The 57,671-nt window shown below is 35.4% G+C and carries 50 protein-coding genes and 5 pseudogenes (2 of these 55 cut by a window edge); 37 read left to right on the forward strand and 18 right to left on the reverse strand.

Annotated elements, in window-relative coordinates:
* Nucleotides 1–426 carry the 5' end (the start) of a transposase gene (locus tag AB3U99_RS07145; RefSeq protein ID WP_400242960.1) on the reverse strand. 1,074 nt of this gene lie to the left of the window's left edge, so the window shows 426 of its 1,500 coding nt (coding positions 1–426); its start codon is at nt 424–426; its stop codon lies off the left edge, out of view.
* A gap of 194 nt (nt 427–620) precedes the next feature.
* Between AB3U99_RS07145 and rfbG the strand changes: the two genes are divergently transcribed.
* On the forward strand, nt 621–1,691 hold the full coding sequence (gene rfbG, locus AB3U99_RS07150) for a CDP-glucose 4,6-dehydratase (RefSeq protein WP_400246619.1): 1,071 nt from the start codon (nt 621–623) through the stop codon (nt 1,689–1,691).
* Between the two features lie 484 nt (nt 1,692–2,175).
* Here the strand turns inward: rfbG and AB3U99_RS07155 are convergent, their stop codons facing one another.
* Entirely contained in the window at nt 2,176–3,267 is a 1,092-nt protein-coding gene (locus tag AB3U99_RS07155) for a polysaccharide pyruvyl transferase family protein (RefSeq protein ID WP_400246620.1), read from the reverse strand.
* Nucleotides 3,264–4,220 carry a glycosyltransferase family protein gene (locus tag AB3U99_RS07160; RefSeq protein ID WP_400246621.1) on the reverse strand — a complete coding sequence of 319 codons (957 nt, stop codon included), beginning with the start codon at nt 4,218–4,220 and terminating at the stop codon, nt 3,264–3,266. The genes AB3U99_RS07155 and AB3U99_RS07160 overlap by 4 nt, the downstream gene beginning before the upstream one ends.
* Nucleotides 4,221–4,375: 155 nt before the next feature.
* Between AB3U99_RS07160 and AB3U99_RS07165 the strand changes: the two genes are divergently transcribed.
* The 3 genes and pseudogenes from AB3U99_RS07165 to AB3U99_RS07175 all read left to right on the forward strand — a co-directional run.
* Nucleotides 4,376–5,485 carry a polysaccharide pyruvyl transferase family protein gene (locus tag AB3U99_RS07165; protein ID WP_400246622.1) on the forward strand — a complete coding sequence of 370 codons (1,110 nt, stop codon included), beginning with the start codon at nt 4,376–4,378 and terminating at the stop codon, nt 5,483–5,485.
* Nucleotides 5,467–6,396 carry a glycosyltransferase family 2 protein gene (locus tag AB3U99_RS07170; RefSeq protein WP_400246623.1) on the forward strand — a complete coding sequence of 310 codons (930 nt, stop codon included), beginning with the start codon at nt 5,467–5,469 and terminating at the stop codon, nt 6,394–6,396. Before AB3U99_RS07165 ends, AB3U99_RS07170 begins: the two co-directional genes overlap by 19 nt.
* A gap of 213 nt (nt 6,397–6,609) precedes the next feature.
* A pseudogene (locus AB3U99_RS07175) lies at nt 6,610–6,901 on the forward strand (group II intron maturase-specific domain-containing protein); the annotation flags it as partial.
* 96 nt (nt 6,902–6,997) lie between these two features.
* Here the strand turns inward: AB3U99_RS07175 and AB3U99_RS07180 are convergent.
* Nucleotides 6,998–7,552 (reverse strand): DUF3231 family protein, encoded by a 555-nt coding sequence (locus tag AB3U99_RS07180; protein ID WP_400246624.1) that lies wholly within the window; start codon nt 7,550–7,552, stop codon nt 6,998–7,000.
* Between the two features lie 289 nt (nt 7,553–7,841).
* Here AB3U99_RS07180 and AB3U99_RS07185 point away from each other — a divergent pair, with 289 nt between their 5' ends.
* Together AB3U99_RS07185 and AB3U99_RS07190 are read left to right on the forward strand one after the other, a co-directional pair.
* Entirely contained in the window at nt 7,842–8,732 is an 891-nt protein-coding gene (locus AB3U99_RS07185) for a cation diffusion facilitator family transporter (protein WP_400246625.1), read from the forward strand.
* 150 nt (nt 8,733–8,882) lie between these two features.
* On the forward strand, nt 8,883–9,518 hold the full coding sequence (locus tag AB3U99_RS07190) for an FMN-dependent NADH-azoreductase (RefSeq protein ID WP_400246626.1): 636 nt from the start codon (nt 8,883–8,885) through the stop codon (nt 9,516–9,518).
* Nucleotides 9,519–9,596: 78 nt separating this feature from the next.
* Here AB3U99_RS07190 and AB3U99_RS07195 read toward each other — a convergent pair.
* A pseudogene (locus AB3U99_RS07195) lies at nt 9,597–10,398 on the reverse strand (nucleotidyltransferase domain-containing protein).
* 368 nt (nt 10,399–10,766) lie between these two features.
* On the opposite strand from AB3U99_RS07195, the gene AB3U99_RS07200 reads away from it, so the two are divergent.
* Entirely contained in the window at nt 10,767–11,036 is a 270-nt protein-coding gene (locus tag AB3U99_RS07200; RefSeq protein ID WP_400246627.1) for a sugar phosphate isomerase/epimerase family protein, read from the forward strand.
* Between the two features lie 67 nt (nt 11,037–11,103).
* Here the strand turns inward: AB3U99_RS07200 and AB3U99_RS07205 are convergent, their stop codons facing one another.
* Together AB3U99_RS07205 and AB3U99_RS07210 are read right to left on the reverse strand one after the other, a co-directional pair.
* Complete coding sequence (locus AB3U99_RS07205) at nt 11,104–11,937, reverse strand: dimethylarginine dimethylaminohydrolase family protein (RefSeq protein WP_400246628.1); 834 nt, start codon at nt 11,935–11,937, stop codon at nt 11,104–11,106.
* Nucleotides 11,938–12,208: 271 nt separating this feature from the next.
* Nucleotides 12,209–15,292, reverse strand: coding sequence for an efflux RND transporter permease subunit (locus tag AB3U99_RS07210; RefSeq protein WP_400246629.1), 3,084 nt, complete (start codon nt 15,290–15,292; stop codon nt 12,209–12,211).
* A gap of 97 nt (nt 15,293–15,389) precedes the next feature.
* Between AB3U99_RS07210 and AB3U99_RS07215 the strand changes: the two genes are divergently transcribed.
* From AB3U99_RS07215 to AB3U99_RS07235, 5 genes are all read left to right on the forward strand, one after another.
* On the forward strand, nt 15,390–16,244 hold the full coding sequence (locus AB3U99_RS07215; RefSeq protein ID WP_400246630.1) for a TetR/AcrR family transcriptional regulator: 855 nt from the start codon (nt 15,390–15,392) through the stop codon (nt 16,242–16,244).
* A 299-nt stretch (nt 16,245–16,543) separates the two neighbouring features.
* Complete coding sequence (gene safA, locus AB3U99_RS07220) at nt 16,544–17,143, forward strand: SafA/ExsA family spore coat assembly protein (RefSeq protein ID WP_400246631.1); 600 nt, start codon at nt 16,544–16,546, stop codon at nt 17,141–17,143.
* A gap of 284 nt (nt 17,144–17,427) precedes the next feature.
* The gene (locus tag AB3U99_RS07225) at nt 17,428–19,359 is read left to right on the forward strand and encodes a BglG family transcription antiterminator (RefSeq protein WP_400246632.1); all 1,932 of its coding nucleotides are present in this window, start codon (nt 17,428–17,430) and stop codon (nt 19,357–19,359) included.
* 248 nt (nt 19,360–19,607) lie between these two features.
* Nucleotides 19,608–21,536, forward strand: a complete 1,929-nt coding sequence (locus AB3U99_RS07230) for a fructose-specific PTS transporter subunit EIIC (protein ID WP_400246633.1) — start codon at nt 19,608–19,610, stop codon at nt 21,534–21,536.
* 132 nt (nt 21,537–21,668) lie between these two features.
* A complete protein-coding gene (locus AB3U99_RS07235; RefSeq protein ID WP_400246634.1) occupies nt 21,669–22,712 on the forward strand; it encodes a threonine aldolase family protein in 1,044 nt (347 codons plus the stop codon).
* A gap of 150 nt (nt 22,713–22,862) precedes the next feature.
* Here the strand turns inward: AB3U99_RS07235 and AB3U99_RS07240 are convergent, their stop codons facing one another.
* Nucleotides 22,863–23,876, reverse strand: a complete 1,014-nt coding sequence (locus tag AB3U99_RS07240; RefSeq protein WP_400246635.1) for a DUF3231 family protein — start codon at nt 23,874–23,876, stop codon at nt 22,863–22,865.
* 212 nt (nt 23,877–24,088) lie between these two features.
* Here AB3U99_RS07240 and AB3U99_RS07245 point away from each other — a divergent pair, with 212 nt between their 5' ends.
* The gene (locus tag AB3U99_RS07245) at nt 24,089–24,508 is read left to right on the forward strand and encodes a DUF4181 domain-containing protein (RefSeq protein WP_400246636.1); all 420 of its coding nucleotides are present in this window, start codon (nt 24,089–24,091) and stop codon (nt 24,506–24,508) included.
* 402 nt (nt 24,509–24,910) lie between these two features.
* On the opposite strand, the gene AB3U99_RS07250 is transcribed toward AB3U99_RS07245, so the two are convergent.
* Nucleotides 24,911–27,064 carry a LysM peptidoglycan-binding domain-containing protein gene (locus AB3U99_RS07250; protein ID WP_400246637.1) on the reverse strand — a complete coding sequence of 718 codons (2,154 nt, stop codon included), beginning with the start codon at nt 27,062–27,064 and terminating at the stop codon, nt 24,911–24,913.
* A gap of 495 nt (nt 27,065–27,559) precedes the next feature.
* Between AB3U99_RS07250 and AB3U99_RS07255 the strand changes: the two genes are divergently transcribed.
* The 8 genes and pseudogenes from AB3U99_RS07255 (at nt 27,560) to AB3U99_RS07290 (ending at nt 33,662) form a co-directional block, all read left to right on the forward strand.
* Nucleotides 27,560–28,357, forward strand: a complete 798-nt coding sequence (locus tag AB3U99_RS07255; RefSeq protein WP_400246638.1) for an inositol monophosphatase family protein — start codon at nt 27,560–27,562, stop codon at nt 28,355–28,357.
* Between the two features lie 326 nt (nt 28,358–28,683).
* Entirely contained in the window at nt 28,684–29,598 is a 915-nt protein-coding gene (locus AB3U99_RS07260) for a phosphate/phosphite/phosphonate ABC transporter substrate-binding protein (protein ID WP_400246639.1), read from the forward strand.
* A gap of 76 nt (nt 29,599–29,674) precedes the next feature.
* Nucleotides 29,675–30,445 carry a phosphonate ABC transporter ATP-binding protein gene (phnC, locus tag AB3U99_RS07265; RefSeq protein ID WP_400246640.1) on the forward strand — a complete coding sequence of 257 codons (771 nt, stop codon included), beginning with the start codon at nt 29,675–29,677 and terminating at the stop codon, nt 30,443–30,445.
* Entirely contained in the window at nt 30,445–31,263 is an 819-nt protein-coding gene (phnE, locus tag AB3U99_RS07270; protein ID WP_400246641.1) for a phosphonate ABC transporter, permease protein PhnE, read from the forward strand. The genes phnC and phnE (AB3U99_RS07270) overlap by 1 nt, the downstream gene beginning before the upstream one ends.
* Nucleotides 31,263–32,060: a phosphonate ABC transporter, permease protein PhnE gene (phnE, locus tag AB3U99_RS07275; protein WP_400246642.1), complete on the forward strand. Its 798-nt coding sequence runs from the start codon at nt 31,263–31,265 to the stop codon at nt 32,058–32,060. Before phnE (AB3U99_RS07270) ends, phnE (AB3U99_RS07275) begins: the two co-directional genes overlap by 1 nt.
* Nucleotides 32,061–32,556: 496 nt before the next feature.
* Nucleotides 32,557–32,846, forward strand: a pseudogene (gene tnpA, locus AB3U99_RS07280) (IS200/IS605 family transposase); the annotation flags it as partial.
* A gap of 87 nt (nt 32,847–32,933) precedes the next feature.
* Complete coding sequence (locus tag AB3U99_RS07285) at nt 32,934–33,194, forward strand: metal-sensitive transcriptional regulator (RefSeq protein WP_312097676.1); 261 nt, start codon at nt 32,934–32,936, stop codon at nt 33,192–33,194.
* Between the two features lie 171 nt (nt 33,195–33,365).
* A pseudogene (locus AB3U99_RS07290) lies at nt 33,366–33,662 on the forward strand (rhodanese-like domain-containing protein).
* A gap of 61 nt (nt 33,663–33,723) precedes the next feature.
* On the opposite strand, the gene AB3U99_RS07295 reads toward AB3U99_RS07290, so the two are convergent.
* The gene (locus AB3U99_RS07295) at nt 33,724–34,080 is read right to left on the reverse strand and encodes a hypothetical protein (protein WP_400246643.1); all 357 of its coding nucleotides are present in this window, start codon (nt 34,078–34,080) and stop codon (nt 33,724–33,726) included.
* A gap of 64 nt (nt 34,081–34,144) precedes the next feature.
* Entirely contained in the window at nt 34,145–34,336 is a 192-nt protein-coding gene (locus AB3U99_RS07300) for a hypothetical protein (RefSeq protein WP_400246644.1), read from the reverse strand.
* 239 nt (nt 34,337–34,575) lie between these two features.
* On the opposite strand from AB3U99_RS07300, the gene AB3U99_RS07305 reads away from it, so the two are divergent.
* From AB3U99_RS07305 to tnpA (AB3U99_RS07330), 6 genes are all read left to right on the forward strand, one after another.
* Nucleotides 34,576–35,190: a spore coat protein gene (locus tag AB3U99_RS07305; protein ID WP_400247980.1), complete on the forward strand. Its 615-nt coding sequence runs from the start codon at nt 34,576–34,578 to the stop codon at nt 35,188–35,190.
* Nucleotides 35,191–35,271: 81 nt separating this feature from the next.
* On the forward strand, nt 35,272–36,006 hold the full coding sequence (locus tag AB3U99_RS07310) for a polysaccharide deacetylase family protein (RefSeq protein WP_400246645.1): 735 nt from the start codon (nt 35,272–35,274) through the stop codon (nt 36,004–36,006).
* 227 nt (nt 36,007–36,233) lie between these two features.
* Nucleotides 36,234–36,455, forward strand: a complete 222-nt coding sequence (locus AB3U99_RS07315) for a hypothetical protein (RefSeq protein WP_400246646.1) — start codon at nt 36,234–36,236, stop codon at nt 36,453–36,455.
* Nucleotides 36,456–37,017: 562 nt separating this feature from the next.
* Nucleotides 37,018–37,848, forward strand: coding sequence for a manganese catalase family protein (locus tag AB3U99_RS07320; RefSeq protein ID WP_400246647.1), 831 nt, complete (start codon nt 37,018–37,020; stop codon nt 37,846–37,848).
* A 310-nt stretch (nt 37,849–38,158) separates the two neighbouring features.
* Complete coding sequence (locus AB3U99_RS07325; protein ID WP_400246648.1) at nt 38,159–39,262, forward strand: 5-methyltetrahydropteroyltriglutamate--homocysteine S-methyltransferase; 1,104 nt, start codon at nt 38,159–38,161, stop codon at nt 39,260–39,262.
* A 189-nt stretch (nt 39,263–39,451) separates the two neighbouring features.
* On the forward strand, nt 39,452–39,919 hold the full coding sequence (gene tnpA / locus AB3U99_RS07330; protein WP_100525941.1) for an IS200/IS605 family transposase: 468 nt from the start codon (nt 39,452–39,454) through the stop codon (nt 39,917–39,919).
* Between the two features lie 246 nt (nt 39,920–40,165).
* Here tnpA (AB3U99_RS07330) and AB3U99_RS07335 read toward each other — a convergent pair whose 3' ends face one another.
* Entirely contained in the window at nt 40,166–41,197 is a 1,032-nt protein-coding gene (locus tag AB3U99_RS07335) for an ATP-binding protein (protein WP_400246649.1), read from the reverse strand.
* A complete protein-coding gene (locus AB3U99_RS07340; RefSeq protein ID WP_400246650.1) occupies nt 41,194–41,868 on the reverse strand; it encodes a response regulator transcription factor in 675 nt (224 codons plus the stop codon). The genes AB3U99_RS07335 and AB3U99_RS07340 overlap by 4 nt, the downstream gene beginning before the upstream one ends.
* A 198-nt stretch (nt 41,869–42,066) precedes the next feature.
* On the opposite strand from AB3U99_RS07340, the gene AB3U99_RS07345 reads away from it, so the two are divergent.
* Entirely contained in the window at nt 42,067–42,273 is a 207-nt protein-coding gene (locus tag AB3U99_RS07345; RefSeq protein ID WP_400246651.1) for a hypothetical protein, read from the forward strand.
* Between the two features lie 343 nt (nt 42,274–42,616).
* Here AB3U99_RS07345 and AB3U99_RS07350 read toward each other — a convergent pair.
* Nucleotides 42,617–43,327: pseudogene (locus tag AB3U99_RS07350) on the reverse strand (HAD hydrolase-like protein); the annotation flags it as partial.
* Nucleotides 43,328–43,512: 185 nt separating this feature from the next.
* Between AB3U99_RS07350 and AB3U99_RS07355 the strand changes: the two are divergent.
* Nucleotides 43,513–43,770: a hypothetical protein gene (locus AB3U99_RS07355; protein WP_400246652.1), complete on the forward strand. Its 258-nt coding sequence runs from the start codon at nt 43,513–43,515 to the stop codon at nt 43,768–43,770.
* 20 nt (nt 43,771–43,790) lie between these two features.
* Here AB3U99_RS07355 and AB3U99_RS07360 read toward each other — a convergent pair whose 3' ends face one another.
* Entirely contained in the window at nt 43,791–44,000 is a 210-nt protein-coding gene (locus AB3U99_RS07360; protein ID WP_400246653.1) for a flavodoxin family protein, read from the reverse strand.
* 712 nt (nt 44,001–44,712) lie between these two features.
* Between AB3U99_RS07360 and AB3U99_RS07365 the strand changes: the two genes are divergently transcribed.
* Both AB3U99_RS07365 and AB3U99_RS07370 read left to right on the forward strand, forming a co-directional pair.
* Nucleotides 44,713–44,829 (forward strand): DUF4023 family protein, encoded by a 117-nt coding sequence (locus tag AB3U99_RS07365; protein ID WP_400246654.1) that lies wholly within the window; start codon nt 44,713–44,715, stop codon nt 44,827–44,829.
* A gap of 482 nt (nt 44,830–45,311) precedes the next feature.
* Entirely contained in the window at nt 45,312–47,237 is a 1,926-nt protein-coding gene (locus AB3U99_RS07370; RefSeq protein WP_400246655.1) for a 3'-5' exonuclease, read from the forward strand.
* A gap of 169 nt (nt 47,238–47,406) precedes the next feature.
* Here AB3U99_RS07370 and AB3U99_RS07375 read toward each other — a convergent pair whose 3' ends face one another.
* From AB3U99_RS07375 to tnpB, 3 genes are all read right to left on the reverse strand, one after another.
* Nucleotides 47,407–48,282, reverse strand: a complete 876-nt coding sequence (locus AB3U99_RS07375) for a LysR substrate-binding domain-containing protein (RefSeq protein ID WP_400247981.1) — start codon at nt 48,280–48,282, stop codon at nt 47,407–47,409.
* A 73-nt stretch (nt 48,283–48,355) separates the two neighbouring features.
* Nucleotides 48,356–49,948: an IS66 family transposase gene (tnpC, locus tag AB3U99_RS07380; RefSeq protein WP_400241484.1), complete on the reverse strand. Its 1,593-nt coding sequence runs from the start codon at nt 49,946–49,948 to the stop codon at nt 48,356–48,358.
* Between the two features lie 103 nt (nt 49,949–50,051).
* On the reverse strand, nt 50,052–50,405 hold the full coding sequence (tnpB, locus tag AB3U99_RS07385) for an IS66 family insertion sequence element accessory protein TnpB (protein WP_400241485.1): 354 nt from the start codon (nt 50,403–50,405) through the stop codon (nt 50,052–50,054).
* A 69-nt stretch (nt 50,406–50,474) separates the two neighbouring features.
* Here tnpB and AB3U99_RS07390 point away from each other — a divergent pair, with 69 nt between their 5' ends.
* From AB3U99_RS07390 to AB3U99_RS07415, 6 genes are all read left to right on the forward strand, one after another.
* Complete coding sequence (locus AB3U99_RS07390; protein ID WP_400241486.1) at nt 50,475–50,600, forward strand: hypothetical protein; 126 nt, start codon at nt 50,475–50,477, stop codon at nt 50,598–50,600.
* Between the two features lie 291 nt (nt 50,601–50,891).
* On the forward strand, nt 50,892–52,274 hold the full coding sequence (gdhA, locus tag AB3U99_RS07395) for an NADP-specific glutamate dehydrogenase (RefSeq protein ID WP_400246656.1): 1,383 nt from the start codon (nt 50,892–50,894) through the stop codon (nt 52,272–52,274).
* Between the two features lie 289 nt (nt 52,275–52,563).
* A complete protein-coding gene (locus AB3U99_RS07400) occupies nt 52,564–53,775 on the forward strand; it encodes a M20 family metallopeptidase (RefSeq protein WP_400246657.1) in 1,212 nt (403 codons plus the stop codon).
* Nucleotides 53,776–53,931: 156 nt separating this feature from the next.
* Nucleotides 53,932–55,530, forward strand: a complete 1,599-nt coding sequence (locus AB3U99_RS07405) for an ABC transporter substrate-binding protein (protein ID WP_400246658.1) — start codon at nt 53,932–53,934, stop codon at nt 55,528–55,530.
* A gap of 197 nt (nt 55,531–55,727) precedes the next feature.
* Complete coding sequence (locus tag AB3U99_RS07410) at nt 55,728–56,759, forward strand: Wadjet anti-phage system protein JetD domain-containing protein (protein ID WP_400246659.1); 1,032 nt, start codon at nt 55,728–55,730, stop codon at nt 56,757–56,759.
* A protein-coding gene (locus tag AB3U99_RS07415) for a replicative DNA helicase (protein WP_400246660.1) crosses the window boundary here: on the forward strand, nt 56,732–57,671 show its 5' portion. The gene runs 587 nt beyond the window's last position; 940 of the gene's 1,527 nt are visible here — the first part of the coding sequence; its start codon is at nt 56,732–56,734; the stop codon falls past the right edge of the window. Before AB3U99_RS07410 ends, AB3U99_RS07415 begins: the two co-directional genes overlap by 28 nt.

A 57,671-nucleotide genomic window follows, 5' to 3' on the forward strand; every position in this document is an offset into this window, starting at 1 on the left:
TCTTGGCTTTTTCAACCTTCTCTTCTTTCGATTGGATAGATGAGGAGTTGATGTAAGCCAAAGGCGTTTGAAAAAGTCATAAAACGTACCAACTCCAGGAACGTTGTCTGGAGAAAAGCCACTAAGAATGGCGAATATGGGAGTTGTTTTTAAGATAAAAACCCAGTGATCCACACTGGTTTCCTTTTGATAATGCATAAGCATTAAGCTTCGAAGCATATCACAAGGATTCCGTGGTTTTCTTCCTCTTGGATTAGAGGAATACCGTTGTTTCAGTAATTCTGTGGTGTCAGTTAGATCGATTAAAGAACACCAAATGATTGGTTCGAAGTAGAAATCTTTTAAAAACTTTTTATTGTAGTGTATGTCTAGCTGCTCTACAACAAAGTGTAGATAGGATTCATGAGAACGAATATCTGTAAGCATAAGTTTTCCCCCGTTTAAGTGATTAAAAAAATACCGTCACTTAATTATTTAGGGAACGTATGTTTGTCAAGAGGAAAGTTTGTTCGCATCTCCGTTTTGGGGGTGTCACAATAAAAAAGCCCTAGTCAAAAGACTAGAGCTTATGCGGAAAATTTAATTCCGAGAATCTATAATAAGGGAGTGGAGGTGTAACGATGACAACTGATTGGCAAAAAATATACAAAAATAAAAAGGTTCTCATAACTGGTCATACAGGTTTTAAAGGTTCTTGGCTAGCTATTTGGTTATCAAAGCTAGGTGCAGATGTAATTGGTTATTCATTAGATCCGATCAGTGATGAGTGTCTTTTTGAGTTGGCTGAGCTGAGTAATAAAATGAAGGACATAAGAGGGGATATTCGTGATGCGGTTAAGCTTCAAGCTGTTTTTGAGCAATATCAACCAGAGATTGTCTTTCATTTAGCTGCACAGCCATTAGTAAAACAGTCCTATCTAGATCCTGTATATACGTATGAAGTGAATGTAATGGGGACGATGAATGTGTTAGAAGCGATAAGAAAGTCGCCATCTATTAAAGCAGGAGTAATGGTAACAAGTGATAAATGCTATGATAATAAAGAGTTGGTATGGGGATATCGGGAAACAGATCCAATGGGAGGGTATGATCCATACAGTTCAAGTAAAGGATGTTGCGAAATATTGATTTCCTCTTATCAGAACTCTTTCTTTCCCATTGACTCCTACAGTAAGCATGGTAAGCTCATTGCTTCTGTTCGGGCAGGAAATGTAATAGGAGGCGGGGATTGGTCTAAAAATCGAATTATTCCTGATTGTGTTCGGTCTTTATTATCGGGTCAATCTATTAAAGTACGTTCCCCTCAATCTGTGCGTCCATGGCAGCATGTATTAGAGCCACTTTCTGGTTATTTAAAAATAGGTGCTTATCTATATGAAGAAAAAACGCAATATGCAGAAGGCTGGAATTTTGGACCAGAATCGAAAAGTGTGACTACTGTACAACAATTAGTAGAAAAAATAGTGATGCAGTGGAAGGGTGGAACATGGGAAGTGGATACGTCAGTTTCCGCAGAGCATGAGGCAAAGCTTCTTAGCTTGGATATAAATAAAGCAAAGCATTATTTAGATTGGCACCCTAAATGGGATATTGACCAAACTGTATATTATACAATAGAATGGTATAAATTGTATAAAGAAGTAGATGTATATGAGCTTTGTTTAAAACAGATAAGTGACTATGAAAAATAAGATAACCAAACAAATAGATGCTATTCTCTCCCTGTCATTCACGATTAACTAGAGCATGAAAGAAAGGGTAGAGAGCTTCTATTTTATTTCTTTGTTAAAAAAATGTGAGTATTGCTAGCTATAATAAAATAAACCAAAGAGTAGTACATCCCTCTATTTATAAGAAAACAGGATATTCCAGCATGGGAATATCCTGTTCAGACTGTAGACAAACTCCGGAATTTTAGAGGCAGACGTTTTTTAAAAAGTATATTTATTAATCTCTTCGAATAAGATGTTGCTTTCCGCTTCAAGGGTTCACTTTCCGTGGGGCTCGCGCTGAGCCGCTTCGGCCTATGGCCTGCAGGGTCTCAGCTGTCTCGCTAATCCCACAGGAGTCTCACCCTTGCACTCCAAGCAACGCATAAAAACTAATTTAACTTATTAAAAATCTTTTTGACGATAAACAGAACAGGATATTCCAGCATGGGAATATCCTGTTTTCTTACTTTTTCAATGAGGCTATAAAGTTTTTATGTCTAGCTATAATTCTTTCTTTTGCTATCCGTATTTTTTTTCGGTTTTTATTGCTTGTTAAATAATATTCTTTCTTTTCAATTGTTTCAGACAGTGTATTTGTATTGGTTAATATCGTATAAGGTAATTGGTGGATGGAAGCTGCGAAGTCTACTCCTTTTGAGCGATACGCTAATTGAATAAATGGAGTACCGCTAGATGCAGAAAGTACGTTTGCGTGAAGCTTTAGGTTTAAAGAAAAATGGCAAAGAGATAAAAAGTGATAAATTTGTGAAGCTGTGCATACTTCTGGAATGAAAATGACGTTACCCTGCTCTTTCAGGCTATCATACAAACTCTTGCAATGAGAGATATCCATATCCCACATTGGGAAAATCACAATTTGATAGCCCTTTTGTAATAATTTTGTACAAGTTTTAATCATTTGGTTTTTAAGTTTATATTCATCATAGCCAAATAAAATATTTTGAGTGGTTCCCCAATTGACTGCAATAATTTTTTTACTGGAGTCATGCAAGTATTTTCTTTGAATATAATCATCTTTTTTAGGTGTGAAAAGCATCCCAGAATCACCGATTATCTGATAATTACTTGCTGGTGATGGATTTAAAGCCTTAATATATTTGTGTGTAAGTGGACCTCTAAGACCTGCAAATGTGGAGTTTTCAATCACTTTTTTTATTTTATCTCTATTTATCTCTTTGTTATTAAAAGTAGTTGGCGATAACTGGAAATCCCCTCTTTTAAAAGATTCTATAGTTTCTTCCGTCATATAATCAATACCTGTTCCATAGCAATAAAGAGGAAGCTTCATTTCAATTGCTTCTAAAGCTAAATCAATAAAGAAATTACCTTGAAATAAAGAGCCTCCTCCTAAGACAACAAGATCAAATGGCTTTTCTGCATGTAATTCTTTCAGTGTTTTAGATGCGCTAATTGGATAGGAGAATAAAGTATAATCTTCGTTAAGCCATCTATCGCATGCTTGAGCAAATGCTTCATAACAAACTTCGTCTCCTATATTATTGACTCCTAAATAACCAAGATATAAAATTTTCACAGTTCGTTTCCTCCTTCCTTAGAAAGAATCGCTTCGATATGATCAAGGAGCTGTTTCGCACGAACTTGTACAGAATGTTTTTTTCTTACCATTTTATAACCGTTTAGAGCTATCCGTTTCCCTAATGTATCATAATGTGTTAGGTGATATTTTGCTTTCCGTTTAAAGTTCTCTTCATTTATTTCAATGAAATGGACACCAGGGATGAAACCTAAATCCTTAATTTCTTTCGTGCATGAAGCTAACAGTAATGTATTACAGGCCAGAGTCTCGTAATATTTCATTACAGGATAATGATAAATGGAATCACAGGTGAAAAACATTTTTGCTCTATTAAGCTCTTTTGCGAAACTGCTAGCTACCTTAAACGATTTCTCGTCGTACTGTTCGTGAAAATAGCCAGGATGTGCATGGTAGGTGAAATTAGGTAGACTTTTCATTTCATCGAGAACTTTTTGACGTAATGGATAAACAGTAGGATGTACAGCACCCATCATTAAATAATCAATCGTTTTCTTTTGATTGAAGTCTTTAAATACATCGATATTAACATAATGGGGGAACCATATCATTTTATCTTTAAAATCTGGATACCATTCCAAAAAAGTATCTCTATAATGGGTAAAGATGTATTTTACATTATTTTCTTTAATAAATGATCTTCTTTGGTCCATCTGGTAGTTTAAATCATGCATAATTATTCCCAATGGAATATTGCAGTCCTTTAGGCCAGTTACTTTTGGTGATCGAGTAGGACGTAAATCATTTACTAGGATAAAGTCAGGCTGAAAGTTCATTTTTTGTAGAATTCCACTTATATTACCGTCTTCCTCCCAGGTTCTTATATCAACATATTTCTTTAATTCCTCTGTTAAATAATACGTATTTCTTTCTATCCCACTTTCCCAGTTCTTTGTAATAAAAAGTATCTTTCTTTTCTTCTTTAATGTCATCAGCATCATGTCCTTTCCCTAATATTTACTATATATTCTATTCTTGTCCACTTAAATCGGACCATAGCAATTTGTCCAAATATTAGCTGTCGGTCACCTTTTAATGGATTGTCCATATACTATTAAGAGACACGAGAGGTAGGAGGCGTACTTAGATGAATAAGATTATTCTTTCAGGTTATTACGGGGAACTAAATAGCGGAGATGATGCATTACTACTAGTATCCTCTTGGGGTAGTCGACAATTTCTTTTTGGAGAGAAAATCTATGGGACATGTATACAAAAACCTTTTCTTCCATTAGATGCTGATATTGAAGTGCTTTTTGTTTCTGAAGAACAAGAGCGTAACGAAAACCTTTTGCGATTGTACAGGCAGTGTTATAGGAGCGATTTCATTTTATTTGGGGGCGGATCTGTTTTTCATTCAACAGATAAAATGACAAGAGATGGGGATTTAATCGATTTAAATAGGGGAAAAGGAGCAGCAGCGATTGGTGTATCTTTTGGCCCGTTTAGAGATTCTGCTGCAAAAGATGCATGTAGGAAGCTTATTGAGAAATTTAAATATATCGGTTGCAGGGATGAGGAAAGCTATGAATTAATTCGTTCTCTCCATTCTAATATTAATGCAGACTTAACGTTTGATTTAGCAGTCCTTTTACCGCTAGTATCTGGGGAAGATTTTTCAGGAAATCATAAGAGAAAGGGGCTAGGAATTTCCTTATGCCATTATGAAAGATATATTGGGGGAGATACAAGTTTAGAAAAAACAAGGGTTGAAAAAATGGTAAATGTTTTAAATGGGTTAAAAGAAGAGCATTTTGAGGAATTAGTTTTTATCGATTTTAATGGTCATCCTATTTTTGGAGATCAGGACATTCATCGAGAGGTTATCGAGCAGCTACACACGAATATACCAATTAGACATGTTTCCTATGATAAAAACCCATTAAATGTTCTTCGCACTATTGCCTCTTTAAAAGGGTTGATTGGTATGCGATTGCATAGTGCTGTTTTTGGCTATATCACTAATACACCAACTATCATTTTCTCTTACCATCCCAAATGCGATGGATGGGCAAAACAAATTCAAGCAGACAATGATTTTATTATTTCCTCCAATTCCTTTACGGAGGAAAGTGTATGGCACGCTCTTAGGCAAATTGCAGCTGGTCAATATCAGTATCCTAAGCTACCAATAAAAAATGCACAATCATTAGCAATGAAAAATTGGGAGGGTGCAAGATGGTCGCTGTCTCAGTAGTAATCCCGCTTTATAATAAAGAACAATATATTGAAAGAACGATAATGTCCATACTATCCCAAACATTCCAGGATTTTGAGATTATTATTGTAGACGATGGATCAACAGATGGCAGTGTAGAAAAAGCAGAAGCATGGATAGACAATCGAATTACAGTACGAAAGATGGAACATAAAGGTGCTTCAGCAGCAAGAAATGAAGGGATTCTTGCTGCAAAAGCAGATTTAATTACTTTTATTGATGCAGACGATGAATGGAAGCCGCGATTCCTAGAAAATATCATCGATTTAAAAAACAAATATCCTTATTGTGGTGCTTATGCGACAAGTTATGAGATTCAGTTGCCAAGTAAAAAAAGGATTATCCCTACTATTTATGAAATACCAGAAGAGTGGGAAGGTGTGTTTACAAACTATGTGGAAAAAACACTAAAGGATTTGCCTATTATATCCTCCGCAGTTGCTGTTCGAAAAGAAATTTTTAAAGAAATAGGTTTGTTTAAAGAAGGGGAACCACTTGGGGAAGATCAAGATATGTGGTTGAGAATCGGAATGAATTATCCGATTGCATATAAAAATGAAAGCTTTGCGATTTATTATCGTGGTTTAGAAAATAGTGTGTGCATGGATTTAAGTATTCTAAATCGATATCCAATTATCGACTACTTAGAGAGACTCCTTCATAAAGAAAATCTTCCTTATATCGACGTGTATTTATCAAAATTAAAATTAGATTACAGCAAAAGATTACTAGAGGCAAACCAATTAGATTCTGCATGGGAAGAATTACATCATACAAAAGCAAAAGTATATAAGTGGGAAAAAATAAAATTATGGATGCTTTACTATTGGAAAAAATTAGCCAATAAATATAGCTTTCATTCCAAAAAATACAACAAAGAATGTCCATAGCCTAATGCCTTTAAAAGACACTGTGCCCCCGCTAAAAGAAAGAGCTGGGGCCCTTGATGTGCACCCGGCATGCGCATGAACTACTATAGGGTGCAAGTCCCGAACTCCGAAGACAGAAGTAGAGGTTAGCCAAGAGCAAGGGTGTCCGTGGTGACGCGGAATCTGAAGGAAGCTGGAGGCAAAACACCGGTCCGAGGAACACGAATCTCATATTATTTTGCATTGGCAGATACAAGCTCCACATTCAAATCACTAGATATCTGGATTAAAAGAAGATTAAGGATGTGTCTATGGAAGAATTAGAAGAAACCTCGAACAAGGATCAGAAATCTTACTCTGTTGAAAGTTCCATATGGAAAAGCATACGAGTGGGGAAACACTCGAAAAGGGGACTGCGTATTTCTATAACCCCCATATTACACAGAACCCTCGGCAATTCATTGGGAAAGCCCAAGGGCTGAAAAGTCTGCAAGTTCGTTATGAAACTTTGCGTTTTTCATCTTAATTGAACCGCCGTATACGGAACCGTACGTACGATGGTGTGAGAGGTCGGAGGGTAATTACCTCCTCCTACTCGATTTTACCTATCGCTATAATCTTCTCATGAATTTTCAGTTGGTGCACCAGGAGGATAGTAATAAGGAGGAACTTTAATCCAGCCTCTTTTTCTCATTAAATCTTTTACACTTGCACCGAATTTCATTTTTTCTAACATACATTGGGTAAACATAGTAGCTACATCATTTCGTATACATTGGGATACAGATGCCGCACAGTGAGTAATTGATGCAGCGGTTTTAATGCTTAACCCATTCATTATTTCGTCATCAGTCATCTTAACACCAAGAGGTACAGCTTGTGAATTAGAAAGTGGTCGTTGTTCACTAGTTGGTGGCAATGGAATTCCTTCTGCCATAAGAAATTCTTGGAATCTTTGCCCTTGTGCATCGCATTGTTTATAACTGTCTTTTAATGATTTAATAACATCATCATCTGTTGTCGTATTTAATGCAACCTGAATATAAATATTCGCTTCGTCCACTATAGTAAGATAGGTCCAGCAACTCATCACTTCGCCTACATGTAGAGGATTTTTTGGCTCCATATCTAAATTCAATTGCAAATAATCTTTTAATGCTTCAAAAATAGTTGTCATCGTAACCATCCTAATAGGAAAATTTTTTCATTAATTAACAATCCTTTGTTGTTTAAAAACAATGGATTGTTAGGCAGTTGAAGTTTGTAAGAATAACGCTAACTGCTATTCCATACTCTCTATTATTAGCACGCATAATCGAATACATTCACAATGAATGGTAAATTATTAATTTGCAAAGAGGCAACTTTTTTTCTCTAGACTCACTGATTTCTTTTCTGCTAAGATAGTTAGGTTGACTTTTTATACATATTGAAATTATTGGAAAAAATAAATGAGGTTGATGAAAATGGGATCTAGAGAATCACTAGCTAAACAAGTGGCATGGATTAGTGTTATTAGTAATATTGTATTAACATTTGGAAAATTAATAGTCGGTTTGTTAGGCAATAGTGACGCTGTTTTTGCTGATGGGATTCACTCTGCGGCAGATGTCTTTGCATCAGTCATTGTTTTAGTAGTCATTCGAATTGCCAATAAACCTGCCGATCAGGAACATCCATATGGCCACGGCAAGGCAGAAATAATTGTATCTGGAATAGTCGGAATGATACTTCTTGGTGTCGCCATTTATTTGGTATATGAAGCTATGATGGGTTTCTTTCATCCGATTACAACACCGAGTATGATTGCAATGTGGGTTGCGGTCATTTCGTATATTACAAAAGTACTATTATATCGATATAGTAAGAAGATTGCGAAAGAACAAAGTAGTAAAGCGATTGAAGCAATTGCTTACGATCATAAGGCAGATATTGTCGCATCAATCGCAGCTGCGATAGGTGTTTTATTGTCTATACTTGGTGAAAAATTAGCGATTGATGCACTGCTTTATGGTGATAAAATTGCGACTATTATCGTCGCTTATTTAATTTTTAAGATTGCGAAGGAAATGGTAAGTGAAGCATTTGATATTTTACTGGAGCGAAATATAGATTTAGAAATTTTAAGGGAATATCGTGAAATTATTGCTTCCTTTACTGAAGTGAAAAGGATTGATCGTTTACGTGCGAGGGAACATGGACATTATATATTAGTCGATCTACGCATTTCTATCGATTATGACAAAACAATTAAGGAAGGACATGATTTATCAAGAAAAATAAAAAAGAAGCTAATGGCAAAACACGACAATATTAACGAAGTGCTAATCCATTTGAATCCCTATTTTAAAGAATAGCAACTAGCGGTGTTTAATGATTTTTATAGTTAATTGTTATTTGAAATGTGACAATATTAGTAACATATGCCTACTTCCATTGAATATAGATTTAATCAGCACTATAGTAAAGGGGAAGATAATAAAGTCTTTCTTAAGGAGCTGAATAAAGTGGAAAAAGTATTATATATTACGGCAAATCCATTTGATGAATCTAAATCATATGGAATGGCAGTTGGTAAAGCGTTTATTGACCAATATAAAGCATCTAATCCGGATGATAAGGTTACACATATTGACCTATATAAAGAATACGTTCCTTCTATTGATGCAGACGTATTCCAAGGATGGGGAAAACTGCAATCTGGAAGTGGGTTTGATCAGCTTTCTGATGAAGAAAAAACAAAGGTTAGTCGCTTGGCAGAACTAAGTGAACAATTTGTTGAAGCAGATAAATATATTTTTGTCACTCCATTATGGAATTTATTATTTCCTCCAGTTATGAAAGCCTATTTAGATTCTGTAGCGGTTGCTGGAAAAGCATTTGAATATACTGCGCAGGGACCAAAGGGACTTCTTGCTGATAAGAAAGCTCTTCATATTCAAGCGAGTGGTGGGATATATTCTCATGGACCATCTGCTGATAAAGAAATGGGACATCGCTATTTAAAGACACTAATGGAATTTTTCGGTATTACTGATTTCCAAGGTTTATTTGTGGAAGGACATGATTTAGTGCCAGAAAAGGCAGAAGAAATTAAAGCGAATGCGATTGCTCGCGCGAAGGATGAAGCGATAACTTTTTAAATAGAAGGAAGACGCAAATATATGAAGGACATTTAAAGAAGTTTTCTATGTAAGCAAACTTCTTTAAATGTCCTTTTTTTAGTTGTTTTTCCATGCTTCATTCAAAGTATTGCGAAAGAGATTATTTAATTGTTCTGTAGGGTCCATTAGATGTTTCTCTAACCCTTTTGCATATGTCTCTAATTGGTTTATCTCTATATCCAAAAACTCATTAATAAGGTTAATTCGTGGTTCGAGTGTTAATTCTTGCCCCGATTTTTTCCTTGCTACTAATGTATCTATCTTTATGCGAAGAACTCCCTTTGGAATAAGTTCGTGTACTAAGGTGTCAAACTCCATAGGAGGAATCGTTTGGAAAATCTGCACCCACTTGGCAGCTAGAACAGGTCGCAATACATAAAAATATTTTTTTTGTTTTCACAGTATCCCCTTGCAGATATTCTCGTAAATTGCCTTTAGCCATATTTACATAATGATAAATAGTAGAAGTAGGAGAAAATATTTCCTTCTCCATTTTTCTCATTTTTTCAATAGTCGAAAAGCGCTGATAGTAAATCTTATTGGAGTGTAACCATTCTAATAAAGGTGGATTGGATTTTCGGAACAGCTTAAGTGCTTTAGTTAGTTCCCAGCCACTCATATCTAATAATGGATCAACTGGAACCGATAATGTATCATGGCTGGGAATCTCAACCACATCTCTTTTCCGATCAATTGATAAGTACCAGTTTGGTTGATGAATATAAATAAATCGAACGTCATAATCACTGTCCTGAGATGGAAACCCCCATGCACGACTTCCTGATTCACAAGCATATAGTACTTTTACGTCCAATTCTTTTTCTGTTTGTTCTATTATTTTTTTGATATGCTTTTCCACTAAAGTACACATCCTAATTATTTTTTTTGTGAAACAATATGGTAGCATTCTTCCATCTTTTTTGTAAAATGATAACGTTTTCTTGTAAAGTAGTAGGTGTAGCCTTTAAGTTAGCTTACAGGAAAATGGGTCGTTTTTAAACTTTAAGCTAAGTTCAAAAGCTGTGTAAAAAAGGGGGAAAGGTAATTGAAGAATATACCAATAGCTGTTCAAATGTATACGTTAAGAAATGAATGGGAAGATGATTTTCGCGGGACTCTCCGCAAGGCTTTCAAGGAGTAGAGCTTGCGGGATATGGCGGGATACCTGTAGAAGAATTAAAGGAATTAAGTCTTGTTTTTGCAGAGCCAGATGTATACTGGCTTTCTATGCGAGAGTATGATCCAGCGAAATGGATTGATACATACAAAGATAGAATAAAGCTTGCCCATTTAAAAGATATGACTAAAGATGAAGAGAAATTCTTTGCTGAAGTTGGGACAGGGTGTATTGATTTCCAACCCATTCTGGAAAAAGGAAATGAAGCAGATATACAATGGTGGATCATCGAACAGGATGCTACAAGAAGAACACCTTTTGAAAGTATTGAAATTAGTTTAAATAATCTAAGAAAAATGCTAGATGAACAGAAAATGTAGTATTCAAAAAATAGCGGGGACGAGGTCTCTGGCCCCACTATTTGATTTTTTCATTTCTGCTGTCATATTATTGTTCTCTAAGTAAAGGCATAGAGCAGCAGCGAAAGGAGCCTCCAGATTTAATTATCTCAGAAAAATCGACTTCAATCACTTCATATCCTCTTTTTTGTAGTTCCTTATTAACGCCCTCATTCATAGGCAAGCTAAATACTTTTTTGTTACCAATGGATAAAACATTAGTACCTAAAGTTTCTTGCTCTTTCACACTTACATGAATTAAATCATATCGTTCTCGTAGCATTCTCTCCTTTTCTTTATGGAATTCTCCAGGAAATATTAACCCCTCTGTAGGAGACAGAACATTGAATACACAATCAAGATGAAGATACGTATCGGTAAAGGGAACAGCGACTACATCATAAGAAGGCAGCAATGTCTGTAAATGACGGATAGCAAATTCATTTGTACGCTGGCTAATGCCAACATAAATGGTATTACCGTCGATTATAACATCTCCACCCTCAATCATATTTCCTTTAATATCTGTGTAAGTAATTTCCTGTTCCTTTAAATAGTCTATTAAAATCTTTTCTTCTCCGCGCCTTACATCTCGGGCCATTTCTGCAACGAAGATTTGGTTACCTAATGTGAAGCCAATATCTCTTGTAAATACTTGCTCATGGTATTTTTCCTCAGGAGTTAGCAGTATCGCTTGTACTCCGTGTTCTTGTAGCTTTTCAACAAATAGTTGATGCTGCTGTTCTGCAAGTTGCCTATCAATATTATTCTTTGCATGTTTTTTTTGAATATCGTTTATAGGAACTTTAATAGCCATATATTCGGGAGAAACTAAGACAACTGCCTTTAATGGATCATATTCATTGGAACAATGTACTTTCATGACAAAATCCTTTCCATTGTAGTATGGAAGTTAGTTTTTCCTGTTTATATTTTTTTATGAAAGAACTTGTGGGATTTGTTTGAAGGGGAAGAACGTTACATTTTGAAGGAGAGGCGTTGGAGGTGGTGTTCATGAAGGAGATGAACACCATAACCAAGGAAAATCCCAAAAAGTAGCATTCATTAGCCCTGATAGAAAGATAAGATAATGAATACAAATACAAAAAAAGCCAGTGAAATAAATTTTCACTGGCTTTTGGTATTCATTATTATTAGCTTTCGTCAATATCCTTACGATTTTTCTTAAACATTTTTGAAAGAACTTCGTATACAATTGGAACAATAACGAGTGTTAATAAAGTAGAACTGATTAAACCACCAATAACCGTAATACCAAGGTCTTTAGAGATTAATCCACTACCACCAGAACCAATTGCTAATGGGATTAATGCACCAATTGTTGCAATTGCTGTCATTAGAATAGGACGAAGACGAGTAGATCCTGCTTCGAGAATCGCTTCACGCATATTCATTCCATCGCGTTCCATATGAATGATGCGGTCTACTAATACAATCGCATTCGTTACAACTATCCCGATTAACATCAATAATCCCATCATAACCGAAACGGAAATGGTTAGACCTGCCAGATATAAGCCTACAAATGAACCAATAACGGCAAACGGTAAACTAAATAGGATCGAGAATGGGGCAACTCCTTCTCGGAATGTTACAACAAGAATGAAGTATACAATTGCAACAGCTGCAATCATTGCTACACCTAATTGCGTAAATGTTTCATTCATATCTGCTGCTACACCAGCAACATCTATTGTAACGCCTTTTGGTAAGTCAATTTTATCGATTTTTTTATCCACTTCACTTGTTACTTTGGAAACATCATCACCAAGAATTTTTCCTGATACAGTTGCGTAATACTCTCCTTTACTGCGGGAAAGTGTATTTAAGGTAGTTCCTTCTTCCACTTCAACAAGTTCCGAAAGTGGCATCGTATTTCCTAATGCAGTTGGAATTTCCGTGTCTAGCATATCGTCAATTGATTTAGGTTGTGCTGATTTTTCTTGCTGAACGATTACATCTAACGCTTCACCATCTTTTTCAATGGTTGTGATAACATCTTTTGTATTATCTGGGCTTAGCAACATTAGAAGCTGACCTGCTGTTAAACCATACTGCAATAATTCATCTTGATCTACGTTAAATGTATATTCTACATATGCATCTTCGGCAGTGGTCGAAACATCCTCCAATTTGTCGTTCTCTGTTAAAATGTCTTCGGCTTTGTTAACAGCTTCTTTAAGCTTATCTAAATCTTCGCTATAGAATGTATAGCTTACTTCATTTGTTGACATTCCCATTGATGAGAAGTCTTGGGTTTTCCATTCGCCAGACTGACCAATATTTGTAATGTATTCTTCAATTTCATCACGAACTTCTGGGAAGTTCTTCATATCTTCATCAAAGATTAGGTACATAAGTGCACCGCCAGCTCCCATGCCCATCATGGCGCTTTGTGCATCAGCTGTATCATTGATAGATAGTTGAACAATATCAATATCTTTGCGATCAAGCATTTTTTCTTCTACTTCTGTAACGTTCTTTAATGTTTCATCCTTTAATTCACCAGTTTCTGGTGTATAGGTGATATACATTGTTTTTTCTTCTTCACTTCCTAAGAAGCTAAAGCCGATTAAAGGAGTAAGCGCAACACTTCCAGCTAATAACACGACAGCAATAAGGGAAGTGATGATTTTATGGTTAAGAGCTTTTTCAAGAATGCCCTTATACCAATTCGCCAATTTGCCGGCTTCTTTATGATTGCTTTCTACTTTTTCTCCATATAATTTCTTCTTGAATAAGAAATGAGAAAGAGCAGGTACAATAGTGATTGCAACTAGTAAGGATGCGCCAAGTGAGAATGCCATTGTTAAAGCGAAAGGACGGAATAATTCTCCAACCATTCCACCGACGAACATTAATGGTGCAAATACCGCAACCGTTACTAATGTAGAAGAAAGGATTGGTTTAAACATTTCAATCGTTGCTTCTCTAATTAACGCACGACCTGTTAATTTTTCTTCTTTAAGATGTAGGCGTCTATAGATATTCTCAACAACAACAATGGAGTCATCAATTACCCGCCCAATAGCAACCGTGATAGCACCTAGGGTCATTATATTTAAAGTAATATCCATCCAGTTTAATAGCAACATTGCCATGAAAATAGATACTGGAATGGAAATAATGGAAATAATCGTTGATTTAAAATCACGTAAGAATAGCAAAATGATTAATATGGCAATTAAACAACCAAATACTGCTTTTTCAATCATTGTAAATACTGATTTTTCAATTGGAGCTCCTTGGTCAAGAGAAACATCAATCACTAAACCATCGATATTTTTTTGTTCGTCTTCCATTAAATCTTTAACACTGTTAACGACATCAACTGTGTTAGCTTGCTGTCCTTTCACTATTTGAATAGCAATTGCGTCTTCTCCATTAGTACGAGAGACAGATTCTACTTTCCCAACCACTTCAATTTTAGCAATATCGCTAAGCTTGACGAACGGGGACGGATTTTGTTCCGATGGAGTTACAGGGATAAGCATATCCTTTAGCTCTTTTTCTGTCATGAACTTGCCATCGATTGCAACTGCTTGTTCGCCTTCTTCAAACTCATAAAGTCCTAAGGAAACAGCCAAGTTGCTTGCTTGGATCATATTTTTTACTGTATCTTCCGTTAAATCTAATTGTGCCATTTTTTCTTTATTGTATGTTAAATCTACTTCTTCAATATGTTGTCCAGTGATGGTTGCAGAAGCAACACCATCAATCTTTTCAATCTTTGGAAGGATAATCTCTTCAACAGTTGATGTTAATTCCGTAATATCTTCTTCAGTGCTGCTGACACTTAACGCTACAACTGGCATCATATTCATACTGATTGCTGTGACTGTAGGTTCCTGTGCATCATCAGGCAAGGTGATATTATCTAAAGCAGATTGTAAAGCTCGTTTTGCTTCATCCATATCTGTGCCATATTCGTACTCTAATTGGACATTTGCCATGTTCGAATAAGAATTTGAATAAACCGCTTTTACATCTTCGAGATTTTCTACTATTTTTTCTATTGGCATGGAAACCTCTTCCATTACCTTCTCCGGAGTAGCTCCCGGATAAACATCCATTACCGTTAAGTAAGGAATGGAAATATTCGGTATTGTCTCCATATTCATTCTTGTACCAGAATAGATACCTGATACAGTGATAATAATGGTTAGAAGCCAAACCGCAAGCTTGTTACCTAACACAAAATTTACTAAACCTTTCATAATACACCTTCCCTTTATTGACTAATCTAACTCATTTACCTATAATAAATGACTAAGTGGTCATATGTCAAACGATAGTTCATAGGAGTGGATGAGCATGACAAAAAAACAGCTGATTATGGAAAAATCAATTGAGTTATTTGCAAAACAAGGATTTGCAGCTACCTCCGTTCAACAGATAACCGAGCATTGTGGCATATCAAAAGGTGCCTTTTATTTATCCTTTAAGTCTAAGGATGAACTAATCATGGCATTAGTCGATTATTTTATGGAACAATTCATCGCAAAACTTGACTATACAGTCAATCATGAAGAGGATATACTTTACCATTTTTATTATGAAATCTTTTTTACTTTTAAGGAAAATTCCAGTTTTGCTATGTTGTTTATTAAAGAGCAAGCGCTTTCGTTTAACGAAGAATTTATCAATAAATTCACTTATTATGACCATTTACTTGAAAAAACAATCGAGCGGATGATTGAAAAAGTATATGATCAGTCCATACAGCAATTGAAATTTGATTTAGTATTTAGTATTAAGGGTTTTCTAAATACTTATACGCATATTGTTTTAAGTCATCATGAATTGATTGATTTTGATTTACATATGCTTGCAGAATCTCTAGTGGAGAAAACAGATATTCTTGCTGCCCATACGAAATCGCCATTTTTTACAGAAAATTTATATCAAATGCTGCATCAGTCCCTGTCGGAAGAAGCAGCAACTTCAAAAAATGAGCTAAAACAGCTTTTAAAAGAGAAAATAGAAGACGTGAATGATGTTTATGTGAAAGATTCTCTTGTTTTACTTCGTGAGGAGTTAGAAGAGAAAACGCTAAGTTCAGTTTTATTGAAAGGGTTAATTGAAAACATTCGCCATCATCGAGATTGTGTATGGCTATCTTATTTATTATTCAACTATTTTAAAATTGATAGAGCTCAAGATAAATAACATAGTAATAGCTATTACGTGTAAGAATCGATAAACAATCGGATTATTTAATTGGCTGGGACATAAGTATTTCAGCCAAAGAAAAAGCCAAACAATCACTCAGAAGCTTGATATGCTCCCAATAAAGTAGACAGATGAAATTGTAAAACATCTGTCTTCTTTATTGGGGGCTTTTTCATTGCGAAAAATGTTTGCTCAGCGCAAGTTAAAAAAAGTGGAAAAAATCAAAAAATCATAGAAAGAAAGGATAAGAACAAAATTTTGTGCACAACTTATTATTCAGAAGGAGGTGAAAGAAAATGAAAAAAATAACGGCAATATTTAGTTTGTTTTTATGTTTAGTTACACTCCCAACGATGGTACTCGCTGATACATATACAGTAAAAAGCGGAGATTCGATGTGGAAAATTGCTGTGAAATATCAAATTGGCTTACGGGAGATTATTGCTGCTAACCCGCAGATTTCAAACCCAAGCTTGATTTATCCGAATCAAAAATTAACGATTCCCAATATCGATTCTATCAAAACAGTAGAACGTGAAGTAATTAAACTTTGTAATATTGAGCGGCAAAAAAATGGACTTCCTGCATTAACGGAAAACTGGGAATTATCACGAGTAGCTCGAGACAAATCAATGGATATGGCACAAAAGAAATATTTCAGCCATACAAGTCCAACCTACGGATCACCATTTGATATGATGAAAGCATACGGAATCAGCTACAAATCAGCTGGGGAAAATATTGCTCAAGGACAAACAAGTGCACAAGCAGTCGTACAGGCATGGATGAACTCAAGCGGTCACCGAGCAAATATCTTAAGCAAAAGTTTTACACAAATAGGAGTAGGCTATTACCAAAATGGAAACTATTGGACACAGATGTTTATAGCGAAATAAATATTCAAAGAAGGGATTACTGCTTAAGATTTTTAAGTTGTATCCCTTTTTTTCTATTTAATAAGAAGTTTTGTTTCATCTCTACTAGAAGATAGTCAGGTATCTAGTGCGAAATGAACAGATAACATCAATCAGTAAGAAAAATGCCTATCCATCTAGTGAAAAATAAAATTGTATTCGTCTATCGAATAGGCTACACTTTTTATTGATGAATAAAGGCTGTTGTCGAAAGGATTGTTGTTTTCACATAGCAAAAATCGTTACGACACAGCCTAAAAAAGTAGGTGTTTTACTTGAATGATAGACAAAAAGCTCTACTTCAAACATTACTTTCCAATAAAGGGAATACTTGGAATATAGTAGATCTTTCTGAACGATTAGCCTGTTCAGAAAAAACAGTCCGTAATGATTTAAATAAAATGGAGCAATTATTAAATAAATTCCCAAGTGCAAAGCTTAAACGACAGCCTGGTATTGGTATTACGCTTGAAATAAGTAGGGAAGACAGCTCTGCACTTCTTCAACGACAATTTTTCCATAACCATAATGCGATGGAAGAGCGAATGATTGAGATTGCCTATTTATTACTTGTTTCAGAAAATCCGGTTACGTTACAGAGTCTAGCCCAACGTTATTATGTTCCGAAATCTACGATAAAAAAAGAGATGGAATTTATTGAAAAGTGGTTAGCTGATTATGAATTAAAACTAATATCAAAGCCTCGACTTGGAAATCTACTTCAAGGTACTGAACTGCAGAGGAGGAATGCTTTAGCACATTTATCACAGTTGATATCTTCTGTCTCCATTGAGAAAAATTATGTACTTGATTTGTTTTTACCATACGAAATCACAACTGTGACAAGAGCATTACATAAATTGCAGAATCAATTTGAAATCAAATTCATGGACGAGACATTTGATAGTCTAGTTGTGCATGCGCTTATTATGGTGAAGCGAACAAGACAAAAATCACCAATTGCCGTAATAGAGCAAGAAAAAGCTTATGTAGCATCCTATAAAGAATTTGAATATGCTGCATTGTTTTTTAAGCAATTAGAAGAGTCTTTCTCTATGAAATTTCCAGATAATGAACGCATCTATTTTACTTGGCATTTAATTAGTGGAAAAAGGGTAGGCGATGGGGAAGAGCACGTCTATTTTCAAGATACAGTATTGCTTAGCATCATTCATGATATAACGAAAAGGTTAGATGAATTAACTGCCTACCCATTTGAAAAGGATTCCATTCTTACTAAAGGGCTTGCCGTTCACATGTATTCTGTCATTAACCGCTTGAAATATGGTTTCCCTATCAGCAATCCTCTTTTATCGGACATTAAGAAAATGTATCCATATATGTTTAATATGGTTATTTTTGCTTTAGAAGAGGTTAATAGTGCTTATGATTTAGATGTACATGAAGATGAAGCTGCTTTTCTAGTGCTTCATTTTCAAGCGTCTATTGAGAGATTAGAAGGAAGTAGGGGGAAAAAGAAAAATTCTTTAATTGTTTGTCACTTAGGAGTGGGTATTTCTCATTTATTAGAGGCGAAAATTAAACAGCACTATTCGGACATTCATATTTTGGCTTGTATCGGAAAAGCTTCCATCGATGAATTCTTAAAAAAAAATAAGGTGGATTTTATTATTTCAACCGTTTCTCTTGACGAAATTCCGATTCCGTATGTTGTAATTTCTCCTCTCTTGGAAGGAAAGGATAAGGAAAAGTTAAATCAATTTGTTCAAAAGATCGAAGAAACGAAAGAAAACAGTAGTGAAGATAGTAAACAGCTGTCTAAATTGGTTCGTGGTGACTTGGTGCATCTTGGAATAGAAGTAGAGCATCCATATGAAGTTATTGAAATGTTAGGAAACACCTTATATCAAAAGGGCTTAATTCAGAAGGAATTCATTCATAGTGCGCTTAATAGGGAACGAAAGTCAGCTACAGCAATTGGTGGGAATATTGCTATTCCTCATGGAAATCCAGATATGGTTATTCAGTCTGCAATTGCAGTTGCTATATTAAGAGAGCCGATACTGTGGGGGAATGATTATGTTTCGGTCATATTTTTATTAGCTATTTCAAAAGGCGATCAAAATCTTAATCGCGCTGTAGTTGGCCAAATTGCATCCTATAGCGAAAATCTCGAATTTACAAGTGGAATAACAAAACTTTCGGATATTAAAGGTGTGCTTGATTTTATAAAATAGTAAATGTTTCACGTTTGGTGTTAGGGTTTGTTGTGTGTAGTTCTTCCTATTTCTATTCCTTACGGCACCCATGATAACAGAATTGCGTTTAATTAAACTAAATGTTTTCCATCTAAATTCCTTTCCAATAATTAATTTTTACCACAAGTCTGGTAAAAATTAAGATTATTGGAAAGGGGACATGGGTTTATAATCAAAATGTAAGCAATTACATGATGCGCATGAATAGGATTTAGGAGGAATAGAACATGAAGATTTTAGCGATTACAGCTTGTCCAGTTGGTATTGCTCATACATATATGGCTGCAGAAAATCTGCAAAAGGCTGGAGAAGAATTAGGCGTTGATATGAAAGTAGAAACACAAGGCTCCATTGGTGTTGAAAATGCTTTGACAGATCAAGATATCAGAGAAGCGGATGGCATTATTATTGCAGCGGATAAAGAAGTTTCTAAAGACCGTTTTATTGGGAAAAAAGTAATTATTACGGGCGTAAAAGAAGGGATTCGCAACCCGCATGAATTAATCAAAAGGATTCAAAATGGCGATGCACCAGTATATCGGGCGGAATTAAAATCAGCAGATGAAATCAAGGGACAACGTAAACAAAAAGAAAATCCGATATATAAACATTTAATGAATGGTGTATCCTATATGGTTCCGTTTATTGTTGTAGGAGGATTGCTGATCGCACTTGCTCTTACACTTGGCGGGGAACAGACACCTGGTGGAATTGTCATACCAGAAGATTCAATTTGGAAGCAGATTGAAAGTCTTGGTGGAACAGCCTTTATGTTTATGGTACCAATTCTAGCTGGATTTATTGCTGTTAGTATTGCAGACCGTCCAGGACTTGTACCAGGTATGATTGGGGGTTATATTGCAGCAAATGGCAGTTTTTATGGTAGTGAAGCTGGTGCAGGATTTATCGGCGGAATTATTGCTGGTTTCTTAGCAGGTTATATTGCATTAGGTATTAAAAAGATAAAAGTACCAAAAGCACTTCTACCAGTTATGCCAATTATTTTTATTCCAATCGTATCATCTGTTATTGTTGGACTATTATTTATTTTTGTTATAGGTGCTCCAGTAGCACAGGTTTTTGAAGGTTTAACTAGTATGCTTGCAGGAATGCAAGGAGCAAGTTCGATTTTATTAGCACTTATTCTAGGGGCAATGATCGCAGTAGATATGGGTGGTCCATTTAACAAAGTTGCTTTCTTATTTGGTTCTGCTATGATTGCAGAAGGAAATTATGACATTATGGGACCTATTGCAGTAGCAATCTGTATTCCACCAATTGGAATGGGTCTAGCTACATTTATTAATAAGAAAAAATACCTTCCGAATGAACGGGAAGCAGGTAAGGCATCTTTTACAATGGGACTGTTTGGTATAACAGAAGGAGCCATTCCGTTCGCGGCTCAAGATCCATTACGTGTAATTCCAAGTATTATGGCTGGTTCGATGGTTGGTGCTGTTATTGCGATGCTTGGAAATGTAGGGAATAAAGTAGCACATGGTGGTCCAATTGTTGCAGTATTAGGTGCAGTAGATAATGTAGCAATGTTCTTTATCGCAGCATTAGCTGGTGTTTTAGTAACAGCTTTTATGGTTAATGCATTGAAAAAAGAAGTGGCGGTTGATCTTCCTGTTAGTAAAGGGATGGAGAAAAGAGAAGTTGCGGCAACGATAGAAGAAACAAAAGAACCGATTGAAATAACCAAATTAACAGATATCGTAAGTGAAGATTTAATAACAACAAATTTAGTTGCAGAAACACAAGATGAAGTAATAGATGAGCTAATTCAAAAATTTGAAGATGCAGGAATCTTACATTCGAAGGAAGAGTACAAAAAGGCTATATTAGAGCGGGAAGCACAAAGCTCTACTGGATTAGGAATGAATATTGCGCTTCCTCATGGTAAGTCAAATGCAGTAAAACGCCCAGCAGTTGCCTTTGGTATTAAGCGGAATGGTGTAGACTGGAATAGTTTAGATGGGACAGATGCAAAATTAATCTTTATGATCGCTGTGCCAGAACAAAGCGCGGGAGACGCTCATTTGAAAATTTTACAAATGCTATCACGCAAATTAATGGATGAGAGTTATAGAGAAAAATTGCTTAAGGTAGGTTCTAAATCAGATGCAATTATTCTATTAGATGAAGTTCAATAATCGATAAAAAGTGTCAAACACTAAAGGAATATTTTCCAGGGTGTTTGGCACTTTTTAAATTACAAGTAAAACATTTCGTGACAAGAAGAATCTTTTTATGAGAAAATACTTTTAAAAAAGGAGGTTATGTCCATGTATAGTTTTAACAATGATTATAGTGAAGGGGCACATCCAAGAATTCTCCAAGCATTGGTAGAATCCAATTTACAACAAGAAATAGGGTATGGACAGGATTCCTTTACAAACAAAGCGGTGGAAGTTTTAAAAGAGAAAATGAATAGCGATGAGGTAGATGTTCATCTCTTAGTCGGTGGAACGCAAACAAATCTAATTGCAATCTCTGCCTTTTTAAGACCACATGAAGCAGCAATTGCAGCTTCCACTGGACATATTTTTGTCCACGAAACAGGAGCCATTGAAGCAACTGGACATAAAGTTATAACGGTTGATTCGGAAAATGGCAAGCTAACACCAGACTTGCTGCAAAATGTACTGGATGAGCATACAGATGAACATATGGTTAAGCCAAAGCTAGTATACATATCTAATTCAACAGAAATTGGAACCATTTATTCCAAACAAGAACTCGAACTATTAAGTGCATTTTGTCAAAAAAACAATTTGATTTTTTATATGGATGGAGCACGATTAGGATCTGCTCTATGTGCAAAGGACAATGATCTTCGTTTAAGTGATTTTCCAAAATTATTAGATGCCTTTTATATCGGTGGAACGAAAAACGGAGCATTAATGGGAGAAGCACTTGTGATAAAGAATGATTCCTTGAAGGAAGATTTTCGCTATCATATAAAGCAAAAGGGAGCAATGCTAGCTAAAGGAAGAGTGCTAGGAATCCAATTTTACGAACTATTTAAAGACAATCTTTTCTTCGAATTAGCGGAGCATGCTAATAAGATGGCGGAAAAATTACAAGTTGCATTGGAAGAGCAGGGATATTCTTTTTTAACGGATTCTTCCACAAATCAAGTATTTCCAATTGTTTCTACTAAGACAATTGCAGAATTACAAGAGAATTATCAATTCAATATTTGGCAAAAAATTGATAGCGAACATTCTGCGATTCGCCTTGTTACGTCATGGGCTACAAAAGAAGAAGAAGTGGATACTTTTATTACGAAAATGAAAATAAAGCTTGTTAAAAAATCAATAAGTTAGTTTATCTATGGCATACCGTTAAGAGAAATCGGTATGCCATATGTTTGTCCAGACAAAAAATAAGATTATGATCCAAAAATCAAATATATGATCCAAAAGCAAAGGGATATGATCCAAAACACAAATAGATGAAAACCCATCTCTAAATAACTATTTCCCCGATAATCCCTTTCGATCTATTGCTTCTGGCTGTTTCTCCATCCATCCATACTTAACCAAAAGTTTATAGCAAAATGCGCCTGCCTGCATGGCGTGGTTAAATACACTTTTATAATTGAGAATAATATCTGTTCTTAAGCTCGAACCAATGGCTGCTCCATAATACGAAAGAGCTGCATTTACTAATAATGCCGCATGAAACATCATTAATTTATCGGAAAAAGGGCTAATCGTGGAATCGGTAATTTCTGCATCCCATCTCTTGGGAATAGGTAAATTATCTTTTTGAAGTATTTCATCAAAGCTGTCTGCATCTTTCCCAGCTAATTTCACATTTTTTAACATGAAATTTCTTACTTCTTCTTTTTCCGCAACTTGACTAAAGGCAAGACTTAAAGAACGAACAAAGCCTGTTTTCTTCGAATTGAAGTGAAGATTGCTTATTTCAGACATATTTAGCGGTCTTTTGTCTCCAATTAAACTAGAAATAAAGCCTGTTGATTCAACAAATTCTACTTCATGTGGAGACGGAATGGTTGGAACACTAGAGAACTCTGGGTGAGTTTTAGCTAACTTGACGATCTTTTGGAACAATTCTTTTGATGTTACTGTACATTCAAAAAAATGATTTTGGACATCCTCTCGCTCTGCGTTTGTAATAGCTAATGTATAAGCAGAAATACCATGCATCGTCATCATTTTTGAATAAAATAGCAAAAATGAATCCGAAAATAGCCTTGAAGCATTAAGGTTTACATCATCTTCTGTAAATCCCTTCGGAAGCTTGAAGTTTGCTTTTGTAAAGAAATCTGTAATTTTAATAAGGTGGCTTTCAGCTAATCGTAACGAATAGACTAAAATAGATTTTATGTCTTCATTTTCCACTATTTTAAGAAAATATTTATACATACATACTGCCATACTATCCCCCATATACTGAAGCCAAAGTGCAGATACCTCGGCAGCGGTTAAGGTTGTCTTCTGTGTTTTCTCGCTACGCTTCAAAAGAAAAACCTCCAATTAAGCTAAGTTTACGTTTTGTAGTAGATTCTAAACTAATTTTAGTATGGCAATTATAAGCAAATTTATCCTATTTGAATATGTAGTCCAAAAGAGATATAGCGTAGAAATAAGGACTTAGACGTTTAATCGATGGAACTATTTAACTTTTAATTCGTATGTAGTTATATAAAGAAACGGAGAAAGGAAGACGAGCTATGTTCGGATTGGAAGGTATTTTTTGGTTAAAATTATTGATATTATTATTTGTCTTTCTTATTGCTAGTAATATATTTGATCTAGTTGCTAGAAAAATATTGAAATTAGAAAGGCGAAAATTTTTTTCTTATAACCATATAAATAAAGTACACGAACGAATCGATTGGGGTATAAGAATTGCTTTCATGTTTATCTTATTTACTGCCTTTGTAATAAATTATGCCTATAATCTGTGGTATTTACAGCCTTATTTTGTATTGCTTCTTTTCATTACTATTTCAGGACTTACACGTGCCCTAATAGAATTGAAGTATTTGGAGAATCGCAAGGAAGCGTTATTTACCATTCTGCAACTTGGTTTTCTGCTCCTATTGTTTAGTGGATTTGTGTGGTTAGCAACAACATCGTGGCTTGGATAAAACAATGGTTTAGTATGCAGGAAAGCATTTGTCATAATATCTGACAGTGTTTTCCTATTTTTTTTGGAGTGTTTGTTGACGATGAATCAATAGCTATGCTATGTATTATCGGAAGGTTCAGAAATGCCCCATGGAAAGCGAAGTGTATTTTAGACTGCGGGTATTAGCAACAGACTTTTTGAAACCTTCTTTCTAAAACGACAAAACACGAATAATAATGCGTCTACATTGCATAGATATTCGTGGTTATTACTAATTGAAATGCTTATGTCCCAGCCTCTTTTAACAGGTTTAAGGGAGGAACAGTATATAGTTTTATTGTAATGACCTCAAAAGTAGAGAGTGGAATTCACTTTCTACTTTTAACATCACTAGATAATGATAAAACTGCTCTAAGTTTGTTTATCTTGTAAGCCCGGCTGCTCTTTCTACTTGAGCTTGGTGTAATGGATCTGGTTTTCCATCTGCGTGGCGAGTTGAATTGGCAAAATAAACGTCAAAATGACCAGTAATCCCGTTATTTGCAATATATTCTCTTTCATGGGGCATAAAGCTCATACTAGCAGCAAGCTTTCTACCATCTATTTCAAGAATAACGGCACGAGTATTCCAGGAAAATCCACCCCAAATAGATTTTGCTATATTGGTATCAGAAGCTGATACTGTTTCACTATCTGCGTGGTTTGCTCCAATTGTTCGTTGAATATAGAAACTTTTCCCCGTTATTAAATCGGTTACTTTTGCTTTTTTTCCAATGGTGAAAATGTACTGAGCCTCTGTCCACCAATCTAAATATTCTCCATGGTTTGAGCTAACAACTTCTTTCACAGGAATATGATGGACAGGAATTGTTAATTTTTGTCCTATTGATAAAGTGTTATTCGTTGATAGATTATTTGCTCGTAAAAGCTCTAATTGAGGTATCCTATATTTTACACTTAAGTCCCATATATTATCTCCAGCGACAACTGTATGTGTCGTATAAGTAATCGTTTTGGCACTTGCTTGGGATGGAGCATTTAATCCGTCTGGAATTGACAGAGCTTGACCAATTTGTAATATATCTGATCTTAGCAGATTTGCAGAAAGAATAGAGTCTACCGTCACACTAAATTGTTTTGAAAGCAAAGAAAGCGTATCTCCAGATTTAACATAGTAAGTAAAAGTTTTTCTTTCTTCCGTAACTGTTTTGGAAGATTCGGATGCAGTGCTAGGAATTTGAAGTGTTTGTCCGATTTGCAATACATCGGAAGTTAAGTTATTGATGCTTTTTAAATCAGAAACGGACGTTCCAAATCGTTGTGCTACTGACCATAAATAATCCCCTGCAACAACTGTATAATTGGTAGTTGTTGGTTGAACAGGAGAAGGAGTAGGCGCATGTGTTGCGTTAGATGGAATAGCTAACACTTGGCCAACTCTTATAGCGTCAGATGTTAAACTGTTTGCTCTTTTCAAATCGTCAATCGTGATGCCAAAGTTTCTTGCAATCACGGATAAGCTATCCCCTGCAACAACTGTATAATTACTAGTTGTAGGTGTTACAGGTTGTGTGGGAGAAGGAGCAGGCGCATGTGTTGCGTTAGATGGAATAGCTAAGACTTGGCCAACTCTTATAGCGTCAGATATTAAACTGTTTGCTCTTTTCAAATCGTCAATCGTGATGCCAAAGTTTCTTGCAATCACGGATAAGCTATCCCCTGCAACAACTGTATAATTACTAGTTGTAGGTGTTGCAGGTTGTGTGGGAGAAGGAGTAGGCGCATGTGTTGCGCTAGATGGAATAGCTAACACTTGGCCAACTCTTATTACGTCAGATGTTAAATTATTTTCTTTTTTCAAATCGTTAATCGTAACGCCGAGGTTTCTTGCGATAACAGATAAACTATCACCGGCAAGTACAGTGTAATGATTAGCTGTAGATGGTGGAGTAGGTGTTGCCGGTTCATTACTTTGCACTGTTGTTTGCTCTCCAAAAATCATAGGGATAATGAGAGTTTGACCTAGGCGCGTGTTATCACTAGTTAAATTATTAGCCTGCCTTATTCCATCAACCGTTGTGTTATAGTTTTTGGCAAGAACGGTTAGGTAATCACCTGTATTCACTGTATGAAATGATTTTGGAATGATTAGTTGTTGATTAACCTGTAGAACATCTGATGAAAGTTTATTTGCTCTTTTAATATTGTCAACAGTGGTGTTGTATTTTTGGGATAAATTCCATAATGTATCATTATTCTTGGTACTGTAATAAATCGAATTACTTTGTACGGAATAATTGGAAGGAGAAGCTGCTTTTGCAGAAGTGATTTCTCCCATTAATGGAATAGTAGTTACGGCGATTCCGCCAATTATAACCTTAGCTACCTTTACTTTAATGGCAGGGTATCTTTCTTTAATGATAGATTTTGCAATTTCTACAATATCTTTCTTATCTTTAGGAATACTGCCGAATTCCTCAGCAAATTCAGATAAATGATCCGCGATATAAATAATTAATTCATATTCATCGCTAGTAGAATTTATTTTTTTTAGTTCGAATTTTTGATAGTCCATGTGTTCACTCCTTTTATAACTTATATATAGTTTTTTTATAAGTTATAAAAATATGCATCTGCTTTCAACGAAGGATTATAAAGGAAAGGTTGAAACGCATTTCCCTCAATTTCTTCTGTTAATTAATGATTAGAAATTATTGTCGAATATCATCGAGTTAATAAGATTTAGTAGCTTCAATTGTGAATTTCAAGAAGGAGGCGTCTTTCCTTTATAGTCAGTTGTTATTGGTAGAGGTATTTTTGGCGTTTCGAAGATATTTTCTAATAAATCTTTTTAAAAAAGATTTATTGAAATATCATTTGCAAGAAGTCTTTAGAAAACTTTTGCAAAATAAAAATTTGAATGAAAAAATTTAATATTCTATTGAAAGTAAAGGTGATGTGATATAAACTAACATATAGTGACAAAAAGCGGCAAAAACTATTGATTCTAATAGGTATTTATACATAAATAAATAAATCTTGTATACAGTAAGTTTTAGGGGAGGAAATGATGGAAGATTCGAGAGTGGTTGAGATTGCTGAAAAAGCGAAGGAATGGACGCTGGAGGCTGGAGCTCGTCTAAACTTATCTCACCAAGAAAAGTTAAATGTAGAATATAAAACATCTGCTGCTGACATCGTTACACAAAAGGATAAAGAAATTGAACAATTTTTTATCGGGAATATAAAGACGACCTATCCAGGACATTATGTTTTAGGAGAAGAAGGCTTATCAGATGTATTGCCAACAGATACTCAAAATGGAGTTGTTTGGATTATTGACCCAATAGATGGTACAACAAATTTTGTTCATCAGAATCTGAATTATGCTATTTCTGTTGCAGTTTATATAGAAGGAGAACCAAGCATTGGTTATATTTATGATCCAATTAAAAAGGAACTGTTTTCTGCGATAAAAAATCAGGGAGCTTTTCTAAATGATCAGCCCTTATCTACTTTAACTTCTTGTGGGATAGAAGAAGCAGTAATATGTTTCAACCATTTGTGGCTTGTTCCAAATGAAAAAGTAGACTATGAAAAAATGCAACGCCTAGTAAGTGATGTAAGAGGTGTTCGTTATCTTGGCTCTGCAGCATTAGAGATGGCATATGTGGCTTGTGGAAGATTAGACTCTTCTTTGGATTTTAGACTATCTCCATGGGATATTGCAGCAGGTTTAGTCATTTTGAATGAAGTAGGTGCTGAAATGACGACTTTGGAAAACCAAACCATTAATGTGTATACGAAATCATCTACTATATTTTCTAGACCAGGAATTCATCAATATATTCTTGAGTATCTATCTTAAAAATCGTAGGTCTCTATTAAATTGAATATTCTGAAAAAAAGATAATATAATATTTCGTTTAGCTAAACGAAATATTAGGTAATTGACAGTCTTTCTTAATTACTATTATCACCTTTATAACAGTATTAATATTTCTCTTTTGTAATAAAAATGGACTTTATCCATTTTTATATAAATTTTATCCATTACTACAATTTGAACAGGGGGGGGACAATCTTTTAGTATGTATCTACATACTCATACTAAAAGCTACTTTTTTTATCGGTTTTTTGCAGTTGTTTTCTTTTATTTATTACACTATCTATTAAGAAAAGAGGGCTAAGAAATTGAAAAAGACATTATTTTCACTAGTTATGGTATTAATGCTTGTAGCACTAACCGCATGTAGTGGGGGAGAAAAGAACGAAAGTAGCAAGAGCAATGGAAATGACGGAGAAATTAAGGAACTGACTTTAGGGTTTATTCCATCACAAGAGGCAGATAAAATTGCTGATACAGTAGAACCACTTGAGAAAAAACTTTCAGAAGAACTTGGAATTCCAGTTAAAGCAGAAGTTATGATTGACTTCGTTGGATTAGTAGAAGGTATGAGAACGGGAAAAATTGATATTGGATTTCTAAATCCATTTGGATTTGTTCAAGCAGAAGATCGTGCCAATGTTGATGTTTTATTAAAAGCGATTCGTAATGGTGGCGATACATATGTTGCTCAATACGTTGTTCCAGCAGATTCTAAAATTAATTCGGTTGAAGATTTAGTAAATACAGAAGGTCTTGTTTGGGCTTATGCAGATACATTATCTACTTCTGGATATTTATTCCCAGCTTCACAATTAATGGATATGGGTGTTAAAGATTTATCTACACATTTTCAGCATTCAGTAGTTGGCGGACATGATAATGCGATTCTTTCATTACTTGATGGACAAGCTGATTTTGCAACTACATTTGATGATGCCCGTGATACAGTAGAGGGTGACTATCCTACAGTTAAAGAGGACTTAAAGGTTATCGGTCATACAGATCCAATTCCAAACGATACATTATCTGTTCGTAGTGACCTGCCAGATGAGTGGAAACAAAAGATTAAAGATGCATTCCTAGCATTTAATGATGATGAAGAAATGATGACAATTATGCATGATGTATATACTTGGGATGGTATTGCAGAAGCTAAATCAGAAGATTATGAAATCGTAAGAGAAGTATACAGCAAGTTCGAAGATGAGTTATCTGAATAATATAGAGTAATGTAAAAAAGGAGGCGGAGTTTACCTCCTTTTTTACAAGTAAGTAAATGCAGAGGAGATTCTTTAGATGATTGAATTTAAAAATGTATCTTTAACTTACCCAAATGGTCATCAAGGACTAAAAAATGTTAATTTAACGATAAATGATGGAGAGTTTATCGTTGTTGTTGGATTATCAGGTGCAGGAAAGTCTACTTTAATAAGAAGTATTAACCAATTAGTGAAACCTACAGAAGGAGAACTAATAATTAATGGGAAAGATACTTTAAAGTATAATGAACGGCAATTAAAAGAAGTACGCAGAAATATTGGAATGATTTTCCAAAACTACAATCTAGTAAAAAGAATGTCAGTGCTTCGCAATGTGTTAACTGGAAGTCTTGGTAGAACGGGTACATTTAACAGCCTATTTGGGTTATTTTCAAAGGAAGATAAGGCATTGGCAATGAGTAGTCTTGCAAGAGTGGGGATTGACGATAAAGCGTACCGAAGAGCAGATCAACTTAGTGGTGGACAACAACAGCGTGTTAGTATCGCTAGAGCACTTACGCAAAAACCAAACGTCATCTTAGCAGATGAGCCGGTTGCAAGTTTAGACCCGCCGACCTCTCATACAGTAATGAAAGATTTAAAGAAAATTAATAAAGAAGACGGAATTACAACGATTATTAACCTTCACTTTATTGATATGGCAATGGAATATGCTGACCGTATCATTGGCATGCGTGAAGGGGAAGTAGTATTTGATGGACCTGTTAGTGAAGTAAGTGAAAAAACATTTGAAGAGATCTATGGTCGTCCAATTAAAGAAGATGACATTATAGGAGCTGAAAAATAATGTCGAAGCAAAAGAAGAAAGAGTTAGTGGATAATGGGAATATTGCTGTATTCCATTCAAAGACGAAAGTAACAATAACTTATATCCTTATTATTGTAATAGGCTTATATATAGCTTCTGCATTTTACACGGAAGCTTATCCGAATCTGATTATTGCTGGAATGCCAGTTGTTATAGATTTTGTTATTTATGATTTTTTTCCGCCTAACTTAAAGTATATTTCTACCGTTTTGAAAGCATTAATCGAAACGTGGAATATGGCGTTATTGAGTACAACACTTTCGGTTATTATTGCATTGCCGATAAGTTTTCTTGCTGCTGCAAATATCAATAAGAATAAAGTGTTTTATCAAATTGTGCGTTTTCTTTTAAATATCATCCGTACGATACCAGAGCTTATTTTAGCAGTTCTTCTTGTTGCTTTTATGGGAATTGGTATTATTTCTGGTATTGGAGCATTGTTTATTTTTTCACTAGGAATACTTGCAAAGCTTGTTAGTGAAACGATCGAAGCGATTGATCCAAACCCGCTTGAAGCAATTCGAGCTACTGGTGCTAACACCATTCAAGTAATTAGATATGCTGTAATACCACAAATTTTGCCACAGTACACTTCTTACGCATTATATGTGTTAGAAATAAATGTGCGTGCTTCTGTTATTTTAGGGTTTGTTGGAGCTGGTGGAATTGGGATTATATTAAAACAGCAAACAAGTCTATTTAATTATGGAAATGTGTCAACTATTATTCTTATGACATTTATTGCGGTCACTATCATTGACTTTGTAAGTAGTCGTGTAAGGGAGCGTTTATTATAATGACTAAAAATACTATCATACAAAAGCCAAGAAAAGACAGGATGTTTTGGATTAGAACAACTATTTCTGCTGTCATCCTTGTTTTTCTTTACTATATTGCCCTGACTACAACAGATTTGACATATAGAGGATCAACTTTGAGTCCAGGTGCATTACTGCAACGTCTATTTTGGAATCCGTTCTTTGATGATGCTGTTTTAGAGAAGGTGCCTGAATACATAGCCTATATGATTGAAACATTAGCAATCGCATATGCAGGAGCAGTTATTGGAGCAATTTTAGCGATTCCATTTGGATTCTTAGCTGCTTCCAATATTTCGAAGTTTTCCTATATTGGAAAATGGATTTTAAATGCTATTCGTGCATTTCCAGAGGTAATGTTTGCGATTATCTTTGTCGCTGCGGTTGGAATGGGACCATTTGCTGGAGTGCTTGCGATTGGGATTAACTCCATTGGAATGCTTGGGAAATTGTATTCAGAAGTTATTGAATCAATCGATATGAGTGTGCTTGAATCATTTAAAGCTAATGGTGCAGGAAGACTGCAAACGATTTGGTATGGGGTAATACCGCAGATTATTCCTGAATTTGCTTCATATGCTATTTATCGCTATGAAATTGATGTGCGTTCATCTACTGTACTTGGGGTAGTTGGTGCAGGCGGAATTGGTACACCTCTTATCATTGCTGCAATGCAGCGTAGCTGGGAACGAGTTGGGATGATGTTAATTATTATCATTGTTGTTGTTTCTGTCATTGACTTTATTAGTAGTAGAATTCGTAGAAGACTTGTATAATTTAGTTCATAAAAGGTGTTAGGTAGTGCATTAGATAATTATCTTTTGTAGTGTCAGACATCTTTTTCTTTACTTTTACCTAAGGAAATATTCTGTGATCCTTCAATAAAACCAAATTCTCGCTCTACACTTTCTCTTACATCAAGTAAATATCCACCGTATTGGACAATTTGTTAGGTCAAATATTTTAACAATAGAAGTACCTAATGTCCCTTCGTACTTTTCTCTTTTTCCCATTATATTATTTGCCGCAATTCTCCCTTGGCGATTTGCCGGTCCTACTAATGGGATCATTGTCTTTTTTTATCCAGAAGACTCCATCTGATTTGTGTTGCGGGCGTAAGCCCAACAAATCAGGTGGAGATGAATGGCCGTCAGCCAATAGGCTGAACAATTTTGTGTGGTTCCTATCATTTTTTTGCTATCTAATGAGCTATCATTGGCCTATTTTTGTTGTTAAATAATATAATCAGTCATAGATGGGAAGTGGATTAATTTGACAACAAAATTAGATAATAATAACCACTCAGTATTCTCACTCTACTATCATTTGGTTTTGGTTACAAAATATCGTAAAAAAGCACGGAATAATGAGATTTCAGCTTATCTAAAAGATTCGTCCGATTGTTAGAACCAAAAGGAATTACCGTAGAAGAATGGAACCATTATAGCGACCACATTCCTATTTTGTTTCGCTCTGTTCCTAATATCGACTTATCAAAAGCAATAAATAGTTACAAGAGCGTTAGTTCTCGATTTGTAAAACGTGATTTCCCACAGATAAAACTAGATATAGTATAATTTAATCAAGTATAATGAAACGATTAATAATGGTTGATTAAAAATACTTGTCGAATGGAAGGAGCATTTTCTTTGGAATATAATGATCAATTAAAAAATAGAGTGAAACGAATGGAAGGACAACTAAGAGGCATTCTGAAAATGATGGAGGAGAATAAGGATTGTAAGGAAGTAATAACACAGCTATCAGCGGTTCGTTCAGCAGTAGATCGAACAATGGGAGTAATTGTTAGCACTAACCTAGTAGATTGTGTAGTAGAAGCAGAAAAAAACGGAGAAAGAATGGACGAGGTTATAAAAGAAGCTGTTAACCTGTTAGTAAAAAGTAGATGATAAAAAGATAAAAGCTCTAAAATAAAGTGAAGCTTCCAACAATGAGGGATTTCCTTCATCCCCCGCGGATGGTTAGTGGAACCAGTCGGGCCTTTAGGACACCCACATATCTTCCTCAAAATTTCGTAAGTAAGAGGTGGAAGTCTTAATATTTTTGGGAGGAATAATACTATGAAGGAAATAACATCTAATGAACTAAATCGAAAATTATCAAGCGGTGAGAAAGTATCCATTATTGATGTACGTGAACCAGCTGAAGTGGCTACAGGGAAAATTCCTGGCGCAATGAATATCTCCTTACGATTACTTGAATTTCGAATGCATGAATTAGATAAGCAAATAGAATATTATATCGTGTGCCAAGCAGGTGGAAGAAGTACTCAGGCCGCTCAATTATGATCGAAAAATGGTTTTCGTGTAGTAAATATGATTGATGGGATGCAGAGCTGGGGTGGGAAAGTAGTCTAAGGTAATTAAAAAACAGGAAGCGAGATAAATTCGTGCTATCCTGTTTTTTATTTTGCTATTTTTAAAAAGCTTTGGGAAATTTAATGGGAGAATTTAAAGACAGCTTGTCCTTATAAGAACGATAGGCAATAAGGATTTGATCCTTTGTGCTAGCATCTAATTGTAAAATATAATTGCCATTTGTCTCTAAATAGTAATGAATGCCATTTTCTTGCAAATGGCTGAAGTAATAATAATTCCCCAATAAATATTTGCATTCTGTTTTTGTCTCCTTATGCTCTTTTATAAATTCTGCAAGTTGATTCATGGAGACAGAGGATTCACCGGTTAGTGTGAGGAAACCTTTGCGTACTGAATCAGTAGCATGTGCAATCGAATCTTTTACTTTTGTGACCATTTTATCGAAATTGCTACTCATTTCTACCTCCAAACAATTCCTAAGATTTATCAAACATAGCGGTCAGCTCCACTTTTCTGTAAATTTATTGTTTAAATGTTTGATTAAATTTTGCCAATTCAGGGTCTTTTTTTAATTGCTTAACATGAAAGGCAGTTGTTTCTGCGCCAGTGTCTCTACTTATTCCTAATTGGTCTCCATCAGCATCTGCAATAACTCCTTCTCTTGGTCCATCCATATTAGGATCCACATTAACATGAGCTTGATCTCTTGGCATCATAACACCTCCTATTGTTAGGATGGATTAAAATAAGAAAATAATCCATGTTTTTCTGAATCAAAAAACACTAGCTTTTCACAAGATAGGGTGAATCCATTTGTAATTATTATTGCCATATTATTTTCATTTTTTAAGCGCATAGTTTAATCAGCTTTTACCATACTAATCCTGTTGTTGAATTATATTTACAGGAGGAGATTATTTTGTTGCAAAATGGACAACAAGTACATCAAAATATGCAAACGGGGCAAGTTCCACAGGCGATGAATCATGGTGGTCATGAAATGTTTGATGTGCATGAAGTATTAGCTGGAGCAATTAATACGATGAATTTGTATAAACTGTTAGCAGAACATGTTCAGGATCCTGAATTACGTGATATTCATAACAGACAATACCAATTTATCCAAGAAGAATACAATTTAACATTGGAGTGTTTTCAATCTGGACAACCTCCAGCTAAAAGAACAGAGCCATATATGATGAAAGAAAATAATGATTTCATCTTTGGTATGACGCAAATGCCACCATCTAAACCAATTCAAAATGTCACTGAAATGAGTGATCAGCATGTGGCAGCAGCAATGCTAAATGCACTAAAGGCATCTGCTTCTATGAAAACGATGGCAGCAGCAGAGACAACCAATCCGGTAGTACGTCGTGTCATTGCAGCGTCTATACCAAACTGTCTTGAAATGGCTTATGAAGTCTCCTTATATCAAAACAAGCATCATTATTATCAAGTGCCACAATTAGCTGCACAAGATATGCAGCAAATATTAAACGGATTTGCACCTGCTCAAGGTATGCCGATGCAACAGCAAATGAATATGAATAATAATATGCATTAATCGCCTATTGAGAAGAAGTTGCCTCAGATTTCTGAGGCAACTTCATTTCAGTATAAGAAAAGAAAAGGGAGCATATTCTATATGAAAAAAATAGCAATTATATTCTTCTTTCTATTTATACTTTTCCCATCTTACTCTGTATTTGCTGAACAAAAGGTTCCAATCTTAGTTTATCATTCCATTGATGAGTTTCACGGACAAGGTTCAAAGGAATTATATGTTTCTCCTGACAATTTTGAAAAACAAATGAAGTATTTGCGCGACCATGGTTTTAGTTTGTTAACATTTGAAAGATGGCAGGATATTCATAAAGTAAAAAAGCCGATTTTTATTACTTTGGATGATGGCTATAAAAATAATGTAAATGTATATGATATTTTTCAAAGGGTTAAGAATAATCAGTTTGTCCCTACAGCAACGATATTTGTTATATCAGATTTTATTGGGAATACGAATCGTCTATCTAGTAAAGATTTGAAGAGTCTGTCCGATTCGGGATTATTTTCTATTCAATCCCATACTGCCACACATCCTGATTTAACAAAAACATCAGATTTTTATCATGAACTCAAAGATTCAAAAGAAAAAATCGAGAAAATTACAGGTAAAGTAGTTAATGTCCTTTCTTATCCATATGGTAATACCGATTCTAAAGTCATAAAAGAGGTAAAGAAGTATTACTTTTGGGGATTAACAACAACACCTGAACTCTATAGTGAAAAGGGGATAAAGGATGAACGGTATCTATTGCCTCGAAAATATATTAAGTATTCAACTACACAGGAGGAGTTTGTTGAAATAGTGGAAGGAAGATAAGTTAAGGTTCCTATTAGGAGGGATTATCATTTTATGGGTGGTAGGGCAAAACTTTAGGATAATATCGATTATTGGCGGTTTTTGTCATTTTATTTCCCGGGAAAGCAATGGACTGTCTTTCTTGTACAATCAAGTTATAGAAAATCAGTCCCATACGTTTACTTCATCCCAATATTCGCTTTGACAATCACTTCTGCGTATTTCTTCACATCTAGTATATTGGATGATTGGATGGAAGTGTTCCGATAAATGCTCCTAAGAAACCAGCTGGAATTGAAACAATGGTCGGATTTGTTAAAGGGAATATAGCAGTTTCAGTTAAAAAAGCGACGCTAGGCTCTGGATTGAGTATACTAGGACTAATTGCAACCAATACTAATGCCGAAATTAATCCAGTTATTACACCTGTTATAGCATTTGTAGTGTTAAAATTTCCTAACGTCTTGTAATGGTGATAATTGGTACGTTGGCACTTGCTGCTACGCAGATGCAAGGGATACGAGAAAGGCTACATTCTTTTTTGAGCAAATAGTGCAAGTGCGATTGAAAGAATGGCTACTGCAAAGGAAGAATAGGGTGCTGGTTTTCTGTAACCTTGCCTTTTTTTATTTGAATTTAGCAAGGACGGGGAAGAATGCATATATCCATGTCCAAGTAATAGATTCTATCGATGGAATATTTTAACAAATTACTCATCTACTTTCCCCCTTTGAAGATATATTATTTTCCAATATACAATAGTGCAAAAACTTTAAAGAAGATTAGCATGGTTCTTCCTCTTTAAATGTGAGCGTTTAAATTATGTGAAAATGCATATTCTAGCTGAAATAAAGGGCCACTTGAAAAAATGATTACGGGTTGCGATAGAAAGGTGTGCTAACAATTTTATTAGATCATAATTCTAGACACTTTCTCTATTTTAAGATTTCTTCCATTGTTTATTTTTTTCCTATCTGGGGTACATCTTTACGGAACAGTAAATAAGAAAAGTCGTAAGGAGGAGATATCGTCATGTTTCGTCATCAAAAAGAATTACAGTTTGAAGTGAAAGTGGACAAGCCAGATCCAATGTTAGCACGTCAAATCCAAGAGGTACTTGGAGGTCAATTCGGGGAAATGACAGTTATGATGCAATATCTTTTCCAAGGTTTTAACTGTCGAGGAGAAGAAAAATATAAGGATATGCTAATGGATATCGGGACAGAGGAGATTGGCCATGTGGAAATGCTGTGTTCTCTCATAAGTCAGCTTCTAGATGGAGCGTCACCTGAGGATCAAGCGGAAGCTGCAAAAGATCCAGCAGTTGCCGCCATTATGGGTGGAATTAATCCGCAGCATCTGCTTGTAAGTGGTTTGGGTGGCATGCCTACTAATTCAAATGGGGTACCGTGGAATGGTTCTTATATTGTAGCAAGTGGGAATCTATTAGCAGATATGCGTTCCAATCTTCATGCAGAAAGCCAAGGTCGTCTGCAGGTGGCAAGATTGTACCATATGACAACAGATGAGGGAGTTAAAGCAACATTTAGAAAAATGTTAGCACGTGACCGTTACCACCAGTATCAATGGATGGCAGCAATAGAGGAACTAGAAGTGAAAAATGGTGTGGTCGTTCCAGCAACCTTCCCACCAGAAGCAGAAAAAGAATCGCAGCCAGAAGCTTATGAATTTTGGAATCTATCAGAAGGAGATGCTTCTTCTGAAGGCTTATGGGCAACAGGAAGTGCACAAGATGGTACTGGTGACTTCGTTTATGTAAAAGAACCGGTTCCAAAAGGACAAGATCCAAGTAATCCTATTCCTTCCGAATCGTTGCATCATGATTTGAATATTAAAAAGTAAGATGAATAATAAAAATAGACGTAAGCTATTATTACAAAAAAGTAGCTTACGTCTATTTTTTGTTTCTTCTAGTATTCTCTTTAGAAATAGTGTAGAATTACTAGAAAAGTTTTAAATAATCACAAGAATTAAAATTTTGTGTATTTCCGAATGCTTGTTTTCATGTTACATTTATTTATAACTAAGCAAGGTGTGGAAATTAGTTTTGTATGATCCACAAAGGAGATTTTTCTATACATAATAATTATTTGTTTTTTTAGAAAAATCTAAAATAAAAAAGAGAGAAGAAATTTACGGAGGTAGGATTCAAATGACAAAAACGATTATTAAGGCACCATTTAGAGCAGATCATGTAGGCAGTTTGCTTCGTCCGCAATCGATTCATGATGCTAGAAAGAAGTTTGCTGATGGAGTTATTACCGCAGAAGAGCTACGTGCAGTAGAAACAGAAGAAATCAAACGAATTGTCGACAAACAAATAGAAGTTGGTCTTCAAGCAGTAACGGATGGTGAGTTTCGCCGCCGCTTCTGGCATACTGATTTTATGGAGCATTTAAATGGCGTAGAAGGTTATGTACCTGACCATGGTTATAAATTTAATGGGGTTGAAACTGAAGCATATGATGTACGTGTTACAGGAAAAGTATCTTTTAATCCTGATCATCCTCATCTTAAAGATTTTAAGGAATTCTATGAGATTGTTGGAGACCGTGCCGTTGCAAAAATGACTATTCCAAGTCCAAATCAACTTTTCAATGCAGGAATCCGTAATGAAGAAATCTATCCGGAGATTGAAGATTATGCAAACGATATTATCCAAGCTTATCGTGAAGCGGTTCAAGCATTTTATGAGGCTGGGTGTCGTTATTTACAATTTGACGATGTATATATTGCTGGACTTTGTGCTCCAGAATTACCATTTGCAAAAAGTGAGTTAGAAAGACAAGAATTAATCGATTTAGCTTTACGTGTAGTCAATGGTGTTTTAGAAGGAAAACCAGAGGATTTAATCGTGACAACACATCTATGCCGTGGAAACTATCAATCTACTTGGGCATTTGAAGGTCCATATGACAAAATTGCGCCTAGCTTCTTTGCGAAGGAAAAAGTAGATGGTTTCTTCTTAGAGTATGATGATGAGCGCTCCGGTGGTTTCAAACCGCTTGAGTTTGTACCAAATGGTGGAGCGCAAGTAGTTTTAGGTGTATTCACTTCAAAAACGGGAGAATTAGAAGATAAAGAAGCTATCAAAGCACGTGTAGAAGAAGCTTCTAAATACGTTTCCCTAGAGCAGATTTGTATCAGTCCACAATGTGGATTTGCTTCCACTCATCATGGAAATATACTAACAGAAGAAGAACAATGGAATAAATTGAAATACATTGTTGATGTTGCCAAAGAGATTTGGGGATAATAAGAAGAGAGAAGAAAACAGGTATCAAACCAATTGGTACCTGTTTTCTTTTTGATGGTTTCGAAAACCCCTGGCTATGCCGGGGGTTCCGGAGAGCTTATAGCGAGGTAACAAAAAAACCTCCTTTCATGGTAGGATAAAGTTGGTTTCCCGACCACTTTATCTCACGCAAGAAGGAGGTATGCCCTTATGAAGGACATGAACAGTTTAGCACATACAACATGGAATTGTAAGTACCACATAGTCTTTGCCCCAAAATACAGAAGGCAAATTATATATGGCAAATACAAAAAGAGTATTGGACAAATCATAAGAGAGCTATGTGAAAGAAAAGGTGTTATCATACATGAAGCAAATGCCTGTCCGGATCATATCCATATGTTGGTTAGTATCCCACCAAAATTAAGTGTATCGCAGTTCATGGGTTACTTAAAAGGAAAAAGTAGCCTGATGATATTTGATCGACATGCGAATTTGAAATATCGCTATGGGAATCGGAAATTTTGGTGTCGTGGTTTCTACGTTGATACCGTGGGGAGAAATAAGAAACAAATACAAGAATATATAAGAAATCAGCTGAAAGAAGATTATATGGCTGATCAGCTAACGTTGTTCGAAGAATTCGATCCGTTCACGGGTGAGAAAAATCGGAAGTAAATAAAGAAATTCTTTAGAATTGGTGAGTGAATGTGGTGCAGAAGGGAAACCTTTTCAGTGGGCCTTTAAGGCCGAGGCCGGTAAGAGAGGCTTTTAGCCGCAGAGCAAACCACCAGTTCACACTGGTGGTTTTGATTTTAAATAGAATTACATCATTCATCATTATTTAATACATCCCTCTTACCCTATGGAAAAAGCAAAAGGAAAGAAGTTAAGATCTGTATTTTGTGCTGGAAACTTCAGTACTTATATTCGAACGATAAAAATGCTACCACAATCTTTCTCACTCTCTACATAAATCTCTCCATGACATAGTTCCACAATCCTTTTTACAAGAGCTAGTCCTAGTCCATTTCCCGATTTGGAATGAGAGGTATCCCCTTGATAGAATTTATCGAAAAGATGTGCTTTAGTGCGATTATCCATTCCAGGACCATTATCTTGAATCGAAAAGCGAATTCCATCCTTCGCGTTTGTAAGGGTTAATTGGATTGTTCCACCTATATTAGAAAACTTAATAGCATTATCCAAAAGGTTAAGCCAAATTTGTTGGGTTAAATCTTCATTCCCACTATAAGTCACCTCATCCAATTCCACATGAATGATCATTTCTTTCGTAGACCATTTTGGCTCCATTAACACAATTGTTTTTCGTATTTGCTCATCTAGTCTAAATGGCGTTTTATCGGTAATAATCTCAAGATTTTCATACTTTGAAAGTGCCAGTACATTCGTAGAAAGTGCCGCTAACCGCTCCGACTCGGTTATGATAATATCTAGGTATTCTTGTCGCTCTTCTTCTGTTAAATTATTTTCTTTTAGTAACTTTGCAAACCCGCGTAACGATACAATAGGGGTTTTGAATTCATGTGAAAAATTATTTACAAAGTCACTCCGTAATGTTTCAATTCCGGAAAGCTCTTGTGTCATTTTATTAAAGCTTTGAGATAATTCTTCTAATTCTCCTATCCCTTTTATGTTTACTTGCACAGAAAAATCTCCATCAGCAACTTTATGAGTTGCATCGATTACGGTTCGAATTGGATTTAATGCTTTTTTACTGAGAAAGGCTGTTAGGGAAGTTCCAAGTAATATGCAGAAGCCTAAAAAAGCGATTAACGGAAATAACGGAAGCTGACTATTCTTTGAGATAATTCCTAAATGCTGTAAGGCAAAAGTGATCACGGCAGCTACCAATACCGTTGCCACAATTACACCAAATACAAACATAACTAATGTAATAGCAAGACTTAATCGTTTGGTAAAGAAATCTCTCATCCTTTTTTCACTGCCTTATAGCCTAGTCCTCGAACAGTCATAATTTCAAATTCTGGAATATCTCGCAATCGGTCTCTTAATCGGTTTATATGAACGTTAAGTGTGCGGTCATCTGTTTCAGATTCCATGCCCCAAATTTCGTCCATGAGCTGAATGCGTGTAAAAATCATATTCGGATAGGATAGTAGTTTGAACAATAAGAAAAATTCTTTAGGTGGCAACGTGATAACGAAATCGTCCCGAGATACAGTAAGTGCATCATAATCAAGTACCGTTTTGCCAACTGTAAGCTTGTGTTCATTAGCAATTTTAGCTCTGCGTAAAAGGGCTTTAATACGAAGCACCATTTCTTCTTCATCCACAGGTTTAGTCATATAATCATCTGTCCCGACAAGAAACCCTTTCCTTTTATCTGCCGGTTCTTGTTTGGCAGTAACCATTAATATAGGAAGAGTCTCCCATGATTGTCTTAGCTGTCGCGTTAATTCATAGCCATCCATTTTCGGCATCATTAAATCAAGAACTGCTAAATCAATGTGTTCTTTTTCCATGACACGAAGAGCTTCGATTCCATCCTGAGCATCATAGGTTTGATAGCCATATTGTTTTAATACAGCACACATTAATTTTCTTGTATTTTTATCATCTTCCACTACTAATATTTTAAACATCAAATGCCTCCATACGTATAATTTATCCCTATTTTAAAAGCAAAAGATAAACTGAAAATAAATATTCCGAAGTTTATATTCAGTTTACTTTACAACGTTATACTAAGAAACATAAATAAGAAAGTCTATGTTTTGTATAGAAATAAATAAATTTTTGAGTGAATACATTGTACGATGGAAAAAGGGGAGAAAGTATTGATGGGTTACTCCATTTTATTTAGTTATTATGAAGTAGTAGGAGAAGAAGCGCATTTGATCGATGAATACAAATTGCCCTATGAGGAACGGAAAGAAAGCCTAGAAACATTGTTAAGTCATCAAAATTACGAATTTATTGGGAATGTTGATTTGTGGGGGATTCGCACGAACAGCTTTATGAGTATTGCTGAAATTATTAAGAATTGAAACGGGATATAATTTGATAGAATAGATGAATTTTTTTGGCTATAGATTCCATATATGGCAGCTATTAGTATCTTCTAATAATTTAACTTATATTGTCACAATAAATTCTGGAGCAGCTGGTAAAACTTTTTATAAACATTCGATCATAAGAGGGGCATCTTTTTCTTCAAGCCAATCTCTTTGAAATTTATTTCCGCAATAAACGGTTGCAAGATTGTTTTCTAAACTTAGAAAGGGATGGATACTTATAAAGAGTATTGGCACCAATAAAATCCTTGTTAACTAAGGCTTGCTCAATATGTTGTTTTCTATAGCTTTATAGGATTCTGCAATAGGATTATTATTATCCTATTTTATTTTGTAGAAGTTCATTAACTTGAAAGGAAGATAATGTCGGTATAATCGATTTTAACTCCAATAAATCATCAATAACGATAGCTGCTTGGCTGAGTTCATCTTCTTTAGCAAAATCAAAATTACAACCAATAGAAACTAAACCATTCTCTTTGGCAGCCCTAATATCAGACAGACGGTCACCGACAACAGCTGCACTAGTTATTCCGTGCTTGTCTATGATACTACGAACAAGGTCTGATTTATTCAGTGATTCAATTAGTTGAATACTACATGTTTCTGTTAGCCAATTATTCAATTGGTAGTATTCTACAATAGCCTGTAAATATTCTGTTAAACCATTGCTAGCTATGTAAATAGAAAAGTTATTTTCTTTCAGATAGGAGAAAACTTCTTTTACATTTGGATATAAAGCACCTTTCCCATTCTTTATATTTGTAACCAATCGTTGAAGAAAATAAGCATCTGTTTGTTCTCTTAACTCGATGGAATGATTAGGCAATAATGTTTCCCAAACGATTGGTAATGGAACACCCATAATTTCACGATATTTATCAATTGGGGTTGCTCCTTCCCAATGCTGAAGGGAGCGTAGGTGATTAAAAGTATCATCAAGGGATATTTCTAAAATCTTTTCTGTTTGAAAAAGTGTGCCATCCATATCAAATATTAGTGCTTGAGACATTTCGTTCTCCCCTTTTTGAAGTGCTTTTTGTTACTAAGGTAAATTTTAGCATAAAATTCCAATGGTGTTTTAACTTCATTTAACTAGTTTGATGTGTAATAATAAAGTAAACCGTGGATGAAATTTCATATTTTAGTTAAAAATAACACTAAGTTATTACTCCTTTGTATTCATATGAAGGAAAATAAGGTGAATTAATTATGGATAATTTTACTAATGATAATACAGCTAGAAGGTTTAGGGCGCATGTTAGTGTTCTCGGAACGACACAAATTCACCTGCGAAATCCTTATATCATTGGGTGGTGGATTGCCGCTTTTCCTGGGTTTGGTCATCACCTTTTATCAAAAAACTTACGAAGGGTTTGTTTTATTTATTTGAGTAGTGGTAATAAATGTAAATCATCATTTAAATTTAGCCATGATTTATTTTTTTCAAGCAGAGATCGACAAGGCTAAAGAAGTCCTTGATACAAGGTTTATTTTGCAGCCATTTTTTCTTGGAAATCAGGGTAATTTACATCCCTTAAAAAGTGAGACCAGCGATCGATGAAATTCTTCATTAAACCAGACATGCTAAACCAATAAATAGGGGTGGAGAAGATTAATATGTCATGAGCAAGTACTAGATCAATTATTGCATTATAGTCATCCGTTCTGGTTTGAAATCCCTCCAAAGTGTGTCGCATATCTATAATCGGATAGATGGTATGATCTCTAAGGTGAATTATTTCTGCTGAGATACCTTCTATATACCTGATTAGTCAAGATTGCGGTATTTCCATTAGGACGAGTTCCCCCATCAATTACTGCGATAGTTTTCATGAATTTTCATCCTTCTCATCTATTTCTTTTTTCTATCTTAATATGAAAGTGACTGTTAATAAAGAGGATAATATCGATAGGTATAATCGAATAAATCGATAATGGAAGGTTGACTCGATGAATTTGTCTAAGTTCCTAATGGATTAGACTATAGACTGTAAGTGCAAAAGAAATTAAAAAAAATGGAGGGAATATGGGTGGATAACAAAAAAGAGACAGAATTATTATCTTTTAACGCAACAAAAAATGGTTGTCCCTTCAAAAAGAAACGCGTAGTGAATTAATAAGGAATGTATGGGTAGTTCCTGCATCGATTTCGTTCAAATAGAAAATTATTTAATCAAAGAAACAAAATTGGCATTGCTTTACAAGGAAACTGTAAAAATTGTGGCAAACAAGTAACCAGAGCTATTGAATTAGACTGATCATGTGGTGCTAATCCAAAGGGAAAGGAACTTTTTTACTTTGCTAAATGTTCGTTTTACAATGTATGCCCCGGAGAAATGAAAGGATTTGAAAGAATGTAAAGTTCGATAATGGGATAAAATAACATGAACATTTATAGGAGGGATAATAATGGAAGATACGAATCAGTTTGTTGAAAAATTAAAAAATGATCAAAAGAAGCAAGAGAAAAATAAAAAGCATGGCAAAGGACATCCGGAAGCAAAATTGCCTAATAAACAACATTAATAAGGGAAAGAAATGTACTCTGATTTAAAGTATTGGAGTGCATTTCTTTTATAAACAGGTTAAATCCCCTTCCTTTCTGCCGAAAAAATCCTTTTGGGCTATCACCTATTTCAAGCGATTGCATAGTTTAGCAGAGGGTGATGAAAAGAAAGGGGCAGATGCAATGAAAATTGAAAAGGTATTTACATATTATGGATACGATTTATTGATAAACGAAGTATTACATAAAAAATGCTTGAAGTGTGAAAAGTGGTATAAATTTGAGCTGGAGCTGGGGTATTGTTATTCGTGTATTAGGGAGATGGAGTGCAAACAGCCAGCAATTTGCGGAAAAGGACTAATAAATACGTTAATGAAGAATTTCCAAACTCAAAATAATAATGAGTGAGGAGAAATATTTTAAAATCAAGAAAATGATGATATTTGATATGATATAATTTGCCTATTATACTACTTTTTTACTATAAATGGAGTTGATATAGGTGGCACAGACTGTACCTGAGACTATACGATCCACTGCAACCGCAGGAGAACGTTTGCTCTTTCGGACCTTAAAGAACTATTTACCGGATGATTATATCGTTTATTATGAACCAGAAATATTAGGAAAACGGCCTGACTTTGTTATAATTGGTCCTGATTTAGGTCTGGTTGTGCTAGAAGTCAAGGATTATACAAAAACTACACTAGTACAAATTAATCACGATGATTGGATTATTGTCTCTGCAAATGGAGAACAGGCAATGGTAAAGAGTCCTCTTAAACAGGCAAGAGACAATATGTTTCATGTAGTAGATACATTAAAAAAGGATAAGAATTTGATTCATACAGCTGGCAAATATCAAATGCAATTAAAGTTTCCTTATGGTTTTGGAGCAGTCTTCACAAGAATGTATCAAAAAGATTTTATTGCTGAAGGAATTTATAGTGTTATTGATCCCAATTTATGTTTAATAAGAGATGAAATTGACCCGGAAAAAGAGAGTTTTACTGAAGAAAACTTAATTGAAAAGATAACAAATATGTTTGTTGTTCCCTATAGACTGAGGAAAAACTTAGATATTTACGATATTAATGCTATCCGATATCATCTATTCCCGGAAGTTCGCATTAGCGCGGAGTTTAAAGCCCCAGTTCCTTATCAAGATCAATTACTCCTTAGTCTTCATGATATAAAAGCAATGGACTTGCATCAAGAAAATTTAGCAAAACAAATTGGCGATAAAAACCGATTAATTCGAGGTGTTGCTGGAAGCGGTAAAACATTGATATTGGCAAGTCGAGCTAAGTTATTATTGAAGGAACATCCTGATTGGAAAATTCTTATTCTTTGTTATAACATTTCCCTATCCCAGAATATTAAGCAAATTATTCGCCACATGTTAGAGGAGCCTGATAGTCTTTTTGATTTCACTAATAAGGATGAGGATGTAGAAGATGTGCTCATACAGAGTCAAAATAACTTGATTGTACGCAATTTTCACGAATGGCTTAAATTTGATTTGAAAATTAATGAGAAACAAATTCCAACAATTATAGAAAAATTGGAGAAAAAAGAAACAATACTGCCAATATATGATGCTATTTTGATAGATGAAGGTCAAGATTTTGAAGCTGACTGGTTAGCTTTAGTTAGCAAGTTATTAAATGAAAATACACAATCTCTTTTATTAGTAGAAGATCGAGCACAGACAATATATAACAGAAAAAGAAGTTATGTCAAAGATACAGGTTTAAGCTTTCAAGGTAGGTCGAAAATTCTTACGATTAATTATCGGAATACTGCTCAAATTGTTAAATTTGCATGGGACTTTTATCAGAAACACTCTTTCTTAAAAAATAAAGTTATTTCACGTGAACATGAAGGGGAAGTTATTGCCCCACAAAGTACAAGAAGAAAAGGTCCAGAGGCAGCGATAGTAAAAGCTGATAGTTTTTGGAAAGAAATGAGAATAGTTGCACGACAAATCCAAAAGTTACATGAAGAAAAGAAGATATCCTATTCAGATATACTTATACTTTATCGGGTTAAGCGAACACATAAATTGAACATAATCGATACTATTCAACAGTCCTTACATAAGGAAGCAATTCCAAACTACTGGATCACAGAGAACGAGCAGACAAAACGGAATTTTGAATTGGAAGGAGAAACAGTGAAAATTAGTACAATTGAAAGCAGTAAGGGTCTTGACTTTCAGGTGGTTTTTATTGTTAATGTGGATAATATGCCTTTTCCTTTAGAGGAAGACAAAGAAAGAGAAGTATCTTTGTTATATATTGGTATGACAAGAGCGAAGCAATATTTATGTTTATCTTATTCAGGAGAGTCAGAGTTCACTCAATATTTTGAGGACCTAAAAATCCAGGAGAAAGATAGAGTAGAGCTAATAGAAAAACAGGTGTGAGGTAGATTATTTTTTCGAGAATTATATTATAGTAAGTTAAGAAGTATTAAAGAAAATAAATTCTGTTGCCATTCAAAATCAAACTTTAATTAAGTTTGATTTTGAATGGCAGGCACCTCTAATCTAGACAGCTGACTTTTGACAGTACCTGACACTCTATTTTCCATCGTTACTTTTTAAACTCATTTAACCTCTCATATGTTTCCAACAAAAACTGATAAAACAATGATTCTGTTGGAAGAAGTTTTCGATGGGTGGGATAAATGACACCCACGGTTCGAGTGAGATTGTCATCTGAAAGGGGGATGACGCAAGTAGAACGTGGTGTATTATCTACGAGAGTCATTTCAGGCATCAAGGCAACGCCCAATCCTGCAGATACCAATCCTTTTAATGCATCAATATCTTTTCCCTCAAATGCAATCTGTGGCGAAAAACCTGCATCGTGACATGCTGTAATTACTTGATGACGAAATACAAATCCTTCAGGCAAGACGCAAAAAGAGTCGTCTTTCAGGTCTTTTAACTGGATTTCCTTTTGTCTACTTAATGGGTGGTGAAGAGGGAGTAGTGCAACAATATTTTCTGTAAATAATGTAGCACCTTTGATTTTAGTTTCTTTTTCTCGATTCGGCATTGGTGCAATCATTGCCAAATTAAACTCCCCACTAATCACTCCATCGATAAGATCGTGATACAGGGCATTACTCATATGAAATTTAGCTTCTGGATATCGGTTTCGAAAGGAATAAATAATAGAAGGGAGTGTATGAGCAGCCATACTGATAGGGAATGCAATTCTGACTGTTCCTTTTTCAGGGTCGAGTGATTCCTCTACTTCTCTCTTCGCATCCTCCATCATACTCCATACTTGCTTCATCCGTTCAAAAAAAACTTTTCCTAGAGGCGTTAATTTCACGCTTCTCCCTTCACGTATAAAAAGTTCTACTCCTAATTCTGTTTCTAAGTTAAAAATCTGACGACTCACAGATGATTGTGCAACATGCAAAGAATCGGCAGCTTCGTAAGCCCGAATTATAAAAATAGCGCACCTTTTCGGTACGCATTACAAATAGCCGTGAATTCTGATTTTTTTAATCGAATTACGGCTATTTCATTTATTTGCTACATTCTCCCTGAATTATTTTTGACCAGGGCATGTATTGATCTAATATCTCAGGGTTTTGTTGGATGCTGAGATTTGGCAGATCCGTAAAAAGTTTTTTTATATATTTATAGAAATCAACGCCGTTACTTTTGCTAGTTTCAGCGATACTCAAACAGACGGCATTCGCTTTTGCACCTGCTTCACTTACACTAAAAAGCCAATTTTTTCTTCCTATAACGTTGGGACGAATGGCGTTCTCGGCCGGATTATTATCTATTTCAATTCGCCCATCATTCAGGAATGCTTTAAGTCCATTTGCCCTGTTCAATGTGTATTCAGCTGCTTTAGCCAAGGCATTTTTTCCGTAGAATGGTGACGTTTCAACCCACTTAAAAAATTTATCTACAATTGGCTTTGAGTATTTTTGGCGTTTTTTCCTTCGTTTACTCGGAGACAAATGTTTAAATTTCCTTTCGAGTCGATATAATTCGTCGCAATAGCTCACTCCGATTCGGCCATTTTTGCTGTCTGCTTTAAGCCAGTAACGCCTAACGTGCGCCCAACAATTTGCGAAGGTAACGCCTTCCAACTTATCATAGGCGGAATAACCATCGCAAATGATCGTACCAGAAAAGCCTTTAATGAAACTTTCAAGGACAGATCGAGCTCGAGATAATGCACTTTGAAAGAGAGTCATTGTTGGCCCTTGGCTTGGCACACTTCGAAACACCCAATTATAGGCATTGGCTTGGCCTGATTTCCCATCCGATCGGTTGATAATTTGTCCATATGTTTCATCGACATGCAAAACTGATTTAGACATCATCAACTCTTTCATTCGTTCGTAAACAGGTATGAGCCAATCGTGTGCTGCACGGATAACCCAATTCGAGAGATTTTTATCATTGGTATCCAATCCATAGCGATCCCATTCTTTTACCTGACGGTAAAGAGGTAAGTATTGTACAAATTTATCATAGATAACTTTGGCAAGTACGCTAGGACTTGCCATGCTACGCTGAATCGCTGGTTGAGGTGCTTTCCCGCGTTTAATTTGTGCTGGCTGTGATGAATCCACTTTACAGCCTTTACATTCATACGCATGTTCAACGTGCTGTACTTTCATCATTTTGGCAGGAATAAATGTTGCTTCTTCACGTACGATTGTACTGCCAATTTCAATCATTTGCTCTTGGCAACAGTCACAGATTGTATTTTCCGGATAATGGTGAATAGCTTCTACTTCAATACCATCATGCAAGGAATCATTTCGTTTTTTTGATGTAACTTTTCGTACAACAGTATAAGAAATTGTCTGCTGGCTTTGTTCTTCTGTGTGCTCAGGTTCGCTAAAATCCGGGTCATCATCAAATAATGAGCCTTGCCCATCTGGTAGGTTATATTTCGATTTTTCGGTTTTTGATCCATATAAAAGCTTAGTTAAATGGCGTACTTGATCGGTTAACACTTCAATCTGTTTAGTTGATCGATCTAGCTTTTTCGATAAATCTTTGTTTTGTTGATTTGAATGAGCCAATTGTTCTTCGAGAAGTCGAATTAATTTCTCATATGGATTATTGTTATTGGAAGAAGCATTAACCATTTATTTCACCACTTTTCGTTCACATAAGTTATAGGTATATTATAACATTTTTAACATGAAAAATAAACTTGAGAATGGCTTTAAATCAACATTTCCAGCAGGTTTAGAATACTCCTTTTTGTGATTTTTGAATGGCGTTTGGTTGCTGAATCGATAACCCCTCAAGCAGCCACCTAACCTCCTGTTGGGAAAGTTTTCGCACCTCATCTTCGTCTTTTGGCCATTGAAGTTTGCCTTTATCCAAACGTTTATAAAGCATGGCGAAGCCATCACCATCGAAATACAAACATTTATACCGATCCTTACTCCATCCTGAAAATAAGAAAATGGAATCACCATATGGGTCCAGTTCAAAAGAATCTTGAATCAGTGTCGCTAATCCATCAATCCCTTTACGCATGTCAGTTTTTCCACAAATGATATATATATTTTTAACACTTGTATAGTCGTGTTTCACAGATGTTTCAGCTCCCTCATAACCGTTTGAATGATGTGCTGATCCACGCCGTTGTTGAAGGAGATTTCTATGCTTGCCGTTTTGATCGTGCAAGCGTTACTGGAAGAGGCTGCTGATGACGTGGATGAATATGAAACCTTATTTTCGGAATGTAATGTAACGGGGACGATTGTTAGTTTTTGTTTTGGCATATGAAAAGCACCTCCTTAAATTGATACATTCATCGTACCAGGAGGCACTGCGTGTTTATATGCGTTGTTTGATTGGGGGCTTACGCAGCTTCTGTAATATGTTCTCTTTTGGCAGCTTCTAAAAAATATTGAATTTGTCTTATTTCCATTTCTTCACTCTTTTCCACTCATGCGCATAACGCATGAATTCAATCCGAAATTAGTATTGAAACTATTAATTATAAAATTATAAAATAAAAACAACTTTTAGAAAAGAGAATATTCTAACATTCAAAACATTAGGGGCTGAAAAAGGATGAAAGTGCTGGAGGAAAAAGAAGAGGTTCAAACACAAACCGTGACAGATTACATTAACGAGTTGTTTATTCAAGTTCAAGAACGTAATCCTCACGAAAAGGAGTTCCAGCAGGCAGTTAAAGAAGTCCTCGTTTCTTTAGTTCCTGTACTTGAAAAAAATCCAACATATATCAAACATGCTGTATTAGAAAGAATGCTTGAACCAGATCGATTAATTAGCTTCAAAGTACCTTGGGTAGATGATAATGGCAATATAAAAGTAAACCGAGGCTATCGTGTCCAATTTAATAATGCCATTGGGCCTTATAAAGGAGGATTAAGATTTCATTCTTCTGTTAATGCAAGTATTATTAAATTTCTTGGTTTTGAGCAGATCTTTAAAAACGCATTAACTGGGCAGCCTATAGGCGGAGGGAAAGGTGGTTCTGATTTTGATCCTAAGGGCAAATCTGATCTAGAAATTATGCGATTTTGTCAGAGCTTTATGACAGAACTTAGCAAGTATATTGGACCAGATATCGATGTGCCTGCTGGAGATATTGGCGTAGGTGCAAGAGAAATCGGCTATATGTTTGGACAATTTAAAAGATTAAAAGGTTCATATGAAGCAGGTGTATTAACAGGAAAAGGCATAGGATTTGGTGGAAGCTTAGGGCGTAAAGAGGCGACAGGATACGGATTAGTGTACTTTGTGGAAGAGATGCTTAAAAGTCAGGAATTAAGCTTTAACGATAGTACAGTTGTTGTGTCTGGCTCAGGAAATGTGTCTATTTACGCCATGGAAAAGGCGATGCAGTTAGGTGCAAAAGTTATTGCTTGTAGTGATTCAAGTGGTTATGTATATGACCCAAATGGAATTGATCTAGATACAGTGAAACAATTAAAAGAAGTAGAAAACAAAAGAATCTATGAATATGTGAAAAAACATCCAAATGCTATCTACCAGGAAGGATATACTGGCATTTGGGGAATTCCATGCGATATTGCTTTGCCATGTGCCACACAAAATGAGCTCAATAAGGAAGCCGCAGAAAAGTTAATCTCTAATGGGGTAAGAGCAGTAGGGGAAGGGGCGAATATGCCTTCTACTTTAGAAGCGGTTGATACCTTTATTCATCAAAATGTGTTATTTGCACCTGCGAAAGCAGCAAATGCAGGTGGAGTAGCAGTCTCTGCTTTAGAAATGGCACAAAATAGTGCTAGAGTAGCTTGGACCCATGATGAGGTAGATAAGAAATTACTAGACATCATGAAGAATATTTATAGCAAAAGCATCCAAGCAGCAGAGGATTATGCGACGAAAGGGAATCTCGTTGCAGGAGCTAATATTGCTGGTTTTATTAAAGTAGCAGATGCAATGATTGAACAGGGGATTATATAACAAGCTTATGAACAGATAGGGTTTAATAGATTTTGATAAAACATAGAAGGAGAATTGGCATTTTGCTGATTCTCTTATTTTATTTAATAGACAAATGTCTTTTTAAAGTGTCGACATTTTTTAGTAACAAATGGATGTATAAATATAAATAAACAATATTTCGACTTTCGTATAATAAAATTGTATTCTTGACTATTTCACGATATACTATTTATAAATTTAATATTCTGAATATAAAGAATATTTAATGGGGTTAATATTAAATCAATAGAACGAAGGAGGAAGGAATATGCTAAGCAATTGGAAATTACAATTAGAAGAAATGTATGACAAAATGGTGGAATGGCGCAGATATATGCACCAGTATCCTGAATTATCAAATCAGGAATTTAAGACTTCAAAGCTAATCGCATCTCTATTATCGGAATACGGGATTGAGAGAAAAGTAAAGGTTGGCGGTATGGGTATTATAGGCTATGTAAAGGGAGGCCAACCAGGAAAAACCATTGCATTAAGAGCGGATTTCGATGCACTGCCAATTCAGGATGAAAAAGATGTACCGTATAAATCAAAAGTAGATGGAGTAATGCATGCATGTGGACATGATGGGCATACAGCTACCCTGTTAGCAGTTGGTAAGGTACTACAAGAAAATAGAGATCAACTAGCTGGCAACGTAGTACTACTCTTTCAACATGCGGAAGAAGGCGGTGGTGGTGCAAGAAAAATGATTGCAGACAATTGTTTGGAAGGAGTAGATATCGTATTCGGAAATCACTTATGGAGTTTAATCCCAACTGGAACAATTTCTTATACGAAAGGATATACAACAGCAGCAGGAGACGGCTTCGAGATTAAAATAAAAGGAAAAGGCGGTCATGGATCCTCTCCTCAGGATACCATTGATTCTATTGCTGTTGCTGGTCAGTTGATTAATCAGCTTCAGTACATCGTAAGTAGAAGAGTTCACCCTCAGAAAACGGCTGTTATCACAATTGGCTCCATTCATGCAGGAGATGCTGGGAATGTAATAGCAGATTCTGCGCTATTAAAAGGAACGGTGAGAACGTATGAAAAAGAAGTGCAGCAATTAGTAGAAGAAGCAATGAATGATGCTATTAAAGGTATCTGCTTAAGTTCCAAGGCTGATTATGAATTTAACTATTTCCATGGAGTAGCAGGGGTTTATAATCATCTGAATGAAACAGAGATATTTGCCAGCACAATGAAAGATTCACTACCAGAAGTGAATGTTGAAGAAGTGCCAGCATTGTTAGTCAGTGAGGATTTTGCCAATTATTTAGAGAAAAAGCCTGGCATGCTTTTCTTTACTGGAGCAGGCAATGAAGCCATAGGTGCTGTATATCCCCATCATCACCCTAAATTTAACTTTGACGAAAGGGCAATGCTAAATGCAGGAAAAGCAATGCTCTCCATCATTCATTATTATCTAGTGGAAAATGCGTTAGAAGTCATAGCCCCATACAATGCAGTAAAGTAAAGGGAAGTGATAGGACCTTTAAAGCAATGCTTTCTAAATAAACACCATGTTTACTTATGACAATTAAATGGAAGAGTCTTGTCATATCACTCCATGAGCCTATTTGATTTATGTCCTTAAATGAAGTAGTACATGAAATATGTTGGAGGGGAAAACATGTTGTTTAATAATCGAAGCACTTTAATGCTCATGCTTTCTGTATTGCTATTACTTGTAGCTTGTAGCAATAGTACAACAAATGGTACTGCAAATACTTCCGAGGAGAAAAATTTATTTATTGGAATGGTTAATCCACCAATCGCATTTAACACGATTAATTCATCAGATGTAGCCTCACAGTATATAGAAGGATTCATGTTTGACTCCCTATTAGATATGCCAGAATCCTTGAAATTTACTCCGAAATTAGCCGAATCCTTTGAAACAACAGACAATCAAACGTATACCATTAAAATAAATGCAAAAGCCAATTGGTCAGATGGGACCCCTGTTACAGCCGAAGATGCTGCCTTCACCTTGAATTTGATTGCCAACCCAAATGTTGAAACACATGTAGGTAATTTTCTAACGCCGCTTGAAGGGTTAGAGAATGGAAAGCTGCCAGAAGGAGTAGCTGAAATCCCTTCTGTAAAGGTGATTGACGAAAAAACATTAGAATTTAAAACGACAAACCCAGTTGACCCCAATATGATTAAAGAACAGTTAGGGGTCAAATTAATGATTTTGCCAAAGCATATTTTACAGGATGTCGATCCAAAAGAACTATCAAAGGATCCCTTTATGCAGAATCCTACTGTTACGAATGGACCTTTCAAATTTGTACAATATAAAAAAGACCAATATGTAGAATTTGAAAAGAACCCTGATTATTATTTAGGCACTCCAAAAATAGACAAGATATATGTGAAAATAATGCCGGCATCCAATTTAGTCGCACAGCTCCAAACCGGTGAAATTCAAATGAATAATTCATTAGGGAAAATAGCTGTACAAGACTATGAAACGGTAAAGAAGATTGAAAATGTAAAAACAGAATTGCAGCAAACAATTGGTTTTCAAATGTTAGTGTTTAATATGGAGACAATAAAGGATGCAAAGCTTAGACAAGCAATGGCCTATGCAATTAACCGTGAATCGATTGTAGATGATCTTCTTAAAGGGACAGGAGAAATAATTGATGGACCGTATACCTCCTTAAATCCTTATTTAAATAATGATTTAACCAAATACACCTACGATCCAGAGAAAGCAAAACAATTACTTGCTGAATCTGGTTGGGATATAAACCAAACATTAGATTTTGTCGTTCCACTCGGAAATAAGGTACGGGAACAATCAGCCAATATCATCGTCCAGAATTTAGAGGATATCGGCATAAAGGTCAAAACAGCAACCTATGATTTCCCGTCTTCACTCCAAATGGCAAAAGAAGGAGACTACGATCTGTATTTATTAGGAAATGCTCTTACGGTAGATCCAGATGTATCATCCATGTATGCCAGCAACGGCTCGTTTAACTTTATGAACTACAATAATCCAAAAGTAGATCAATTATTGGCTGATGGCAAAGCAGAACCAATCGCTGAAAAAAGAAAAGTAATTTACGAGGAACTACAGGAAATCTGGGAAGCGGATTTGCCAGTTCTTACCCTATATTCTGATTATAATTTTGCAGCAGTATCTGATAGTGTCTCTTATGGAAAGGTAAATATATTGGATGCTAGTGTGGATTATCATTTGTGGGATTTGGAGTGAAACATAATTTAAACAGAAATAAAGAGGCTGTCCCAATTTTGGGGCAGCTTTCACTTTTGAGTGCCAGGTACCAGCGATGGACAAATGTCTTTTTAAGGTGCCTGGGACTTTGTTATGTAAAAAAATATTTAGCCTTCATACCATTATCTAGTACAATAATAGTAGATTTAATTACATAAGAAAGAAGTGTTTATGTATTGGAAGAGATAAAAAAATTGTTTATTGCATTCCCAAAGAAGACTATAGCCTTGCTTGAATTAGAACAAGTGATAAAGCCATTTATGCGTAGCTACGAGGAATTTGCTCAAGTAGTGTTGGAATTGGAAGCAGAAGGAATTCTGGGAATGGTAAAAGCAAAAGGAAGAAATAGTCGAAATCCTTCACTTGCCTTTCAATATCGTATTCAAAAGAAAATGTTAGTAGATGATTATCATAAGGAATTACAATCCTACCGAAGAAACTTGCACCCATCCATTAATTTGGACGCATACTACCAAGAAGAACCTAATGTTTGGAAAAAACACTTACCTTATATCCGGAAGATTGATCAGTATTTGCAGAAGTTTTCTTTTCCAACTGAAGAAGTACCTGCTCCAGAACGAAGCTATGAATTAGTGGAAGATGAGAAATGGATAGTGGAAAAAGGAGGAAAAGAAATACTCGAGAAAATCGGTCTCTTTCATTCATTGAAAATTATCCCAGTTTCTGAACCACTCATGTTCGCAATTAATCCTATGCAAATAACAGTAGAAGAACAGTTTCATTTAATAGTTGAAAATAAGACAACCTTTCAAGGGCTACTTCCTGTATTAAAAGAAACAAAATTTTCTACATTAATCTACGGGAGTGGAAAAGCAGTAATAAAAAGTATTGAACAATTTCCTATGCAGTATCCTGTAATAGCTAAACACTATTTTTTCTACTTTGGTGATATAGATCATGAAGGCATATCCATTTGGTATTCCTTGAATGAAAAACAGAATATGATATTAGCGTTACCTTTCTATGAAGCTTGTTTGCACAAGAAATCTGCTATGGGAAAAGAATATCAAAAAAGTAGAAAAATAGCATTAAGTCAATTTTTATCCTATTTTCCTTTGGAGCAGCAACTGCAAATTCAACGCCTCTTAGAAGACGGAAGCTATTATCCACAGGAAACACTTAAAACTAGGGAGTTGCAGCAAATTTGGAGGGAGTCAGATTGGACAAGCTTGAATTACAAGAAATAACAAATGGATATAGAGAAAGAATACGCCGCCTTGCCTTATTTGATCCATTATATGAATTAGAAAGAAAACGGGAACAAGACCAACAAGAATTAATGGTTGATATGAAAGGACTTGGTTTGCTTTCCCTGCTTTTCTTTTTTGAGCAGAAGTTAATTCGGAATTATAAAGTTGGTACAAAGCAATTGGCTAACTTTTTGCAAAAGCTAACGGAAAATCAATATATACTTGATGAGCGGGATTATGAAAGAATAGCAAGAACTATTATTCAAATATTTCGACCTACAACAGGGAGGAAACGCAGTTATTCTTATTATAATTGGGATTCAGGAAAAGAGGATATAATAGACTATTCTATTCTCAAAGCGAATAATTTTGATATGGAAACCAATACACAATATTATACGTTGGATGAAGATGGGCTTGAATTAGTGTTTGCGACAAAAGAATTTTATAGTGAATTTCAACTGTCTATTAATCAGCTTATGTTGCGGAAACAATTGGATCGAGGGGAGTTTAAAGGAGCTCTGCGCCAGATTAATGAAATGAGAATAGATGTAGAGAGTTTAGATGAACGAATTGGAAAGTTAAAACATGAGATTCAGCGGAGTATTGTTTCAGAAGAAACCTTTGCCCGCTATAAACAGCTATTAGAAGATATTTCTGCCCGATTATCAAGAGAAGATGAAGAATTTAAAGAGCTCCGCCAATTCGTAAAAGAGACAAGAGAGAGATTGTATTCCAAGGATGTTCACAAGAAGGAGCACAAAACGTATGAATTAATTCTTACCATTACAAGAGAATTAGAAGGGGTACATTATGAGCATTCAAGGTTGTTGGAACAGACGCTATCCTTAAAAAATACTACGCTAGTGACTGCCCAAGAATCACTATATTATACAGGGATACAAGCAT

This window comes from Niallia tiangongensis, from assembly GCF_044704065.1.
GTDB lineage: Bacteria > Bacillota > Bacilli > Bacillales > Cytobacillaceae > Niallia > Niallia tiangongensis.

Excerpts from the sequence above, each read along its gene's own strand:
- gdhA (WP_400246656.1), top strand. The coding sequence starts at position 50,892 with ATGAAAGTGCTGGAGGAAAAAGAAGAGGTTCAAACACAAACCGTGACA.
- rfbG (WP_400246619.1), top strand. The coding sequence starts at position 621 with ATGACAACTGATTGGCAAAAAATATACAAAAATAAAAAGGTTCTCATA.
- AB3U99_RS07325 (WP_400246648.1), top strand. The coding sequence starts at position 38,159 with ATGACAAAAACGATTATTAAGGCACCATTTAGAGCAGATCATGTAGGC.
- AB3U99_RS07340 (WP_400246650.1), bottom strand. The coding sequence starts at position 41,868 with ATGTTTAAAATATTAGTAGTGGAAGATGATAAAAATACAAGAAAATTA.
- AB3U99_RS07160 (WP_400246621.1), bottom strand. The coding sequence starts at position 4,220 with ATGACATTAAAGAAGAAAAGAAAGATACTTTTTATTACAAAGAACTGG.
- AB3U99_RS07180 (WP_400246624.1), bottom strand. The coding sequence starts at position 7,552 with ATGACAACTATTTTTGAAGCATTAAAAGATTATTTGCAATTGAATTTA.
- AB3U99_RS07185 (WP_400246625.1), top strand. The coding sequence starts at position 7,842 with ATGGGATCTAGAGAATCACTAGCTAAACAAGTGGCATGGATTAGTGTT.
- AB3U99_RS07165 (WP_400246622.1), top strand. The coding sequence starts at position 4,376 with ATGAATAAGATTATTCTTTCAGGTTATTACGGGGAACTAAATAGCGGA.
- tnpA (WP_100525941.1), top strand. The coding sequence starts at position 39,452 with ATGAAGGACATGAACAGTTTAGCACATACAACATGGAATTGTAAGTAC.
- AB3U99_RS07305 (WP_400247980.1), top strand. The coding sequence starts at position 34,576 with ATGCAAACGGGGCAAGTTCCACAGGCGATGAATCATGGTGGTCATGAA.
- AB3U99_RS07255 (WP_400246638.1), top strand. The coding sequence starts at position 27,560 with ATGGAAGATTCGAGAGTGGTTGAGATTGCTGAAAAAGCGAAGGAATGG.
- AB3U99_RS07320 (WP_400246647.1), top strand. The coding sequence starts at position 37,018 with ATGTTTCGTCATCAAAAAGAATTACAGTTTGAAGTGAAAGTGGACAAG.
- phnE (WP_400246641.1), top strand. The coding sequence starts at position 30,445 with ATGTCGAAGCAAAAGAAGAAAGAGTTAGTGGATAATGGGAATATTGCT.
- AB3U99_RS07170 (WP_400246623.1), top strand. The coding sequence starts at position 5,467 with ATGGTCGCTGTCTCAGTAGTAATCCCGCTTTATAATAAAGAACAATAT.
- AB3U99_RS07215 (WP_400246630.1), top strand. The coding sequence starts at position 15,390 with ATGACAAAAAAACAGCTGATTATGGAAAAATCAATTGAGTTATTTGCA.
- phnC (WP_400246640.1), top strand. The coding sequence starts at position 29,675 with ATGATTGAATTTAAAAATGTATCTTTAACTTACCCAAATGGTCATCAA.
- AB3U99_RS07210 (WP_400246629.1), bottom strand. The coding sequence starts at position 15,292 with ATGAAAGGTTTAGTAAATTTTGTGTTAGGTAACAAGCTTGCGGTTTGG.
- AB3U99_RS07200 (WP_400246627.1), top strand. The coding sequence starts at position 10,767 with ATGCGAGAGTATGATCCAGCGAAATGGATTGATACATACAAAGATAGA.
- AB3U99_RS07365 (WP_400246654.1), top strand. The coding sequence starts at position 44,713 with ATGGAAGATACGAATCAGTTTGTTGAAAAATTAAAAAATGATCAAAAG.
- AB3U99_RS07300 (WP_400246644.1), bottom strand. The coding sequence starts at position 34,336 with ATGCCAAGAGATCAAGCTCATGTTAATGTGGATCCTAATATGGATGGA.
- AB3U99_RS07250 (WP_400246637.1), bottom strand. The coding sequence starts at position 27,064 with ATGGACTATCAAAAATTCGAACTAAAAAAAATAAATTCTACTAGCGAT.
- AB3U99_RS07405 (WP_400246658.1), top strand. The coding sequence starts at position 53,932 with ATGTTGTTTAATAATCGAAGCACTTTAATGCTCATGCTTTCTGTATTG.
- AB3U99_RS07295 (WP_400246643.1), bottom strand. The coding sequence starts at position 34,080 with ATGAGTAGCAATTTCGATAAAATGGTCACAAAAGTAAAAGATTCGATT.
- AB3U99_RS07230 (WP_400246633.1), top strand. The coding sequence starts at position 19,608 with ATGAAGATTTTAGCGATTACAGCTTGTCCAGTTGGTATTGCTCATACA.
- AB3U99_RS07335 (WP_400246649.1), bottom strand. The coding sequence starts at position 41,197 with ATGAGAGATTTCTTTACCAAACGATTAAGTCTTGCTATTACATTAGTT.
- AB3U99_RS07360 (WP_400246653.1), bottom strand. The coding sequence starts at position 44,000 with ATGCGACACACTTTGGAGGGATTTCAAACCAGAACGGATGACTATAAT.
- tnpC (WP_400241484.1), bottom strand. The coding sequence starts at position 49,948 with ATGGTTAATGCTTCTTCCAATAACAATAATCCATATGAGAAATTAATT.
- AB3U99_RS07390 (WP_400241486.1), top strand. The coding sequence starts at position 50,475 with ATGCTTGCCGTTTTGATCGTGCAAGCGTTACTGGAAGAGGCTGCTGAT.
- AB3U99_RS07205 (WP_400246628.1), bottom strand. The coding sequence starts at position 11,937 with ATGAAAGTACATTGTTCCAATGAATATGATCCATTAAAGGCAGTTGTC.
- AB3U99_RS07245 (WP_400246636.1), top strand. The coding sequence starts at position 24,089 with ATGTTCGGATTGGAAGGTATTTTTTGGTTAAAATTATTGATATTATTA.
- AB3U99_RS07235 (WP_400246634.1), top strand. The coding sequence starts at position 21,669 with ATGTATAGTTTTAACAATGATTATAGTGAAGGGGCACATCCAAGAATT.
- AB3U99_RS07355 (WP_400246652.1), top strand. The coding sequence starts at position 43,513 with ATGGATAATTTTACTAATGATAATACAGCTAGAAGGTTTAGGGCGCAT.
- AB3U99_RS07345 (WP_400246651.1), top strand. The coding sequence starts at position 42,067 with ATGGGTTACTCCATTTTATTTAGTTATTATGAAGTAGTAGGAGAAGAA.
- AB3U99_RS07400 (WP_400246657.1), top strand. The coding sequence starts at position 52,564 with ATGCTAAGCAATTGGAAATTACAATTAGAAGAAATGTATGACAAAATG.
- AB3U99_RS07310 (WP_400246645.1), top strand. The coding sequence starts at position 35,272 with ATGAAAAAAATAGCAATTATATTCTTCTTTCTATTTATACTTTTCCCA.
- safA (WP_400246631.1), top strand. The coding sequence starts at position 16,544 with ATGAAAAAAATAACGGCAATATTTAGTTTGTTTTTATGTTTAGTTACA.
- phnE (WP_400246642.1), top strand. The coding sequence starts at position 31,263 with ATGACTAAAAATACTATCATACAAAAGCCAAGAAAAGACAGGATGTTT.